Source organism: Nocardia sp. CS682, from assembly GCF_004634405.1.
Taxonomy (GTDB): domain Bacteria; phylum Actinomycetota; class Actinomycetes; order Mycobacteriales; family Mycobacteriaceae; genus Nocardia; species Nocardia ninae.
In genome coordinates this window covers 2,066,475-2,123,418 of sequence record NZ_CP029710.1, presented here as the reverse complement: position 1 = coordinate 2,123,418, position 56,944 = coordinate 2,066,475, and the positions used below count along the sequence as shown (strand labels likewise).

Here is a 56,944-nt window from a genome sequence, read left to right as displayed (position 1 = left end):
GACGCGCAAGCAGGGTAGCGACGAGGATCACGCCGCCGCCGCGCTCGCCGGTTGGCAGGAGATCGCCCGCCGCCTGAAGGCCGAGCAGCACCGCTTCTACGTTCTCGACGAGTTCACCTACCCGCTCAAATGGGGTTGGGTCGACATCGATGAGGTCGTCGATACCCTCGGTAGCCGGCCCGGCAATCAGCACGTGGTCATCACCGGCCGGGACGCTCCGCAGGCGCTCATCGACGCCGCCGATCTCGTCACCGAGATGACCAAGCTCAAGCACCCCATGGACGCGGGCCGCAAAGGCCAGCGCGGCATCGAATGGTGAACTCCCGCACCGACTCTCGGAACTTGCCCGCTCTTCGGGGCCCCGGAGCGGGTGCGGATCCCGAGAGATGGTGCGGTTGCTGCGTTTCGTCGGCCGGCGCGGTCGTGCGGCAGTGGCGCCGATGACCGGCAGTGTGCCCGCGGTGGTGATCGCCGCACCTGCGTCGGGGAGCGGGAAGACCACGGTGGCAACGGGATTGATCGGTGCGCTGCGGCGGGTCGGTCATCGGGTTGCTCCCTTCAAGGTTGGCCCGGATTACATCGATCCCGGGTACCACGGGCTGGCGGCGGGGCGGCCTGGACGCAATCTGGATCCGGTGCTCGTCGGCGCGGAACGTGTGGTGCCGCTGTATCAGCATGGTGCGCGGGACTGCGATCTCGCGGTGGTCGAGGGTGTGATGGGGCTGTTCGATGGCCGCATCGATGCGAACCATGCCGGGCCGGTCGCCGAAGGGTCCACCGCGCAGGTCGCCGGGTTGCTCGGTGCGCCCGTGGTGCTGGTGGTGGATGCCAGGGGGCACAGCCAGAGTCTGGCCGCGTTGCTGCACGGCTTTGCGACCTTCGACAGCAGCATTCGGCTCGGCGGGGTGATTCTCAACCGGGTTGGTAGCGAACGGCACGACCAGGTGCTGCGTGCGGCCTGTGATCGGGTCGGGCTGCCGGTGCTCGGCTCGCTCCCGCGGATGACCGAATTGGAGGTGCCGTCGCGGCATCTCGGCTTGATCCCCGCGGTCGAGCATGGTGCCGCTGCCACCGCCGCGGTATCGGCGATGACGGATTTGGTTGCGGCACATGTGGATCTGCGTGCCATCGCCGCGCTGGCCCGTTCGACCGCGGCTGGTCCGGCCTGGGATCCGGCGGAAGCTCTAGCTGAAGTCGTCTCCGGCGTATCGCCCGGTTCGAACCGGCCGGAGCGCGGTGGAGCTGTCGCCGCAGCGGATTCCGGTGTGCCGATCGGATCGGACCGGCCGGAGCACGATGGAGCAGTCGCCGCAGCGGGGTCCGGTCCGTTGATCGCGATGGCAGGCGGCCCTGCCTTCACCTTCGGCTATGCCGAACACCGCGAGTTGCTGATGGCCGCCGGGGCACGGGCGGTGGTATTCGACCCGCTGCGCGACGAACTACCGAGCGGCACAGCCGGTCTGGTGTTGCCCGGCGGGTTCCCGGAGGAGCATGCGGCAGCGCTGGCAGCCAATACCGCGCTGCTGACCGCGGTGGCGGCGCAGGCCCGGCGCGGCATGCCCGTGCACGCGGAATGCGCGGGCTTGCTCTACCTGACCCGCTCCCTCGACGGACACCCGATGGCCGGAGTCGTCGACGCCGACGCCGAGTTCGGCCCGCGCCTGACCCTCGGCTACCGCGACGCGGTCGCGCTGGTGGATTCGCCGCTGTGGCGAGCCGGGGAACGCGTCCGTGGCCACGAATTCCACCGGACCCGCCTGATCGCCGCAGGCTCGGATACCCCGGCCTGGGGCTGGCACGGCAGCGACGGTGCGCGCGTCAAGGAAGGCGCGCTGGTCCAGCAGGTCCACGCCTCCTACCTCCACACTCACCCAGCCGGAAACCCCAGAGCTACAAGCAGTTTCGTCGCCGCAGTCGCCGAGTACGCAGGCGCTCGTGCGGATCGTTGAGCTAAGGCGTGCGCTAGTGCAGGTGCCGGGTGACTGAGCTCACCGTTGGGCTCGGTCTGCGGTCCGGTACGCCCGCTGACTCGATAGTCGCGGCCGTGCGGGAGATGCTGGGCGACAACGAGATCAGTTGTTTGGCGACCATCGATCGCCGGATGGGCGAGCCGGGTCTGCGCGACGCGGCTGCCGAGCTCGGGGTGGCGGTGCGGGGGTACGCCGCCGCCGAGCTGGCCGAGGTTCCTGTGCCGAACCCGGACTCGCGCACGTCGGCTGCCGTCGGTACGGGCAGTGTTGCCGAGGCGGCCGCCATTCTCGCGGCCGGGCACGGCACGCTGGTGATCACCAAACGGATCGTCGCCGGGGTGACTATCGCTGTGGCGCAACGCGCTCCGGGCTGATCGTCCCGCGCGCAACTGGGTGATCGAACCAGATGACCCGGTGTCTCCCGCGTGGTTTCATGGCGGGGTGGATATCCGAGGGATCGACAATGTGCTGGTTCCGGTGGGGAATCTGGCTGCGGCACTGGAGTTCTACGCGAACGGGCTCGGACTCTCGGTGCGGTTCACGGTGCCGGAGCGGGGGATCGCGTTGTTCGGGGTCGCGGCGGAGACACCGGGGATCATGGCGATGGTGGATCCCGCTGCGGGGCAGGGGTCGCCGCCCGCCATCCGCATCTGGCTGGAGGTGCCGGATGCACGAGCCGCCGCGGCGGAACTCGAAGGACGCGGTGTCGACATGCTCACCGCGCCCTTCGAAGTCGCGACCGGCTGGAGCGTGGAGGTGGCCGATCCGTGGGGCAATGTGATCGGTTTGACCGACTACCTCAAGCGCCCTGAGCTGGCCCGACCGGCGTTCTGATCTACGGAGCCACCGCACCCCAGTCGGCGAAACCGCTGGGATCGTGGCGGCCGAAGGTGGCGTGTTCGAACAGGCCCCAACCCTCGGCGTCGCCACAGCGGGCATGGGCCACATGGTCGATCACGCCATACGGTGCGCGGGCGACGATGGCCGGATCGGTGAGGTCGTATCGGCTGGCCAGCGACCAGTCCCGGCCCTTCCACTGCCCGTGCTGCCAGTCGGGATCGCCGCCGTACCCGCAACCCACGTGCAGCGGCACATGGGTGCCGGTGGTCACCTCGATCTCCAACGGCTTGCCGTCCGGGGTGGTCATTTCGAGGCGGGCGCCGACCGGAAGCCTGGTGCCGGAACGGTAGTCGATCGAGATGCGCGGCCAGCCGAGTTGTTCGGTGCGCCCGTCCGGCCAGATCCGCACGGCGTCGTTCAAGGTGCGCTTGCCGTCGGGTTCCTCCTGCACGATGATCACGATCGCGAAATCGTCGAACCGCAGCGGCACATACATCCACCAGAAACCCCCGGACGGCTCGGCGGCCGCCCGGCCCGCAGGCTCGCTCTCGCCGACCGGCCGGATGCCCCAGGACCGGTCCCTGGTGCCGGTCCACACCGCCGGGTTGACGGTGATGTCGTCCCCGTCGACGTGCAGCGTCCCCGCCCACGAGCCCACCTGGGCGAAGCGGCTCGCGTCGATGATCGGCCGGTTGCCCGACAGGATCAGGTGCGGCTGCTCCTGCACGGTGGGGAAGGCGCCCTCCCAGGTGAGGTCGAAGGACAGGTCGTCGTGCTCGCAGATCACCCGGATCCGGCGCAGCGGTTCGAGCACCTCGATGCGATACCCACCGACCCGCTGTTCCAGGCTGCGATCGCCGAGCGCATCGGAGAAGCGGACGGTCCGCTGGATATCGCCGCGCCGGACGGCGGCGTACGCGTCGGTGACTCCGAGGTTCGGGTACACGCCGAACCCGGTGATGAGGAAGGTGCCGCCGTCGCGGTTGTGGCCGTTGAAGTAGCTGCGGTCGTAGAAGTTCCGGTCGCTACTGGCGACCCGGGCCAGTGACAACCCGGTCTGATGAATCGGGTACTCGTCCAAAGGAACTGGCATGGCTGCCCTCAATCCCACTCGTAGGTTCCGTCGAGCAGCCGTTCCAGGCTCGCTCGGTGCATCACGTAGTCGTCCCGGTCCGGGGTGTCGGTGTCCTCGCCGAAATGGATCATTCTGCGCTTCACCCTGGCCATCACGATGCCGTGCCGCAGTGCGGCGTAGACGAGGTACCAGTCGAGGTCGCGCACCGTATGCCCGGTCAGCTCTTCGTATTTCGCGACGACGTCGGCGCGGCGCAGGAAGTCCGGCAGGCCCGGCTGATCGAATCGGGTGGCGATGTCCTGGAAGAACCGATGGATGAAGATCACCCAGGCGACATCCAGTTCGCGGGGACCCAATGCGGCCATCTCCCAGTCCAACACCGCCGCGGGCTCGAAGCCCCGGTAGATGATGTTGCCGGGCCGGGCGTCACCCCAGCTGAGGACGTCGGGCCCGGGGTCGGCGGGCCAGTGCTCGTCGAGCCACGCGAAGGCTCGTTCGAGCAGCGGAATCTCGTAGCCGTCGTCGGCCAAAGCCCAGCGGTACCAAGCTTTCTGGGCTTCGACGTGCCTGCGTAGCGACTGGCCCGCCCCGCGCAGGGCCGGGAATCGCTGGGCCGGATCCGCAATGGCGTGCACCTCGGCGATCACCGCGACGGTGTTGGCGGTGAGCTGCGCACGCTCCTCAGGGGTCGCGTCGAAGAGCCAGCCGACGAACACGTACGGCGGGTTGTCGGTCGGCACCCGGCCGTCGACCCGCTTCATCACGAAAAACGGTGTGCCGAGCGGCGTCTCGTCCTCCTCCAGCCAGCACAGCGCGGGCACCGGCACATCGGTGTTTTCGGCGACTCCCGCCATCACCTGGTACTGGGTGGCCAGATCGTAGGTCTCGAACACCGGAAACGACCCGGTCTCCGGCGCCATCCTGGCGACGAACGACCCGCTCTCGTGCCGTCCGTCCACGCTCCATTCCGCGTCGAAAAGAATGGTGGTGCTCGACATTCCGCCCGACTGCGGCCGCGACAGGTTGGCGACCTTCGGCGGGTGATCGGCGGAGACCTGCGAATCCAGCCAGCGCGCCAGGTCCTCGGCGAGCACGTCGAGATCGCGCTCGCTCACGGTCAGCTGCTGCCGCTCGGCGGGATCCGGATCTTCGGCCATCGTTGTCCTCCTGACGCCATGACGCGCGGGCGTGCCTCGGCACAGCCCACCTCGGCGGCGGTCCGCCGCGATGCCCGACAGTAACGCGTTCCAGTCGGCCCGCGCGGCGGAAACGAGCGAGGCCGCCGAACCCGCTCACTGGCTGGAACCAAGCCTTGACATGCGAGGATCGGCCGGTGGTCGGGTCGGCCCGACCGGCTTGGTGTGGCTGGCACGTACGACTCGTTACCGAGGGGAAGACCAGGGATTTCCTGGATGCTCGCACCCTGCGCGCCTCGATACCGTTCGCTCACGCAGAGCGTTCGGAGTGAGGGGTTCGTTGTGAGTGCTGTCAGTGCGGAGCCGACAGATGGGGCGGATACGAGGGAATCGGCGGAAACGCAGGACCCGGATTCGGGATGGAATCCATTGACCCGCTTCGCATTCCGTTTCTGCTTTAGCTATTTCAGCCTGTTCTGCCTGATGTTTCCGCAATTCCTGTGGGTGTACACCGGGGTGCTCAAAGACAAGCTGCCCGAGCTGGCGATCCTCGGATTTCTCTATCCGTTGAGCCCGATCTGGGAGTGGGTCGGCCGCCACGTCTTCGGTGCCGACGTCGAGCTGCGCCTGGATTCGGGTAGCGGTGACCAGGCCATCATCTGGGTTTTCCTGTTCTGCGTCCTGGTCGTCGCCCTCGTTACCGCCGTGGTGTGGAGCCTGCTGGACCGACGCCGGCCGAACTACCACCGGCTCAACGCCTGGTTCCTGCTCGCCATGCGGTTGTGCCTCGGCGGGCAGATGCTCTGGTACGGAATGGCGAAGGTGATTCCGACCCAGATGGCGGAGCCGCCACTGACGGCGCTGATCTCCCGGTACGGCGATTTCACGCCGATGTCGGTGCTCTGGTTCCAGGTCGGCAGTTCCCAGCCGTACGAGATTCTGCTCGGCGCCGCGGAGGTGCTCGGCGGGCTGTTGCTGTTCGTGCCCAGAACCGCGACTTTGGGGGCGCTGGTGAGCCTGGTGAGCATGCTTCAGGTGTTCATCCTGAACATGAGCTTCGACGTGCCGGTGAAGATCCTGTCGGGTCACCTCTTGCTGATCTCGCTGGTGTTGCTGGCGCCACAGGCGCGGCGATTGGCGAATGTCCTTGTGTTGCAGCGATGGTCGGAGCCCGCTCGGCAGCCGGAACCGTTCCGCTCGCGGCGCGTTCGGTGGTTCGCAGTCGGTCTACAGGCGGTACTCGGCCTGTGGGTGTTGGCCGGCGGTATCCAGGAGGGTCTGCGGTTCTGGAACGAAGGTGGCGGCGGTACGCCGAAACCCGAGCTGTACGGGATCTGGACGGTGTCGGAGTTCAGCAGGGACGGTCAAGTCGTCCCGCCGTTGACGACGGACCAGAACCGTTGGCGGCGGCTGGTTGTCGACGTCACCGGAATGGCGTATCAGAAGATGGACGACAGCTTGGTCCCCGTCGTCGGCGCGGTGGACACCGCGGCGCATACCCTCACCCTCTCGGCGTCGCCCGGTGCGAATCCGGGGGTGATGGCGGAGGCCGAGCCGGCCCAGATCGCCTCCTTCACGTTCACTCAGGAGGCGCCGGACCGGCTGCGACTCGATGGCCGGCTCGACGGCCACCCGGTGACGTTGTCGCTGGAGCAGGTCGACCTCGACTCATTCCCGTTGCGCAGCACCGGTTTCAAATGGGTGCAGGATTATCCCGCCTTCTGATCGGGGCGCTCAGCCGATCGTGATGGCGTCGAGGCGGACGCGCAGGAACTCCGCCGAGACGACGGGCGGCAGGCCGCCGACCCGTCCGATCGGTGGCGTCAGCGGGGTGACGACGGCGTCGTGGTCGAGTTCGTAGAAGTAGATCAGCGACACCAGGTCCTCCTCGGGTGCCGCGGCCTGGGGCGGCAGCACCCGGTGCCGTCCGGACGGCCAGCGTTGACCGCTCCAATAGGCAAGCAGGTCACCGATGTTCACCGTCAGCGCGGCGGGATCGTATGGCGCGTCGGCCCAGCCTTCCGCCTCGGTGTACACCTGTAGCCCGCCCGCGCCCGGCTCTCGGTCCAGCACGGTGACGGTGCCGAAGTCGGTGTGCGGGCCGATCCGGAACTGTCCGGGTTCGGGGGCGCCGACCGTGGTCAACGGTGGGTAGTGGTTGATGTTGCAGGTCCAGGTGGGGCGGCCGGCCAGGTTCTGAAAAGGGTTGGCGGGCAGGTGAAGGGCCGCAGCGAACAGGGCGAGCAGTTCGTCGGACAGCGTGCGTACGGCTGCGGTGTACGCGGTCACCAAGTCGCGCAGCTCGCGCACTTCGTCCGGCCACACATTGGGCAGGAACCATACGTCGTCGACGGCCTGGTCGCCGGTCGCGGTGTCGGCGCCCACGGCGAAGGTCTCCTTCAGATCCGGCGGCGTCCGGGTGCCCTCGGCATAACCGTTGGCCTCCTTGCCTGGTCCGATCCACCCGCGCCCGCCGACGGTGACGGCGTACTTCTGCTTCACCGCGTCCGGCAGCGCGAAGAAGCGCCGCGCGGCGGCGCGCACGTCACCGGCCAGTCCCTCGGGCACGCCGTGGCCGTAGACCAGCAGAAATCCGGCGCGCCGAAGGCCCTCGTCCACCTCGTGCTCGATCTCGGCCGCTGCCGGACCGCCGGCGCGCCATCGGGACAGGTCGATCGATGCGATGGCGTTCATGTCGTCTCACTTCTGCTGGAGTGCCGCGCAGCCGTGCGCGCGAGGCTCACTGTGCCTCGACTTCCGTTGCGACGCCGATGTCTTCGTGCCAGAGTGCCGGATGGTCGACGATGAAGTCGGTCATCATCTGGACGCACCGCTCGTCCTTGAGCACGGTCACCGCGACGCCGTGCTCGGCCAGCCAGTCGTGGCCGCCGTGAAAGGTCTGGGATTCGCCGATGATCACCGCGCCGATGCCGAACTGGCGGACCAGTCCGCTGCAATACCAGCACGGCGACAGGGTGGTCACCATGATGGTCGAACCGTAGTCGCGGCGGCGGCCCGCGGCGCGGAAGGCGTCGGTCTCGGCGTGGATGCTCGGATCGCCGGACTGGACGCGCCGATTGTGGCCGCGGCCGAGCAGCGTGCCGTCGGCCGCGAACAGTGCCGCGCCGATCGGAATGCCGCCCTCGGCGAGCCCGCGCTGCGCCTCGTCGTATGCCACCTCGAGCAGTTGTCGTGCCGGTGTCGCCTGCGTCATGGGTCAAGCCTCCAAGGGAACGCTCGCCACCGCAACGTACAGATCGTCCGCACAGGTCGTGGCCGCGGATGACAGGATGACCGTATGTTGCCCACTGTGCGCGAATTGCTCGACGACCAGTTCGCTGCCGCTGAACCACTCGTTTTAGCAGGTCACAGTGCCCTCGGGCGAACGGTGCGCTGGGTGCATTCGAGCGAGATCTACGAGATCAGCCCGCTGCTGTCCGGGGGAGAGCTCCTGCTCACCACCGGGCTCGGGCTGGCCGGGGTGGACGCGGGAACGCGGCGGCACTACCTCGGCGAGATCGCCGGGCGTGCGGTAGCCGGGGTGGCCGTCGAGCTCGGCCGGACCTTCGACGCCATTCCGCAGGACATGGTGGCTGAGGCGTCGCGCCACAGCCTGCCGTTGATCGCGCTGCGCGCCGTGGTGCCGTTCATCGATCTGTGCCGCACCGCGAATACCGAGATCGTGACCAGGGAGGTGCGGTCCTTGCGGCTACTCAACGAGCTCGGGCGGGACCTGGTCGGCGAGCTGGCTGCGGGCAATGGCCTCGCGCAGCTGCTCGGGCGAATCGGGGAGGTCACCGGTTGCGCGCTGATCGTGACGAGCGGTAATGGCGCGTTGATCGCCGCGCACGGGGTGGATGACGACCGATCGGCCTGGGCGGCAGTCGAATCCGCGACGGCCACCGCGTCCATCCGGGCCAGGGAGAACACCTGGGGGACGCTCACCGCGGGACCCGGCTCGGTGCTGGACGCTGCCACCCTCGTCACGGTGCTCGACCAATCCGCGCCGAGCCTCGGCCTCGCGCTGGCGCATTCGGGCACCCCGACCGGGCGCCCGCAGCTGGCGGCCGCGACGTTGCTCGCGGATCTGCTGGACGGTAAACCGATTCGGCAAGCCGATCTGAAGGTACGAGCCGCGGCGGCGGGCGTGCCCGCGTTGGCAGGGCGCACGCTCGTTCCGGTTGCGGCCGACGCACCGGAAACCCGCATCGCTACGCGCCTGATCGACACCGCGGCAAAGGAACTCGGCAGACCCGGGTTGCTGGCCGAGGTGCATGCCACCAGCTACGGGGTGTTCGCCATGGATCCGGCGACCGCCGACCCGGTCGGTGAAGCGGTTCGGTTGCTGCGCAATGCCTTCGCTACCAACGCCGTCGAGGGGGTGACGTTGGTCGTCGGTGATCCCTGCGAGTTCACCTCCGCCGCACTCACCGGATCATTGGACGCCGCCCGGTCCGCGCTGCGCTTGGCGACCCGTCATCGCCGGGACTGGCTGGCGGGCAGTCCCATCTCCACCTGCCGCGAGCTGGCCACCGAGCTCGTGGTCGAATCGCTGCCCGCACCGGAACGCAGCCGCCTGATCGCCACCACGATCGCCCCGCTGATCGCCTGGGACACAACGCATCACAGCAACCTGACGCGCACCCTGGAGGTCTATCTCCGCCACGGCGGCAGCCCGACCCGTTGCGCCACCGCCCTGCACATCGGCCGCCAATCCCTCTACCAGCGCCTGGACCGCATCCGCGACCTCCTCGGCTACGACCCGGCCGCCCCTGCCCTCACCGGCACCCTTCTGCTCGCCCTCTGCGCCCACCGGCTCTCCTGATGCCCGCCGACGAAGAGCGCGGGTCGCTCAGGCGGGAGTAGTGCGCCGCTGGGCCAGGAGGAAGTAGGCGGTGGCGGAGACAAGGAAGCCGACGAAGAAAGTGATGTCGCCCAGCTCGGGGACGTGGCGGACGAGGTAACCGGTGAACTTCGCCTGATGAGAGAACAGCAGCACCGACAGCGCCAGGCCGAACAAAAATGCCGATACCCCAGGCCAATTGGTGTAAGTGCGGTTGTAGAGCAGGTCATCGATCTTGCGTCCACGACGCAGGTACTGGTCGACGAACATCACGCCGAGCCACGGCCCGATCCAGTACGCGACGATCAGCAGAAACGCCTCATAGCTCGCGGCGGCATCGGGCAGCGCCCACCAGGCGACGAGGAACCCGACGGCGCCGAAGCAGATCGAGACCAGGGCGCGCTGGGTACGGACCGGCAGTTCGACGCCGATCGTCACGAATGCCATTGCGCCCGAATACACATTCAGCGCGTTCGCCGCGACAGCGCCCAGCGCGATGGCGAGCAGCGTCAGCTTCGCCAGCACGTCAGGCAGATTCGCGGTGAACACATCCGTCGGACTGCCCTGCGCCGCACCGGCAATAGTCGCCGACGCAGCCCCGAGCGTCGACAGCCACAGGCACGAGACGAACAACCCGGCGGCCGCGTATCCGCCCGTGGCGACCCGCGACACGGTCTTGGGCAGGTATCGGGAGTAGTCCGCCGCATACGGATTCCAACCGCCCGCATAACCGAACGCGGTACCGACCGTCAGCAGGAAACCGCCGATCCCGCCGACCCCACCCGCCGGCGCGCCCCCGCCGAGCTCGGCCTTGCTGAAAATCGCGATGGTCACCACGACGAACACCACCGCGAGGATCGGGAACGCGAACCGCTCGAACGCGTGCACCAGGTTGTGCCCGAACACGGCGAAGCCGGTCTGCGCCACCACGATCAGGATCAGCGCCGTGAGCTTGGGCATCCCGGTCAGCGTGCTCAACGCCCACGCGCCGCTCACACTGTTGGTGGCGAACCAGCCGACCCCGCACATGATCGACATGAACGCCGCGGGCAGTGCGTTGCCGCGATACCCGAAGGCCGAGCGTCCCAGCACCATCTGCGGCACGCCGTGCGCGGGCCCGCGCCCCGACAGCACGAAATGCGCCGCCGCACCCAGCCCGACCCCCACCGCGAGCCCCAGCGTCGCCTGCCAGAAGTTCATGCCGAACGCGGTGACCGACAGCACGCCGATGAAGATGGTGGCGAACTCCAGGTTCGGCGACATCCAGGTCCAGAACAGCTGCCGCGGCTTGCCGTGCCGGGCGTCGTCGGGGATGTACTCGTTGCCGCCCGGCTCCACCGCGATGACGCGGTCGGCGTACCCGGAGGCCAGCGGCGGGTCATCGGTCAAAGCCATGCATGAACACTCGTCGGTGCGGGCCGGGTCGGCAACCGACGTTTCGTACGTCAGTCAGCGCCGTCGGGTGGACAGTTCGCCCGTCCGGTTCAGCCGGTGACGGTGCCGACCTGATGGCGCCAATTCGGCGAGGGGGCGAAGAACTCACCGCTGCCCGTGCGGAACGCGTCGCGGGCAGCGGCGTCTCCGCGCAGCTGCGCCATCAACCATGCCGTCGGATAGCCGAGGTAGCCGTACACCCCGTTCGTGCACGGGTCCGACGCGGTCGCGCAGTCCGGCTGGCCCTGCACGTCGTTGTGGTCGGGGCCGTTGAGCGTGCCCCACACCTTGGGCAGGCTAGCCGGAGTCGCCTCGTAGTACGCCTGGTTCGACTGCAAGCCCTCGACCTGCCACGGCACCAGCTGATGTGAGGGGGAGACGAGAGCATCGGACGACCCGTTCACCAAGAACACCGAACCCGTTGTCAGCGAACGAGTGTCGGCACAGGTTTCCTGGGTGGAACAGAAGTGCTGCGCCGGAATCTCTATCGGCACCGCGGTCTTGATCGCCCCGCCCGAATCACGCAGGGCGTTCAGCACTCCCGCGGCGCCTTGCGAATGTCCCATCGCGCCAACGGCCGTCGGGTCCAGCTTTCCGAAGAACACACTCGCCGGATCGTCGGCCTGCGCCAGCAGGTAGTCCAACGACTGCCGAATGTCGGCCCCGGACCCGGTGTTCTGGTTCTCGGTGGCGATCACGACGAAGCCCCACGACGCCAGATGCCGCAGCAGATAGGCGTATTGGCTCGGCACTGCCTTGGTCCCGTTGCCCCACACGACAATCGGGTGCCGCTCCTGCCCCAGATCGGTCGGGTACCACACATCGAACTTCGCCCCGGTGGTGTCGCAGCAACCGAACCCGATCCGCTCGGTCACCGCGGCGGGACCCGGCTGGAAGTACTTCGACTCGATTCCCTGCGTCGGCACGTAGGGCGACGGATCGGCGTGCGCCACACCAGCCGCGGCAGGCACCCACGCAAGAGCCACCGACGCCACCACCACGTGCACTGCCCGACTCCAGCGGTTCATGCGGCCGAGTATAGGAATGATCTTCGTGCGTGACCCGGCCCGGTTTCGGCCATTTCCCGCTGGTCGCCCCGTGTTCGTGCGGCCCATTATCGGCGGTGACCGAGTCGATTGCCGTCACTTCGGACACAGGCCGTAGGCTCGAAAACTGTGCCGAACACGTCAGACCACACCGCCGACCAGGCGGTATCCGAGACCGCCTCGCCCAATGAGGGCGATCCGAACTACCTGGTCGGGCTCGATCTCGACGGCCGCCGCGTCGTCGTGGTCGGTGGCGGCACGGTGGCCCAGCGCAGGCTCGGCCTGCTGATCGCCTCCGGTGCGGACGTGCACGTGATCAGCCGCGAGGTCACCCCGGCGGTCGAAGGCATGGCGACCTCCGGGCAAATCACCGTCACGCTGCGGCCCTACGCCGACGGCGACCTGGACGGCGCCTGGTACGCGATCGCCTGCACCGACGAGCCCGCGACCAACGCCGCTGTCGTCGAAGAGGCGACCCGGCGGCGGATCTTCTGTGTGCGCGCCGACAACGCGCGCCTCGGCACCGCGGTCACCCCGGCGACCGCCCGCTACGACGGCATGACCCTCGGCGTGCTGGCCGGTGGGCAGCACCGGCGCTCGGCCGCGGTGCGCAACGCGCTGCTCGAGGCGCTGCAATCCGGTGTGGTGACCGATGATTCGACACCGATCACCCCGGGCGTCGCGCTGGTCGGCGGCGGACCGGGCGATCCGGACCTGATCACGGTGCGTGGGCGCCGGCTGCTCGGCCGCGCGAACTTGGTGGTCGCCGACCGGCTCGCCCCGCCGGAACTGCTGGCCGAACTCGGCCCCGACGTCGAGGTGATCGACGCCGCCAAGATTCCCTACGGCCGCGCGATGGCTCAGGACACGATCAATGCCGCGCTGATCGAGGGTGCCAAGGCGGGCAAGTTCGTGGTTCGGCTCAAGGGCGGCGACCCGTACGTCTTCGGCCGCGGCTTCGAGGAGCTGGCGGCCTGCGTCGACGCGGGCATCCCGGTGACCGTGGTCCCCGGCATCACCAGCCCGATCTCGGTCCCTGCGGCCGCCGGTATCCCGGTGACACATCGCGGGGTCACCCACGAATTCGTAGTGGTCAGCGGTCATGTCGCCCCGGATCACCCGGACTCGCTGGTCGACTGGCCTGCGCTGGCCCGGCTGCGCGGCACCATCGTGCTGATGATGGCCGTCGAACGGATCGAGCAGTTCGCGACGGTGCTCATCGAGGGCGGCCGCCCCGCGACCACCCCGGCGACCGTCATCCAGGAGGGCACGATGCGCAATCAGCGCGTGCTGCGCGCGGACCTCGGCACCGTCGCCGCCCGGGTGCGCGAGGAGGGCATCCGCCCGCCCGCGATCGTGGTGATCGGCCCCACGGCGGGATTTTCGGCGGACGACGCGACCGGAAGCCGATAGACCATCAATTACAGTGGCTCACTGTGCTCCAGAATCCCGCTGCGAAAACGCAGTATCCGATGACGCAGCGGGCCTTCGGACTCGCCATTCTCGTGCTGAGCGGGCTGCAGCTCATGGTGGTGCTCGACGGCACCGTGGTGATCTTCGCCCTGCCCCGGCTGCAGGAGGAGATGGGCCTGTCCAGCGCGGGCAGCGCGTGGACGGTCACCTCCTACGGCCTCACCTTCGCCGGACTGATGCTGCTCGGCGGCCGGCTCGGCGACGCCTTCGGGCGCAAACGCATGCTGATCATCGGCGTCGGGCTGTTCACCTTCGCCTCGCTGCTGTGCGGATTGGCGCAGAACGAGGGCATGCTGCTGGCCGCCCGGGCGATCCAGGGCGCGGGCGCGGCGATCGCGGCACCGACCGCATTCGCCCTGGTGGCAACGACTTTCGCGCCGGGCAAGGCGCGTAACCAGGCGATCGCGATCGTCGGCTCGATGGTCGGCATCGGCTCGGTAGGTGGCCTGGTCGTCGGCGGTGCGCTGACCCAGGTGTCGTGGCGCTGGATCTTCCTGATCAACGTGCCGATCGGTGCGCTCATCATTCTCGGCGCGGTGTACAAGCTCGCCGACACCGCCCATCACCGGTCGCCGCTGGACGTGCGCGGCGCGGTGCTCGGCACGCTCGCCTGCGCCGCCATCGTGTTCGGCGCGACCGAGGGGCCCGAAATGGGCTGGGACCACCCGGCCATCATCGGCGCGCTGATCGGTGGCGCGGTGCTGCTCGTGGTGTTCGTGTTGATGGAGCGTCGGATCGCCGATCCGCTGCTGCCGTGGTCGCTGTTCGACAGCCGCGATCGGGTGGCGACCTTCCTGCTGATCTTCCTGGCCGGTGGCGTCCTCGGCGCGATGACGTTCTTCGTCGCGCAATTCCTGCAGAACGTGATCGGTTACAGCCCGCTGCAAGCCGGTGTCGCGGCCATCCCGTTCACCATCGGCATCGGCATCGGCGGCGCGCTGGCCTCCAAGGCCGCGATGTTCGTCGCGCCACGCTGGCTGCTGGCCGGGGCGGCGACGGTGCTCGGGATCGGCCTGCTGTTCGGCGCGACGCTCGACGGCGACGTGCAGTACCTGACCACCCTGTTGCCGCTGCTGATCGTGATCGGCTTCGGTGTCGGCATGGCGATGGTGCTCGCGCCGCTGTGTGTGCTGGTCGGGGTGTCTGCCGAGAACATCGGGCCGCTGTCCGCGGTCGGGCAGATGTTCATGAACCTGGCGACGCCGGTGGCGATCGGGCTGCTCAGCCCGATCGCGGCCTCGCGCACGCTGTCGCTGGGTGGCCGCACCGGCAAGGTGACCGACATGAACGCGACCGAGGTCGCCGCGCTGGGCAGCGGCTACACGCTGGTGCTTTTCGTGTGCGCGATCGTCGCGTTCGTGGCCGGGCTCATCGCGCTGACGCTGCGGTTCACGCCGCAGCAGCTCGCGCAGGCGCAGCACGCGCAGGAAGAGGCCCAGCAGGCGTGAGCCTGCCGGGCCGCAGCCGTCAGAGGCGTCCGGCAACCTTGCGCGGCGTCACGCGGACGATCACGCGCGGGCCGTCGTTGACCGAGGCGGGATTGAAGTCCAGGTACTTCTGACCGGTGTACTTCAGGGACAGCTCGTCCGGCAGTGTCTTGTCCGGGTCCGGGGTGAGCGTCGCGGTGCCGCGCACCTCCGCGTAGGTGTACGGATTCTCCGGCGGGTTGATCATGACGGTAACCCGCGGGTCGCGCGCCAGGTTCTTGCCCTGCTGGCGATCGGTGGTGGTGGAGAACAGCAGGTCGTCGCCGTCGCACTTCAGCCAGATGACGGTCAGGTGTGGTTGCCCGTTGGGCCCGACCGTCGCCACGGTCGCGAACACCTTCGACTCGTCCAGATGCTTCTTCAGATCTTCGGAAAGCTCAGCCGTATTGGTCACGCACAGCTGGAACGCTCGGTGCGCCACAGACATTCCGGCCCGGCGGAATCCGGGACCCGCCGTCGCGGGCCCCGGCCGTCGTCGTCAGGACGTGTGCTGGTCGGCGACGGTCAGCGCACGGTCGAGGATGGCCAAACCCTCCTTGGCCTCGGCCTCGCCGACGATGCACGGCGGCACCACGTGCAGCCGGTTGAAGTTGACGAACATCAGCAGGCCTGCGGCCCGGCACGCGCCGACGACCTCGGTCATCGCCGGACTCGTTCCGCCGTAGGGCGCGAGCGGTTCGCGGGTGGCCCGGTCGCGGACGAGTTCCAGCGCCCAGAACACCCCGGTACCGCGCACCTCGCCGATGCTCGGATGGTGCGCGGCGAGCTCACGCAGGCCGGGACCGAGCACCCGGTCGCCGATCTCGGCGGCGTTCTCGATGAGGTGTTCGTCGGCCATCGCGTTGATCGTGGCGACCGCGGCGGCGGTGGCCAGCGGATGACCCGAGTACGTGAGCCCGCCGGGATAGGGCCGGTCGTCGAAGGTGGCGGCGACGGCGGGACTGATCGCGACACCGCCGAGCGGCACGTACCCGGAGTTCACGCCTTTGGCGAAGGTCAGCAGGTCGGGGACGACGCCCTCGAAATGCTCGATGGCGAACCACTTTCCGGTGCGGCCGAACCCCGACATCACCTCGTCGGCAATGAAGATAATGCCGTACTTGTCGCACAGTGCCCGGACCCCGGCCATATATCCGGGCGGCGGAATCATGATTCCCGCTGTGCCGGGGATGGATTCGAGCACGATGGCGGCGATGGTGCTCGGTCCCTCGAACACGATGGTCTGCTCGAGATGCGCCAGCGCGCGCTCGGCCTCCTCGGCTTCGTTCGTGGCGTGGAACTGCGTGCGGTACAGGAACGGGCCGAAAAAGTGCACCACCCCGCTGTTTCCGTGATCGTTGGGCCAGCGCCGCGGGTCTCCGGTCAGGTTGATCGCGGTCTCGGTGCCGCCGTGGTAAGAGCGGTAGCGCGTCAGCACCTTGTAGCGGCCGGTGTGCAGCCTGGCCATCCGCACCGCGTGTTCCACCGCCTCGGCGCCGCCATTGGTGAAGAAGATCTTGTTCAGCTCGCCGGGGGTCCGCTCGGCGATCAGCCTGGCCGCCTCCGAGCGCGCGTCGTTGACGTGCGGCGGTGCGACGGTGCACAGTTTGGCCGCCTGCTCCTGCACCGCCGCAACGACTTTCGGGTGTTGATGGCCGATATTGGTGTTCACCATCTGCGAAGAGAAGTCGAGCAGCCGGTTCCCCTCGCCGTCCCAGACATAGCAGCCTTGGGCGGCACTGATCGTCATCGGGTCGAGGTGCGCCTGGGCGGACCAGGAGTGGAAGACGTGGCGGCGATCGAGCTCGTACGCGCGTTCGGCCGCCGCGCGGGCGGTCTCCGGTGTCAAGCCGTTCGGGAGGGACATCGGCGAGTTCTCCTGCGTCGCTGGTGTTGTCGGCAAGGGGTTAGGCGGCGGCCCGCTACTTGTTCTCGGGGCTGTATCTATTTGTTCTCGGGGAAGCCGAGGTTCAGCCCGCCGTGGCTCGGGTCGAGCCAGCGCGTGGTGACCGCCTTGCCGCGGGTGAAGAAATGCACGCCGTCGGCGCCGTGCGCGTGCGAGTCACCGAACAGCGAGTTCTTCCAGCCGCCGAAGCTGTAGTAGGACATGGGAACCGGGATCGGCACGTTGATGCCGACCATGCCGACCTCCACCTCGTTGTGGAAGCGCCGGGCCGCGCCGCCGTCGTTGGTGAAGATGGCGGTGCCGTTGCCGTAGGGGTTGGCGTTGATCAGCGCGAGCGCGTCGTCGTAGGTGTCCACCCGCACCACCGACAGGACGGGGCCGAAGATCTCGTCGGTGTAGACGCTCATGTCGGTGCCGACGTGATCGAGGATCGTCGGGCCGAGCCAGAACCCGTCCGATTCGCCGTCGGCGTCGATCCCGCGACCGTCGAGAACGACGGTGGCACCGGCGGATTCGCCGGCCGCGATGTACTCGGCGACCCGATCGCGATGCGCGCGGGTGACCAGCGGGCCCATGTCGGCGTCGCGGGTGCCGTCGCCGGTCTTGATGGTGGTGGCCCGCTCGGTGATCTTGCCGACCAGCTCGTCGCCCGCGCCGCCGACCGCGACGACCACGCTGATCGCCATGCATCGCTCACCGGCGGAACCGAATCCGGCGTTCACCGCGGCGTCGGCGGCCAGGTCCAGGTCGGCGTCCGGCAGCACCACCATGTGGTTCTTCGCGCCGCCGAGCGCCTGCACCCGCTTGCCCGCGGCCGTGCCGCGCTGGTAGACGTACTGCGCGATCGGGGTGGAGCCGACGAACGACACCGCCTTGATGGCGGGGTTGTCCAGCAGCTCGTCGACCGCCACCTTGTCACCCTGCACCACATTGAATACGCCTGCGGGCAAGCCGGCTTCGTCCCACAGCCGGGCCAGCCACAGCGATGCCGACGGATCCTTCTCGCTCGGCTTGAGCACCACGGTGTTGCCCGCGGCGATGGCCAGCGGGAAGAACCACATCGGCACCATCGCCGGGAAATTGAACGGCGAGATGACGGCCACCGGACCCAGCGGCTGCCGGATGGAGAAGATGTCCACCTTCGTCGACGCGTTCTCGGTGTAACCGCCCTTCAGCAGATGCGGTACGCCACAGGCGAATTCGACGACCTCCAGGCCGCGGCTGACCTCGCCCATGGCGTCGGCGAGCACCTTGCCGTGCTCGGCGGTGATCAGCTTCGCCAGCTCTTCCTTGCGCTCGTTCAGCAGCTCGCGGAACCGGAACAGGATCTGGGTGCGCCGGGCCAGCGAGGTGTCCCGCCAGGCCGGGAAGGCGTCCGCCGCGGAGTCGATCGCCGCACGGGTGTCCGCGACATTCGCGAGCGCGACCTGTCCGGTCACCACCCCGGTCGCCGGATTGGTCACCGGCGCGGTCGCCTCGCTGGTGCCTGCGAAAGCCTTGCCGTCGAGCCAGTGCGCGATTGTCTGCATTTCTCCTCGATTCGATCCGTGAGCGTCGCGGTGCGTCGGCGGGTGGACGCCTCCTGGGTACTACTCTGCGGCATCAACGATCCTCGGTGCCCCGACGATCTGTACGTGATTTCCGATTTCGTATTACGATTCGTCGGTGCTTCTTTCCGTGGCCGACGTGCTGGCGATGCCGGCCGTGCGCGCCGGGGATCCGCAGGTCGTGGCCGGTGGGTCGCTGGACCGGCCGGTGCGCTGGGTGCACGTGAGCGACGTGGCCGACGTGGCGCAGCTGCTCGTCGGCGGCGAACTGATCCTCACCACCGGTCAGGCCATGCGCCACGGTGACATCGCGACGGTCGGCTACCTGACCGCGCTGGCCGCCGCCGGGGTCGCGGGGCTGGTCATCGAGCTGGGCGGCTATGTGCCCGAACTCGCGCCGGTCGTCGCCGCGACCGCCGACGCGCTCGGCCTGCCGTTGATCGTGCTGCACAAGGTCACCCGGTTCGTCGAGATCACCGAGGCGGTGCACCGGGTCATCGTGGCCGAGCAGTACGCGGAGCTCGAGTTCGCGCGCACCGTGCACGAGACCTTCACCGACCTCAGCGTGCGCCGCGCCTCGCTGGCCGAGATCGTGAAAACCGCTGCGGACATGCTCGATTCGTCGGTGGTGCTGGAGGATCTGGCGCACCGGGTGCTCACCCTCACCGCCAGGCACGCGTCCACCTCGACGCTGCTGGAGAACTGGGAGACCACCTCACGGCTGCTGCCCGACGGCTGGGACGCGGTGGCCGTCGGCCCGCACACCCAGCGCTGGGGACGGCTGATCCTGCCGTCCGGCGACGTGCCGACCGCCCGCGCCAGGATGGTGCTGGAGCGGGCCGCGCAGACGCTCACCCTGCACCGGATGATCGAGAAGGACCGCTTCGGCCTGCACCGGCAGGCGCAGACCGGCCTCATCGACGACATGGTCAACGGCCGGGTGCTCGACGAGCGGGACGCGATAGCCCGAGCCGCAGCGCTGGGCCTGGCCCGGCGCGCGGCCTATGTGCCGCTGGCCATCGACATCGCCGCGGTCGCGGAGACCGACCCGGTGGCCAGGCAACGCCGTGCCGCGGGCATCCTGGACGCGGTCACCCACGGCCTCGGGTTGGCGAAGCTGACCGCGCTCGCCGCCGCCGACCAGGGCGACCGGGTCGGCATGATTCTGGCGCTGCCGCGCACCGGCGTGCTCGACGACAGCCTCACCGCCGCCTGCACCGCGATCATCGGCGAGGTGCGCCGGGTCGACGGCGTCGAGCGGGTAGTCATCGGCGTCGGCGCGGAATCGGATTCGCTGCTCGATACCGCGCACGAGCTGCCGCACGCCGCCCACGTCGCGGAAGTGGCGCTCTCGCTGGAGACTTCGCGGCCGTTCTACCGCAGCGGCGATGTGCGGCTGCGCGGCCTGCTCTCGCTGATCCGCAACGAACCCGGCGTCCAGCGCTTCGCCGAAACGGAGCTGAGTGCGTTGCTGCGCTACGACATTCGGCACACCGCCGACCTGACCCGCACACTGCGCCAGTTCCTCGATCTGGCGGGCAACAAGACCGAGCTCGCGCGCAGGCTCAATATCAGCAGGCCCACCCTGTACGACCGGCTGGCCCGGATCGAGCGGATCCTCGCCGTCGATCTCGAGGACGGGGAGTCGCGCACGTCGCTGCACGCCGCGCTGCTCATCCGCGACCTCACCGCCAACGCCGACGTGCCATGAGCACTGCGCGTGACATCGCTCACGCTCCGCCGCCGTAATCGGCATGTGGCGGGAACATCGCAGGTCCAGGCGGTGTTCCAGGCGCTATGACCACCCTTGGATTGATCGGCAGCGGGAACATCGGTAGCACGGTGGCGCGGCTCGCGATCGCCGCGGGGTTGGACGTGGTACTCAGCAACTCGCGTGATCCGCAGACCCTGGCCGAGCTCGTCGCGGAACTCGGCCCGCGGGCGCGGGCGGCGACCGCCGAAGAGGCGGGCGCGGCGGGGGACATCGTGGTGGTGGCCGTGCCACTGCGCAATTACCAGCAGATACCGGTGGCGCCGCTGGCGGGCAAGGTCGTGATCGACGCCAACAATTACTATCCGGACCGGGACGGCACCTTCCCCGAGCTGGCGGACGGGGCCATGACGACGAGCGAGCTGTTGCAGAAGCATGTGCCGACGTCGAAGGTCGTCAAGGCGTTCAACAACATCTACTTCCTGCACCTCGCGGCGCTGGCTCGCCCCGTCGCCTCGCCGGATCGCACGGCGTTGCCGATCGCCGGCGACGACGCGGACGCGAAAGCCGCTGCGGCCCAACTGCTCGACGTGCTGGGGTACGACACGGTCGATGCCGGCTCGCTGAGTGAGAGCTGGCGCTTCCAGCCGAATACTCCGGTTTACACCGACGCGTACGCGACGGGAGTTCCGTTCTGGGAGAACGCCGCCGCGCCTGCCGACGCCGCGAAGATTCGCGCGCTGCTGGCCGCCGCCCAGCATTGACGCCAGGTAACTGAACCGATTACCTCGAACCCGGGAGTGCATCGCGCTCCCGGGTTCGGTATGTCGGTCTCCTCGCAATTCGATGTCGTGTCTTCTTTTGGATATGTTGCGGCGCAGGAGAACTCGAATTCGCAAAGTAAGTGATCGCTCAATTACCTCGACGTCTTCTGCTATGCCGATTGCACACTCCGGGCCGCCGTGGTGACGGTGTGCTTACGTAACTGACACTTTGCAAGTTGTCATCCCCCAGAAAGGGGGTTAAACGCTAAATATCAAGTGTGCCAATAGAATTGACCTCTGAATCGGACCGGTCCTGTTATTCTTGGCTCGTCCGATCATCGGACAATTCAGCAACCGCTCGGCGTCAGCCCACCCAGCGGTTGGCACCGGGCGCAGGATTCCCGAGGGGAGGTTTGGTCATGAAAATTCGTCGCACTTCGAAGGTTGTTGCTCTGACCGCTGTTCACCTCTGAGTTCGCAGCAGAGTAAGGATGGGGCGCCCGAACGGGGCGCCCCACCCGACCCTTTAATTCCTGGCACGAAAGGTCGACGGCGCGGTGACTCGAACAATCCCGGGCAAGCCCCAGCTCTTGGCAGAGGTGTCGGACACCTCTGCCAACACTCTCGAATTGCGCAGTGGGGAGGTGACATTCGAGGTCGAGCCGGAAGACGACATCACCGCCGCGCAGCTCGGCGCGGTATTGCGCTCGACCGACGGCACCGCTTCGCTGTCGGAGATCTCGGCGAAGACCGGCGTCGCGCCGGACAAGCTCACGACGATCCTGCTGCCCGCGCAGATCGCGGGCCTGCTCGCCGACCGCTCGACACCCGAGGCCGAGTCGCCGATGGCGGTGCTCAGCAGTGTCGAGCACGTGGTGAACAAGCTGCTCGAAGAACTGATCTTCGACGGCCCGTTCTGGCGCGCGATACTCGACCACCCTGAGCAGGTCGAGCCGAACGTGTATTACGGCTTCGGCCTGGAGAACTGGTATTTCCTCTCGCGGGAAAGCGAATTCGACTCCGCGATCCTGTCCTATCCGAGCAGTGACGCGATCCGCACCATGGCCAACGACTTCTATCACGAGGAGCACCGCCACGACGACATCGTGGTGCGGGCCTTCGAGGGCTTGGGGATCAGTCGTCAGGACCTGGTGTCCGCCCGGCCGTTGTCCACCACCTCCGCCCTGATCAAATTGCTGTCCTGGTGGGCGCGCACCGATCCGCTGTTCTTCATCGCCACCATCGGCATCCTCGAGGGCCGCCTGGAGAAGGCCGAAAGCGAAGGGGCGTACTACGACTCGTTCCTGCGCGCCGCGGCCGCCGCGGGCATCGCCACCCACTTCGTGGAACCGCTGCGCCAGCACGCGAAGGTCAACGCCGGCCACGATCACGGCAGCGTGAGCCGCGAGTTCTTCGCGGCGCTGCCGCCGCTTCCGGTCGGCACCGAGGCCCGCCTGGTCGGCAAGGCGCACCTGTTCGTCGAGGCCTACGCCGAGTTCTTCAACGGAATTCTCGAATATTACGGCGATCCCGATCGGCCACTGGTGCGCACGATCGGCACGTCACCCGTCACTACCACCGCAGGAGTCGAAAATGGCCGGTCATGAAATGCTGCGGCGGCCGACCTTGCGCCGCGAGGTCGAGCGGACCGAGACCGCCGATGGCGTCCGCCTGTCCTACCTGAACGACAAGCATTGGATCGAGCTCGAATATCTGGAAGGTCGCGCCGACGAATCGCGAAAGTTCTTCCTGGCCTTGGCATCCGGTGCCCGGTCGGCCGACGATCTGGCCGCCGAATTCCCCGGCAGCCGGGAAGAGTTCGACGCGGTGCTCGAAGCGCTCGACGAACAGGGCATGCTGGCCGACTCGGACGTGGTCGATCCGTCCACCGGAACCACCGGTGTCGGCGCTTACGCGCATCTGAAGCGGGCAGCCGATGCGGCGCGGGCGACCATCAACAGCCCGTTCAGCGATGCGCTGGTTTCCGGGAAGCTGTCCAGGGAACAGATCATCGGCTACGCCATCGAGTACTGGCATGTCACGCATTTGTGCCCGCGCGCGCTCGCCCCGCTGCTGGCGCGCGACGATATCGGCATCGAGGTCTGGCAGCAGTTCATGGCCTTCTATCAAGCCGAACGCAACCACGACCGCATGCTGGAACGGTCGTTGAAGGCGGTCGGCATCACCCGCGATCAGCTGCTGCGGATGCAGCCGCTGCCCGCGACCATGGCGATCATGGCGACCATGGGCGTGCACGCCTACCAGTTCCCGCTCGGCATCATCAGCACGCTGTTCCCGATGGAGGAGCCGGAACCGGACTTCCTCGAGCTGTTCCTCGCGCGCTGCCGGGAACACGATCTGTCGGAGGAATTCTCCAAGCCGATCGCCGCGCACTCCGGGGTGAACGAGGACGAGGAGCACGAGGCCGTCACCCTCGATCTGCTCGCCGAATTCTCCTTCGTCGGCAACGAGGAACTCAACGAATGCGCCAAGGCGGTCGTGGACATCATCGAGCTGCGCGCCCGGCTGGATAGCCAGATCATGACCTGGTACGCCGACGGCGGGCTGCGAATTCTCACCGACACGTATCCAGTGGCGACGGGAAGGGCGATGACGTGCTCGCCGCTAGCCGCCTTGCACTGATCGCACTGGCGGCTATCTGGGGTTCCAACTTCCTGTTGGTCGATGTGGCGTTGGGTGGCTCCAACCCGGCACAGATCGTGGCGGCGCGACTGTGGCTGGGCGGGGCCATCCTGCTCGGGGTGTGTGTGGCGATGCGGCGGCACCTGCCGCGCGGGTGGAGTATCTGGGCGCGGCTGCTGCTGATGGGGATTCTGGGGCAGGCCTTGCCCTGGATGCTGTTCGCCTGGGGTCAGCAGAACGTGTCGGTCAGCATGGCGGGCATCTACAACAGCGTGACACCCTTGGCGTCCTTGCCGGTGGTTTGGCTCCTGTTGCGGCAGAAGGGAAGTCGCGGCGAGGTGGTCGCCTCGGTGCTGGGCTTCGGTGGGATCGTCGTGCTGATGGCGCCGTGGGGCGAGCAGTCGAGCTCGTCGTTGACCGGGCAGCTCGCGTGCCTGGGCGGTGCCGTCTGCTACGCCATCGCTTATGCGTATGCGAAGCATCTGATCAGTACGCTCGGCTATTCGAAGGTCGCGCTGGCGGCGAGTCAGGCGATCGTCGCCGGTGTGCTGATGCTGGTGGTCACCGCTCCGCAGCTGCTCGAACCGATGGATCCCGGTGCGGCGGTGATGGGTTCGTTGATCGCGATGGGTGTCGGGACGGCGGTGGCGTTTCTGCTCAACTACTGGTTGATCGGCGCGGTGGGGCCGTTGCAGGCCGGGCTCGCCTTCTATCTGATGCCGCTGGTGGCGGTGGCGCTCGGCATCGGGGTGCGCGGTGATGTGCTGTACCTGCACCAGATCCTCGGCGCCGCAGTGGTATTCGGTGCGCTGGCGTTGCAGTACGCCATCGATCGACGGGAGTCGCTCGACGTGCCGGTACCCGAGGTGGCGCCGGACAACGTGGTCGAGCTTGCGAAACGCCGGCCGGCCGGGTGAGGAGCAAGTGCCGGGAATTGGGGAACCCGGGAGCGTAGCCTGCTCCCGGGTTCCATTCAATGCTGCCCAATTCGCACACCGCGGTAATGGGATCGGATGAGACTCAGATTCACGACGTGTCCTACGGTTGGACCACCTCCGCATGGGCGCGGAAGGCCGGAGTTGAACCGGCACCTCGTCGCGTGCGTGTCCTTTCCTCGTCTCGCGGTGTTCGGCAGCGAATACTCGTGCTGGAGCGAGAGTCTGAGATTGAGCACGGTTGCCTCTACCAGTTGGGCTACCCGGACCTGGATGCCCGGGAGGGGACTCGAACCCCCACTGACGCCGTGTAATTCAGCTTTAGCTTCAGATTGAGTTTGCGCTCCTTGCGCTTCCCCCGCACGCGGCGGGGGAGTCTGTGGGCTCGGGGCCGGAACGGCCCCGAGCGGGTTCAGTGGAAGAGGTAGCCGAAGATCGCGTCACCGGTCTTGCGATCGGTGACCTCGGTCCCGTTGGCCGCCTCGCGGGCGAACTGCACTGCCCGCTGGAGCTTCTCGACCCGCACGGCCAGCTCGTTGACCCGGCGGGCCGGGAGGGCGCCGGAGAAGCGCACCATCGTCCAGTAGCCGACGGTGATGTCCTCGTAGTACACCTCCACCTGGGCCGGGTGCTTCTCGGTCGCCTCGGCCTTCACGTGGTTACGCGGCACCTTCTTGGTGCGCATGGTGCGTACCGGGTCGGTGCGCCAGGTGTCGGAGGAGTCGTCGAACGACCACACCTCGGCCGCGTCGAGCACCGGCAGCTTGCGCACGAAGGTGTGCAGCTCGGCCAGCTGCTTCTCCAGGAACAGCAGGTAGGAGACCGGCACGTCGCGCAGCAGCACCTCGCCCTCGACCGACACATCGGCCTTGGCCTCGGTGTTCGCCCAGTCCTTGGTCGCGGTGACGTCGAACAGGCGGGTCAGCGTGGCCGCGGTTTGGCGCAGCACCTCCTCGGACTTCACCTGCACCCGGGTGGACTCGGACGGGATCTGCTCGCCCTCTTCGTCTTTCGGCTGATAGGTTCGCGCGATACCGGCCAGCAGCGGTGCCTTCTGCAGCGACCCGTGCGCCTCGGCCAGCTCGCGCAGCGCGCCGCTCTTGATGCCCTTCTCGACCGCGATGATCTGATTCAGCTTCGTCATCTCTACCTCCCCGCCGCGCAATCCCGCGCGGTGCACCGACATTCGGCCCGGGGTAACCGAATCCTCCCGTTTCGGAAACCCCGAGCTCCTGTGCCACGGTACGGACACGTGGCGGGTCGGCGCATCTCATTTTCCGCGGTCGATGCGGGACGTGCCGTAGACCACAGCGGTCGAGGCATTGTCGGCGGCTGCCCGGTTGGTCAGACTGTGCTGATGGGGACATCGACGGAGACGGACCTGCGCGCGCGGTGGGTAGAGCTGGCGGGACCGGGGGCCGAGGTGGTTGGGGCCGAGCTGATCCGCCGATATCAGGAACCTCATCGGCGGTATCACACTGTTGATCACCTGGCCGCGATGCTCGGTGTCATCGATGAGCTGGCCGGCGATGCCGAGGACGCCGACGCGGTCCGGTACGCGGCGTTCTTTCACGACGCGATCTACGCGGTCGATCGTTCGGACAATGAAGAGCAGAGTGCGGTGCTGGCCGAGGAAGTCCTCGAATCCCTCGGCGCCGCACCGGAACTCGTCGGTGAGGTGGCGAGGTTGGTGCGGCTCACCGCGACGCACGACCCGGCCGATGACGACCGGAACGGCGGCGTGCTCTGCGACGCCGACCTCGCGGTGCTGGCGGCCGACGAGCAGGGGTATGCGGCGTACACGGAGGCGGTGCGGGAGGAGTACCGGCACGTGCCCGACGAGCTGTTCCGGGCCGGGCGCGCGGCGGTGCTCCAGGGGCTCGCCGGGCAGCCGAGGTTGTTCCGAACGCCCACGGCGCGCGCACGATTCGAGGCTGCCGCGCGGGACAATCTCGACCGCGAGCTGGTCGCGTTGACAACGTCGACGGGCTGAGCAGCGCAGGGCCTCTCAGGTGATGATCAAAAGCTCTGTCGGCGAGGCGATTTCGGTGCGCAATCCCGCTTTGCTCGCCACGCGGGCGAGACCGCGCACGTCGGTGGGTTCGGCGCGGGTCAGCACGAGGGCGCGGGCGAGCAAGCCCTTGTGATGCTTGTTGAAGTGGCTCACCACGGTGCGGCTGCCGTCGGGGTGCTCGGTGAGGACGTTGGCGGTGACGGCGCCCGGGACGCGGCCGAGCTGCTGGTAGGTGCCGGAGCGCAGGTCGACGACCAGATCACCGTTGGCCTCGGCGAGCAAGGCGTCGGCGAGGGAGTCGCGCCACACCGCCGAAAGGGTCGGCAGGCCGGGCAGTTTCGAGCCGCCGGAGAGCCGGTAGGCGGGGATCGGGTCGCTCGCGCGCACCGCGCCGAACAGCGCCGAGCCGATGCCGAGTCGCGCGTACGCCTTGGCCCGCTGCGGTTTGCTGAACGAGCGCGCGTCGAGCGCGTCGTAGAGCACGCCGGTGTAGCGCTCCAGCGCGGGCCGGGTGGGGGAGGTGCGCAATGCCGCATTGCGGGCGATCTCGCTGTCAGCCCCCTTGCCGAGACCGAGCACGGTGCGCGCGGCGTCCGGGTCGGTGGCCAGCTTCGTCACCGCGTCGACGAGCCGCTCGCGCACCGCTGTGAGCTGCGGCATCGACAGCGCGGCCAGGTCGAGGGGCACGTCGGTACCGCCGTCGGACTTGGTTTCGGAGGGAGGCAGCAGCACCAGCACGAGCGATTACGGTAATGCGTTGCGAGCGGCGTCGCGCCAGCGACTACCCTGTGCATCCGTGATCACCCGCCTCTCTCGCCTTTTCCTGCGTACCCTGCGCGACGATCCCGCCGACGCCGAGGTGCCCAGCCACAAACTGCTCGTCCGCGCCGGATACGTGCGGCGCATCGCGCCGGGCGTCTACTCCTGGCTGCCGCTGGGCCTGCGAGTGCTGCGCCGGGTCGAGAACGTGGTGCGCGAGGAGATGGACGCGATGGGCGCCCAGGAGATCTCGCTGCCCGCGCTGCTGCCGCGCGACCCGTACGAGACCACCAACCGGTGGACCGAGTACGGCGACAGCCTGTTCCGGCTGCAGGACCGCAAGGGCGCGGACTACCTGCTCGGCCCGACGCACGAGGAGCTGTTCGCGCTCACCGTGAAGGGCGAATACAACTCGTACAAGGACCTGCCGGTCACCCTGTACCAGATCCAGAACAAGTACCGCGACGAGGAGCGACCGCGCGCGGGCATCCTGCGCGGGCGCGAGTTCATCATGAAGGACTCGTACTCGTTCGACCTGGACGAGGACGGCCTGAAGGCCAGCTACGACGCGCATCGCGAGACGTACCAGCGGATCTTCGACCGGTTGCAGGTCAAGTACGTCATCGTGGCGGCCACCTCCGGCGCGATGGGCGGCAGTGCGTCCGAGGAGTTCCTGGCCGACAGCCCGGTCGGCGAGGACACGTATGTGCGCTGTGTCGAATCCGGTTACGCGGCGAACGTGGAGGCTGTGATCACGCCGACGCCCGAGCCGCTGCCGATCGAGGGACAGCCCGAAGCGGTCGTGCACGACACCCCGGACACCCCCACCATCGCGACGCTCGTCGACTGGGCCAACGGCGCCGGAATCGCCGAGCAGTTCGGTCGCCCGGTGACCGCGGCCGACACCTTGAAGAACATCATGGTGAAGCTGCGCCACCCGGACGGTAAGTCCGAGATCGTCGGCGTCGGCATCCCCGGCGACCGCGAGGTCGACGACAAGCGCCTCGGTGCCTCCGTCGAGCCCGCCGAGGTCGAGTTGCTCACCGAGGCCGACTTTGCCGCCAACCCGTTCCTGGTGAAGGGGTACATCGGGCCGAAGGCATTGCAGGCCAACGGTGTTCGCTACTTGGTCGATCCCCGCGTTGTCACCGGCACCGCCTGGATCACCGGTGCGGACGCGCCGGGCAAGCATGTTGTCGGCCTCGTCGCAGGCCGGGACTTCACCCCGGACGGCACCATCGAGGCCGCCGAGGTCCGCGACGGCGACCCCTCGCCCGACGGCCGCGGCCCGCTGGTCGCGTCGCGCGGTATCGAGATCGGCCACATCTTCCAGCTCGGCCAGAAGTACACCAACGCCTTCGACGTCGACGTGCTCGGCGAGAACGGCAAGCCGGTGCGCCTGACCATGGGCTCCTACGGCGTCGGCGTCTCCCGCATGGTCGCGGTGATCGCCGAGCAGCAGCACGACGAGAAGGGCCTGCGCTGGCCCGCCGAGATCGCGCCCTACGACGTCCACGTCGTCATCGCGAACAAGGACGAGGCCGCCCGCGCGGGCGCCGAAGAAGTAGTGGCCGGCCTCAACGCCCAAGGTCTCGACGTCCTCTTCGACGACCGCACCGCTTCCCCCGGCGTCAAGTTCAAGGACGCCGAACTGCTCGGCATGCCCCTGGTCCTCGTCGTCGGCCGCGGCTGGGCCGAAGGAAAGGTCGAACTCCGCGACCGCTTCACCGGCGAAGCCGAGGATCTCCCCGCCGACTCCGCGGTCGCCGCGGTAGTCGCCAGGGTTCGCGGCTAGCCACCCACCTCGACCAGCGCGGCCCCGATGGACATCCCATCGGGGCCGCGTTTTTGCATTCCCGCGGCGGGTCAGGACAGATCGCGGAACGCGGCGGCACGGACCTACGGGAGCGTAGGCGGGATTTGCTGTGTGACGTTGGGCAGACCTGCTCCGGCGTGCTGTTACCCGCTGGTAAGTTAACGGCATGACGAGCACCGATCCGTTGTTGTTCAACCCGGCCACTTATGACCCGAAGCAGTTCGATGCCGAGACTCGGCGGCTGTTGCGGGCGACGATCGAGTGGTTCGAGGGGCGGGGTAAGCGCCAGCTGCTCGCGGACGACGCGGACGCGGTGTGGACGGCGGAGTTCCTGGACTTCGTCGCGAAGGAGAAGCTGTTCGCGACCTTCCTGACGCCGGCCGCCTATGCCGACGGCGACGAGAACCGGCGCTGGGATGCGGCGCGCAACGCGGCGCTGTCGGAGATCTTCGGCTTCTACGGTTTGGCGTACTGGTACGCCGAGCAGGTGACCATCCTCGGACTCGGCCCGATCTGGCAGAGCGACAACGAGGAAGCCAAGAAGCGGGCGGCCGCCGACCTGGCCGAGGGCCAGGTGATGGCGTTCGGGCTGTCCGAGCGCGAGCACGGCGCCGACATCTACAACACCGACCTGGTGCTGACCCCGAGCGCACCGGGCAGTGACGACGCCGAGGCGGGCATCCTGTTCCGCGCCAACGGTGAGAAGTACTACATCGGCAACGGCAATGTGGCGAGCATGGTTTCGGTGTTCTCGCGGCGCGAGGATGTCGAGGGCGCGGACGGCTACGTGTGGTTCGCCGCGGACAGCCGGCACGAGAACTACCGGCTGCTCGGCAATGTCGTGCACCAGCAGATGTACGTCAGCACGTTCCGTCTGGAGAACTACCCGGTGCGCGCGCAGGACATCCTGCACACCGGACCTGAGGCGTTCTCGGCGGCGCTGAACACCGTCAACGTGGGCAAGTTCAACCTCTGTCACGGCGGCATCGGGATGGTCGAGCACTCCTTCTACGAGGCGATCACGCACGCGAACAACCGCATCCTCTACGGCAACCCGGTCACCGAGTTCCCGCATGTGCGAACGAATTTCGTCGACGCCTACGCCCGCATCGTGGCGATGAAGCTGTTCAGCGACCGCGCCGTCGACTACTTCCGCAGCGCAAGCCTGGAGGACCGGCGCTACCTGCTGTTCAACCCGATGACGAAGTCCAAGGTGACCTCCGAGGGCGAGACCGTGATGACGCTGCTGCTGGATGTGCTCGCGGCCAAGGGGTTCGAGAAGAACACCTACTTCGCCGAGGTGGCGCGGCTGATCAACACGCTGCCCCGGCTCGAGGGCACCGTGCATGTGAACGTCGGGCAGATCCTGAAGTTCATGCCGAACTACCTGTTCAACCCGAAGGAATACCCGGAGATCGGCACCCGCCAGGACGCCGCCGACGACGAGTTCTTCTGGCATCAGGGCCCGGCCCGCGGCGCGGGCAAGGTGCAGTTCGCCGACTGGACGCCCGCGTACGCCAAGCACGCCGACATCCCCAACGTCGGTCGCTTCTTCGAGCAGGCCCAGGCGCTGCGCACGCTGCTGACCACCGCGGCACCGAGCGGCGACCAGCAGAAGGACCTGGACTTCATGCTGACCATCGGCCACCTGTTCTCCCTGGTGGTCTACGGCCAGCTGATCCTGGAGCAGGCCGCCATCACCGGCCTGGACCGCGATCTGCTCGACCAGATCTTCGACTTCCAGATCCGCGACTTCAACACCTACGCCACCACGCTCTACGGCAAGCCGTCCGCCACCCCCGACCAGCAGGGTTGGGCCGCATCGGCTTTGCGTCCGCCGGTCGCCGACCGGGCCCGCTTCGACCGTGTCTGGGCCGAGGTGGCGTCGTACGACGGTGCGTACGAGATGCGCCCGTAGGCTGCGAATTCAGCAAAGGCCGGTCCCGCGAACACTGCGGGACCGGCCTTTTGCCGAGTCAGACTTTGCCGGGGAAGGCCACCGTCGGCGGGTTGGTACCCAGGATCGCCTGCCAAGTGGCAAGGCGCACAGCGCATTCGGTGAGCGCATCAATGCCCGACCGGCGCACGGGCTCGGAGTCGGCACGCTCGACCACCGAGCGCCAGGCGACGGCGGTGTCGTTCTCCACCGTCGCTGCCAGCCGGGCGGCCGGAATCGGGTCGTTGACGGCGAACGGAACCGTATAGGCGGCACTGGGCGGTGGCACGGTGGCACCGCCCGCCGTGAGGGCGTCGATGGTGCTGTCCCGCCGCGCACGGTGGGCGGCGGTGTGCTCGGCGACCAGCCTGCCGCGTTCGGCGGAGGCGTACGCGGCGATCACCCCGTAGGCGTACACGGCGCCGTATTCGGCGTTCAGCGCATCGAGCAGAGCTCGGCGTTCGGCTTCGGTCATGCGAGCAACACCCCCGCCTGCGCCGCACAGGCCGCGCTGATCGAGGCGAGCAGGCCGGCCCGGTACCCGGACTGGGTGCGCGCCAGGTCGGCGGCCGACTGCCGTGACTCGGTGAGCTGAGCGCGTAGCGCGTCCACGGTCGGCGGCGTGGTCGGCGGCACGGCGGTACCGGAGCCCACTGCGGCCGGGTCCGCGGGCCGGCCGGGAGCGTTCGCGCGGGTGCGGTGGACCGGCTTGGTGCCGTCGCCGTAGACGCCGATCACCCGGTCGATCTCGGTCTTCAAAGCGTCTGCGTGCGCGGTCCTTTCGGCCGCGATCGCGGTCAGCGCAGCGTGCCGCTGCGGCGCCAGCGCGATGGCCGCGGTCGCCGCGGCGGCATCGGCTCGGGCCAGAACCTCTTGGGCGGCAAGCGGATCCGGCTCGTGCACCTTGTCCTCGGTGCCGCAGCCCGCGGCCGCGCCGAGCGCGAGAAGGCCGGCCGTGCCGCCACCGGCGAGCCGTAACATGCTGCGGCGGCCCATGGTGAACCGGGAATCGTGCCGGTCGGACGGGATGCCGGAGGTGCGCGCAGCGCTCGGCTGCGCGGGAAGGCGGATAGGCACGGCACCATCGTGCCAGATTCGCGAGGGGCCACCGGACCAGGCATCGGTGTTCGATCTACGGCTGCCGCGGGTCGGTGCGGTTACGCTTCGCTGCCGCCGTCGCGCACCCGCGTCGTGGCGCGCGTAGTGCCTGCCCGATGGTCCTTTACACTCTCTGGGCGCGTTACGCTAGACCCTCGGTAGAAGAAATTCCGACCGCCGTCACAACTGAACCAGGAGCCGCCCCATATGCCGATGCCGACCGAGGAAAGGCTGAGCCAGCTGATAGCTGGACTCGTCGAACGCCGAGGATTCGACCTCGAGGGCGTCGATATTTCGACGACCGGCAAGCATGCGGACGCGCAGGCTCGACTGAAGGTGATCGTCGACAGGGACGGCCCTTCCGATCTGGACACCATCGCCGCTCTCAGCACCGAGCTTTCGGAGTTGCTGGACGAGGCAGGCGATTTCGGGGAAACCCCGTACCTGTTGGAAGTCACCACACCGGGCGTGGACCGCCCGCTCACCGCCGACCGGCACTGGCGTCGCGCGCGCGGGCGGAAGGTGCGCGTCCACCTGCGCGAGGGCGCGCAGGCCCCCGAGCCGGATGGCTCGGCGAAGTTCGAGGCCAGGGTCGGCGAGCTCAGCGGCGATACAGTGGCCCTGGTACTCGGTGGCAAACACAAGCCGCACCGGGTGCGGATTCCGGTGGCCGACATCGCCGAGGCGGTGGTGCAGGTCGAGTTCGCCAAGCCGGGCGCCAGGGAATTGGAGCTGGCCGGCGGCGTGGTCCCCGGTCGCCCGGTCCCTGGTCAGGAAGATGATGTGCCGGCGGTCGACGCCGCGGATGTTCGAGGATCAACACCATTACTACCCGAATCAGTACCAGCGTCCGATTCGCCGACCGAAGGGATCGTGGAATGAACATCGAAATCGAAGCCCTGCGTGCGATCGTCGCCGACAAGGGGATCTCGATCGAGACCGTGATCTCCGCGATCGAGTCGGCGCTGCTCACCGCTTACCGGCACACCGAGGGCCACCAGCCCAACGCGCGCATCGACATCAACCAGAAGACCGGAACGGTCCGGGTGATGGCGCGCGAGCTGGACGCCGACGGCAACATGGTCTCCGAATGGGACGACACCCCAGAGGGTTTCGGCCGGATCGCGGCGACCACCGCGCGCCAGGTGGTGCTGCAGCGGCTGCGCGACGCTGAGAACGAGAAGTCCTTCGGCGAGTTCTCGACGCACGAGGGCGACATCGTCGGCGGTGTGGTGCAGCGCGACGCGCGAGCCAACGCCCGCGGCACCATCGTGGTGCGCATCGGCAGCGAGTTGCACGGCACGGAGGGGCTGATCCCGCCCGCCGAGCAGGTGCCGGGGGAGACCTACGAGCACGGCGACCGGATCAAGTGTTACGTCGTCGGTGTCTCGCGTGGTCCGCGCGGCCCGCAGATCACGCTGTCGCGCACGCATCCGAATCTGGTGCGGCGGCTGTTCGCGCTCGAGGTGCCCGAGATCGCCGATGGCTCCGTCGAAATCGTCGCGGTGGCGCGCGAGGCCGGGCACCGTTCCAAGATCGCGGTGCGCAGCACCGTGTCGGGGGTGAACGCCAAGGGTGCCTGTATCGGGCCGATGGGGCAGCGCGTGCGCAATGTGATGAGCGAACTGGCCGGCGAGAAGATCGACATCATCGATTACGCCGAGGATCCGGCGACGTTCGTCGGCAATGCGCTCTCGCCCTCGAAAGTGGTGTCGGTCACCATTGTCGATCCGGAGGCGCGCGCCGCGCGAGTGGTGGTGCCCGATTTCCAGCTCTCGCTGGCCATCGGCAAGGAGGGGCAGAACGCCCGTCTGGCCGCCCGGCTGACCGGCTGGCGGATCGATATCCGCAGCGACGCCGCCCCTGACATGGGCGGCGGCTCGGTGCGGACCGAGGCCCACCGCAGTTGACCGGAACCGACGCGGCGCACCGTCCGTTGGACAGCACGGGTCGGGAATCGGACCGTCGGGATGACATGTTGGTAACTTCCGCGGGGGAGCGGTTCGTTGATCCGACCGGGTCGGCGGTAGAGTGGACACAGGTTCAGCACGCGCAACCGATTCGGACCTGTATCGGATGCCGGAAGCGCGAGTTGGCCGCCGATCTGTTGCGGATCGTGGCACGGGAATCGGATACCGGAAACGGTGCCCACTCCGTCGCGATTGTTCCTGATCCGCGGCGCAGACTTCCCGGACGGGGTGCCTGGTTGCACCCCGTCTCGGCTTGTCTGACCGCGGCAGAACGGCGCCGAGCATTCGGCAGAGCACTAAGAGTGTCCGGAAATCTGGATATCTCAGCCCTGGAGCAGTACCTCGAGAACAGGCACGAGCACTCATGAGCACACCGTGAAGCACCAACGATGAACGTCCATCGGAGATAACCCGAGGTCGTGCGGGCCCCGTCCCTGAACAACGGGAGCACCTGCTCGACCTCTCAGTGAGGAGAGCAGTGGCAGGCAAGGCCCGCGTGCACGAGTTGGCTAAAGAGCTCGGTGTCACAAGCAAGGAACTACTCGCAACGCTCAAGGAGCAGGGCGAGTTTGTGAAGTCGGCGTCCTCGACGGTGGAAGCTCCCGTCGCACGTCGACTGCGTGAGTCGTTCGCAACGAAATCAGCCCCCGCGAACGGCAACAAGTCGGGATCACGCCCCGGCCCGTCCTCGTCGGCCCGTCCGGCCGCGAAGCCCGCAGGAGGCGGCCCGCGTCCGGGTCCCCGTCCGCCGGCTCCCGCGCCCGCCCCGGCCGCAGCGGCTCAGGAAACCGTCCGTGAGGCCAGCGCCCCGCGGACCAGCGAGGGACCGGCCGTGAAGCCGGGACCCGCGGCACGTCCGACGCCGTCCCCGGCGGCCAAGCCCGCCGCTGCTCAGGAATCCGCACCGGCGGCACCCGCCGCCGCGGCGTCCACCGAGGCAACCGCGAGCTCGGCGCCCGCACCGGCCGGGCCCCGCCCGACGCCGAACGCGGCGCGCCCGGGTCAGCAGCAGCAACGTCCCGGTGCTCCGGCACAGGGTGCCCCGCGCCCCGGTGGCTCGGGTCCGCGTCCGGGTCCGAAGACCCCGCGCGTCGGCAACAATCCGTATTCGTCGGCTCCCGAGCGGCCCGCGCCGCGTCCGGCACCCGGCCAGGGTGGCCCGCGTCCGGGTCCGGCTCAGGGCGGTCCCCGTCCCGGTCCGGCCCAGGGCAGCCCGCGACCCGGCACGCCGGCGCAGGGTGGCGCACGTCCGGCTCCCGGCCAGGGTGGTCCCCGTCCCGGCGGACCGCGTCCGAGCCCCGGCTCGATGCCTCCTCGTCCTAACCCCGGTGCGATGCCGTCTCGTGCGGCACGTCCGGGCGGTGCCGGTGGACCCGGCGCCGGTCGTCCGGGTGGCCCCGGCGGTCGTCCCGGCGGCGGTGGCGGCGCAGGTCGTCCCGGCGGCGGCGGTGGCGGTGGCTACCGCGGCGGCGGCGCTCCCGGTGGTGGCGCCGGTGCCGGCACGGGTGCGCCCGGTGCCGGTGGCGCTCCCGGTGGTTTCCGCGGTCGCCCCGGTGGTGGCGGCGGCGGTCGTCCGGGTGGTCCCGGTGGTCGTGGCGGTGCGGCCGGTGCGTTCGGTCGTCCCGGTGGCGCGCCGCGTCGTGGCCGTAAGTCGAAGCGGGCGAAGCGCGCCGAGTACGAGAGCATGCAAGCGCCCGCCATCGGCGGCGTTCGCCTGCCTCGCGGCAACGGCGAGATCATCCGGCTCGCCCGTGGCGCCTCGCTCTCGGACTTCGCGGAGAAGATCGACGCGAACCCCGCTGCCTTGGTCCAAGCCTTGTTCAACCTCGGTGAAATGGTCACCGCGACCCAGTCGGTGAACGACGAGACCCTCGAGCTGCTCGGCAGCGAGATGAACTACGTCGTGCACGTGGTCAGCCCGGAGGACGAGGACCGCGAGCTGCTGGAGTCGTTCGACCTGACCTACGGCGAAGACGCGGGCGGCGAAGACGATCTCGAACAGCGTCCGCCGGTGGTGACCGTCATGGGTCACGTCGACCACGGTAAGACTCGACTGCTCGACACGATCCGTAAGGCCAACGTCCGTGAGGGCGAGGCCGGTGGCATCACCCAGCACATCGGCGCCTACCAGGTGCTGACTCATCTGGGCGAGAACGACCGCCTCATCACCTTCATCGACACCCCGGGTCACGAGGCGTTCACCGCCATGCGTGCCCGTGGTGCGAAGGCCACCGATATCGCGATCCTGGTGGTCGCCGCCGACGACGGCGTCATGCCGCAGACGGTGGAGGCGATCAACCACGCGCAGGCGGCCGACGTGCCGATCGTGGTGGCGGTCAACAAGATTGATAAGGAAGGCGCGAACCCGGACAAGATCCGGCAGCAGCTGACCGAGTACAACCTGGTTGCCGAGGAATACGGTGGCGACACCATGTTCGTCGACATCTCCGCCAAGCAGGGCACCAACATCGACGCGCTGCTCGAAGCGGTGCTGTTGACCGCGGACGCGGCGCTGGACCTGCGGGCCAACCCGGACATGGACGCACAGGGTGTCGCCATCGAGGCGCACCTCGACCGCGGCCGTGGCCCGGTGGCGACCGTGCTCATCCAGCGCGGCACGCTGCACGTCGGCGACTCGATCGTGGCGGGCGACGCCTACGGTCGCGTCCGTCGCATGGTCGACGAGCACGGCGAGGATGTCACCGCGGCGCTGCCGTCGCGGCCGGTCCAGGTCATCGGCTTCACGTCGGTACCGGGCGCCGGTGACAACCTGCTCGTGGTCGACGAGGACCGGATCGCTCGCCAGATCGCCGACCGCCGCAATGCGCGCAAGCGCAACGCGCTGGCCGCACGCAGCCGCAAGCGGATCAGCCTGGAAGATCTGGATGCCGCACTGAAGGAGACTTCGGAGCTCAACCTGATCCTCAAGGGCGACAACTCCGGTACCGTCGAGGCACTCGAAGAGGCGCTGCTCGGTATCCAGATCGACGACGAGGTCCGCCTGCGGGTCATCGACCGCGGTGTCGGTGGTGTCACCGAGACCAACGTCAACCTGGCGTCGGCGTCGAACGCGATCATCATCGGGTTCAACGTCCGGGCCGAGGGCAAGGCGACCGAGCTGGCGAACCGCGAAGGCGTGGATATCCGCTACTACTCGGTGATCTACCAGGCCATCGACGAGATCGAGAAGGCCCTCAAGGGCATGCTCAAGCCGATCTACGAAGAGGTCGACCTGGGCCGCGCCGAGATCCGCGCGATCTTCCGTTCGTCGAAGGTCGGCAACATCGCCGGCTGCATGGTGCTCGAGGGCTCGGTCAAGCGCAACGCCAAGGCGCGCTTGCTCCGGGACAATGTGGTGATCGCCGAAACGGTCACGATCTCTTCCTTGAAGCGGGAAAAGGACGACGTCACCGAGGTCCGTGAGGGCTTCGAATGCGGTTTGACGCTGACCTACAACGACATCAAGGAAGGCGACATCATCCAGGCCTACGAGCTGCGCGAGAAGCCGCGCGACTGAGTTCTCGACCGCACGTCACGCCGGGCTACCCGCTCGGCGTGGCGTGCGCGGCGAGCTGCTCGGAGCTCGTGCCTTTCGACACAAAGAGGTGCGTAGGTGTTCCTGGGGGCACTCGAGTTCGATCTTCTGCTCGGCGACGTGCATTCACTGAAAGAGAAGCGTTCCGTGATCCGGCCGATCCTGGCCGAGTTGCAGCGCTTCGGCGTGAGTGCCGCCGAGGGCGGGGAGCAAGACCGCTATCGCCGTTCATTGCTGGGGGTTGCCCTGGTCAGTTCCGGTATGGATCACCTGACCGAGGTACTCGACCGTTGTGAGCGGCATGTCGCGGCACGTCCGGAGTTACAGTTGCTGGCAGTACGCCGCAGGATCTTCGGGCCCGAAGACTGATAACGGTGGACCGTTGGTTCCACCGACAATAGACAGAGTGAGGAAGGTTCAGCCATGGTGGATCAAGCCAGGGCACGCCGACTCGCCAAGCGGATTTCCTCGATCGTGGCGACCGCGATCGAATATGAGATCAAGGATCCGCGGCTGGGTTTCGTGACCATTACCGATGCCAAGGTCACCGGCGATCTGCGTGAGGCGACGGTGTACTACACGGTCCTCGGCGAAACCTTGGACACCGAACCGGACTACCAGGGCGCCGCGGCAGGCCTGGAAAAAGCCAAGGGGGTGCTGCGCTCGAAGGTGGGCGCGGGCACCGGCGTGAAGTTCACGCCGACCCTGGCGTTCGTGCTCGACAAGGTGCCCGAGGTCGCGAAGGACATGGAAGAGCTGCTGGCCAGGGCCAAGGCCGCGGACGAAGAGGTGGCGAAAGTGGCGGCCAACGCCAGGCACGCCGGCGACGCCGACCCGTACAAGGTCGAACGCGACGATGCAGAGTGACATGCGGTAGACGATGACGACGATGCGGGACGCGGTCGACCTCGAATCTGCCGTCGAGGCGTTGAACGCCGCCCGCTCGGTCACCATCCTCTGCCATGTGCAACCGGATGCCGACACCGTCGGTAGTGGTCTCGCGCTGGCGCTGGTCCTGCATCGGCGCGGGATCCCGGTGTGGGTGTCGTTCGCCGAACCCGCCGAGCTGCCGGAGTCGATGCGGTCGCTGCCGGGTGTGCAGCACCTGGTGGCGCCCGGCGAGGTGCCCGCGGAGGTCGATCTGCTGGTCGCGGTCGACTGCGGCAGTGCCGGGCGGCTCGGTGCACTGGCCGATCGGATGTGCGGCGCTGCAAACACTTTGGTGCTCGACCATCATCGGTCCAATACCCGGTTCGGGTCGATCAACGTGATCGACGCCGGCGCGGAATCGACGACCAGTTTGATCGTGCGGCTGCTCGACGCGTGGGGTGTGCCGATCGATGCCGAAGTGGCGCACTGTCTTTACGCCGGTCTGGTCACCGACACCGGCTCGTTTCGCTGGGTTCGACCCGGTACGCACGAGTTGGCCGAGCGGCTGCTCGCCACCGGTATCGATAGTGCCGAGATTGCCAGGGCCTTGCTGGATACGCATCCGTTCGGGTGGTTGACCATGCTGTCCCGGGTGCTGAGCACCGCGCAGCTCGAGCCGGGGGTGCACGGTGGTATCGGGCTGGTCTATGCGGTCGTGCGGCGTGAGGACATCGCCGGGGTGAGTTCCGAGGAGGCGGAGAGTGTCATCGACATCGTCCGCACCACTTCGGAGGCGGGGATCGCCGCGGTGTTCAAGCAATCCAGTAGCGTCGCCGATCGGTGGACGGTGTCGTTGCGGGCCAGGGACAGTCGGCCGGGGGCGGACGACGGGGTGGATGTCGCGGAGATAGCGACCGCGCTCGGTGGGGGTGGCCATCGATTTGCTGCTGGGTACACGGCGTATGGACATCCGGACGATCTGGTTGCCGGGTTGCTGGCTGCTCTCGGGTGAGGCTGCCTCGTTCGTTTGTCGGTGGCTCGTGGCAAAGTCTCGCGTGGTCAGGTTCGTAGGCGGCGACGGGGAGGTTTCGTGGGTTCGATGAGCTCGGGCGGTGCGGAGGTCTCCGGCGGAACCGAGGACCCTGCGCTCGTTGGCGCCGCGTCGGACGTCTCCGGGGGAGCTGGGGACGCTGCGCTCGGTGCCGCGGCGGCGGACGTTTCCAAGGGAGCCGGCGACGCGGCCCTCGTTGCCACGGCGGCGGATTCGGCGGCCGGGGTGGGACCCCGACGCATTCTCGGGCTTGCGCTGCCGACGCTGGGGGTGTTGGTGGCCGAGCCGCTGTATCTGCTGTTCGACCTTGCTGTGGTGGGGCGGCTCGGCGCGTTGGCGTTGGCCGGGCTCGCGGTCGGGGGATTGATTCTGGCGCAGGTGAGTTCGCAGCTGACGTTCCTGTCGTACGGGACGACCGCGCGGGCGGCACGTCGGCACGGGGCGGGGGATGAACGTGGTGCGGTGGCCGAGGGGGTGCAGGCGACGTGGTTGGCGATCGTGGTCGGTGCGCTGATTCTGCTGCTGGTGCAGGTTTTCGCGGTGCCGCTGACCAATGCGATCTCCGGCGGTGGGGACATCGCGGACGAGGCGTTGGTGTGGGTGCGGGTCGCACTGTTCGGGGTGCCGCTGATTTTGATCTCCATGGCGGGCAACGGGTGGTTGCGCGGGGTGCAGGAGACTCGGCGGCCGCTCGTCTATGTTGTTGCCGGGCTGGGTGTTTCGGCGGTGTTGTGTCCGGTGCTGGTGCACGGATGGTTCGGGGCGCCGCGGTGGGAGTTGCCCGGGTCCGCCGTCGCGAACGTTGCGGGTCAGCTGGTGATGGCCGGGTTGTTTCTGAATGCCCTTGTTCGGGAAGGTGTTTCGCTTGTTCCGCACTGGTCGGTGATGCGTGCGCAGCTGGTGCTCGGTCGTGATCTGATCGCTCGCAGTCTCGCCTTTCAAGCGTGCTTCGTCTCGGCCGCCGCCGTTGCGGCCCGTTTCGGCGCGGCCTCTGTCGCCGCCCACCAGTTGGTCCTGCAGCTGTGGAATTTCCTTGCCCTGACCTTGGATTCGCTCGCCATCGCCGCCCAAACCCTCGTCGGCGCGGCCCTCGGTGCGGGTGACGCGCGTGGGGCCCGCGGGCTGGCCGCCCGGGTCACCCGGTGGTCCGAGATCTTCGCCCTCGCCCTGGCCGCCTGCTTCGCCGCGGGCGCCGCGCTCATCCCGAGACTGTTCACCGACGACCCCGACGTGCTGAACCGCACCCATGTCGCCTGGTGGTTCTTCGTCTGCATCATCCCCGTGGCAGGCATCGTCTTCGCACTGGACGGCGTCCTGCTCGGCGCGGGCGACGCCGCCTACCTGCGCACCAGTACTCTCGCAGCCGCCGTCTTCGGCTTCCTGCCCGCCATCTGGCTCTCCCTGGTCTTCGACTGGGGCATCGCCGGAATCTGGTCCGGGCTGGTCGCCTTCATGATGCTGCGGTTGGTCGCGGTCTCTTGGCGAGCCTGGTCCGGTCGGTGGGCGCAGATCGGCGCTGAAATTCCGCGGCAACAGGTATAGGCGGGCTGCCGAGACCTGGACCGCGCCGAGCGCCAACGCCGCCGGCGCAACCGCGCCTGCGGCAACCAGCGTTCGATCCCGACAACAGCACCCACCGCCAGCACCGCGAGCACCACCGGCGCGGCAATCACAGTCGGCGCGGCAAGCACAGCCGCACCGGTAGCAGGGCACCGCTCATGACGAACGGGGCATGCCGACGGCCCCACTTGCGCTTTGCCGCCACCGTGTCCCGTCGACCATGGTCCCGGCCTTACCTTGATCTCCGACGGGTCTCGAGGAGTGCTCGCCGTCTGGTGAGCAACAGGGCGGCGGCGGGGTGACGGGCGCGGGGCAGCGGAGGTGTGCCAAGGTAGGTGTGGTGATACCCAAGTTGATGGCGGTGAGCGACATTCATGTCGGACACCAGGGGAATCGGCCGGTAGTCGAGCAGATCCACGCCGACTCGCCGGAGGACTGGCTGATCGTGGCCGGGGACGTGGGGGAGAAGACCGACGACGTCCGGTGGGCGCTGGAGCTGCTGCGCGGCCGGTTCGCCAAGGTGATCTGGGTGCCCGGCAATCACGAGCTGTGGACGACGGCGAAGGACCCGGTGCAGATGACCGGCGTCGCCCGCTACGACTACCTCGTGTCGATCTGCCGGGACCTCGACGTGCTGACCCCGGAGGACCCGTTCCCGGTGTGGGAGGGTGCGGGCGCGGAGCAGTACGGCGGGCCGGTGACGCTGGCACCGCTGTTCCTGCTGTACGACTACTCCTTCCTGCCGGAAGGCGCCACCACCAAGGCCGAGGGGCTCGCCATCGCGCGAGACCGCAATGTGGTGGCCACCGACGAATACCTGCTCTCCCCGGACCCCTACCTGACGCGCGACGCGTGGTGCCACGCCCGCGTGCAGTTCACCAAGCGCAAGCTGGACGCGCTGCCCGAGGGCACGCCGCTGGTGCTGATCAACCACTTCCCGATGGTCCGCCAGCCCACCGACGTGCTGTTCTATCCCGAGTTCGCGCTCTGGTGCGGCACCGAACTGACCGCCGACTGGCACACCCGCTACAACGTGGTCTGCTCGGTCTACGGCCACCTGCACATCCCGCGCACCTCGCACTACGACGGCGTCCGCTTCGAAGAGGTGTCCCTCGGCTATCCGCGCGAATGGCAACGCCGCGGCCTCCCCGAACGCCTCCTCCGCCAAATCCTTCCGGCCCCCGAGTATCCGCCGGGCTCGCTGAACGACTGGGGCGGCCACTTCAAGGTCACCCCCGAAATGGAAGCCGCCGCCGAGGAAATGCGCGCCAAAGCCCAACGCCGCCGCGGAATCTGAGCACCCGCCCCCGGTGACGAGGCACCGAAGCGGCCCCTGGCGAGTGCGGGGCTCGCTGACCAGTCTCGACCGTAGGGCTCGGCGGCCACCGATGGGCAGGCGTCCCAGCTTGTCCATCGTGTGCCGCCGGCCGGCGCGCATCCGGCAGAGCTCAGCGCCGCCACGGTGTTCGAGCGCTGGGCGTCCCTCGATACCTCGGGGCGGCGCGCAGGCCGGAGGCGCGCCGCACCGGCTGGTCGAGGGTTGGAACTCTCGCGATCCAGCCGCGCGGAAAGCTGACCGGCTCGCTGGCCGAGCGGCGCCCGGCCCACCGAGGTCGCCGCAGGCCGGTGGATGACCGTCGGCGGGTGTCGGGACGTGTTGTGGGAGCGTGCTGCGCCTCGTCTAGGCTCGACGGCAATGATCGAGAACATTTTGCCCGCCGGTGTGGCGTCGGCTGAGCTGCTGGAGTATCCGGAGGACCTGAAGGCGCATCCGGCCGAGGAGCATCTCATCGCGAAGGCGGTGGAGAAGCGGCGGCGCGACTTCATCGGGGCCAGGTATTGCGCGCGGTTGGCGCTGGCGGAGCTCGGTGAGCCGCAGGTGGCGATCGGCAAGGGGGAGCGGGGCGCGCCGGTGTGGCCGCGCGGCGTCGTCGGCAGCCTTACCCATTGCGACGGGTATCGGGCCGCCGCGCTGGCGCACAAGATGCGTTTCCGGTCCATCGGGATCGATGCCGAGCCGCATGCGGAGCTGCCCGAGGGTGTGCTGGATTCGGTGAGTCTGCCGCCGGAGCGGGAGTGGTTGCGGTCCACCGGTTCCGCGCTGCACCTGGACCGGCTGCTGTTCTGCGCGAAGGAAGCGACCTACAAGGCGTGGTGGCCGCTGACCGCACGCTGGCTCGGCTTCGAGGAAGCGCACATCACCTTCGAGATCCAAGACAGCTCAGGCACTTCCGGTCAGGGCACCTTCCACAGCAAGCTGCTGGTGCCCGGACAGACGAACGACGGTGGGGTGCCGCTGCTTTCGTTCGACGGCCGCTGGCTGATCGCCGACGGGTTCATCCTCACCGCGATCGTGCTCGACTGATGAACGGTCTCGGCGGACTGCTGATCGTCGACAAGGATGGCGGCTGGACCAGCCACGACGTCGTCGCGAAGTGCCGGAAGCTGCTGCGCACCAAGAAGATCGGCCATGCGGGCACCCTCGACCCGATGGCGACCGGTGTGCTGGTGCTCGGTGTGGAACGCGCCACCAAACTGCTCGGCCTGCTCACGCTCACCACCAAGGCGTACACCGCGACCGTCCGCCTCGGTCAGGCCACCACCACCGACGACGCCGAGGGGGAAGTGCTGTCGACCACCCCGGCCCTGCACCTCGTCGATACCGACATCGCCGCGCACACGGCGAAACTCACCGGCGACATCGAACAGGTGCCCGCCACCGTCAGCGCGATCAAAGTGGACGGCGAACGCGCCTACGCCCGGCACCGCGCAGGCGAAGACGTGCAGCTGGCCGCCCGCCCGGTCACCGTGTCCCGCTTCGACATCCTCGCCCGCCGTGACATCCAGGACGGCGCGTTCGTCGACCTGGACGTGCTCGTCGAATGCTCCTCCGGCACCTACGTGCGCGCCCTGGCCCGCGACCTCGGTGCCGCGCTCGGCGTCGGCGGCCACCTGACGGCTTTGCGCCGCACCAGAGTCGGCCCGTTCACCCTCGAACACGCCCGCACCCTGGACGAATTGGCCACCGCCGCCGAATCCCAGGACTCCCTGCTCAGCCTCGACATGGACGAGGCGGTCCGAACCGCCTTCCCGCACCGGGAGATCGACGAAGCCCAAGCCAACGACCTCCGCAACGGCCGCTGGCTGGACCCCATCGGCCTGCCCGGCGTCTACGCCGCCATCGACCAGGAGGGGCGCGCGATCGCCCTGCTCCAGGAGAGCGGCAAGCGCGCGGCATCCGTCATGGTCGTCCGCCCGTCGAACCTGTAGGCCGCGACCCAGCGGTTCGGCGTTCGGTGCGAATCCTGGCGTTGCGGAGTGGGAGCGGATGGTTGGCGGCTAGCTGGTTCGAGACCTGCCGCGGCCTGATGGCGCCGGGGTCGGTCGGTAGCCGCAGCCCCCGGCCTGCGCGGACACTTCTCGCGCGGTCCGGTCGAGATCGGCGCTTCGGGGGCGAAAAGTGGTGGCTCAGGCCGGGTTCCCCGCATCGAGCACCTGCCCGGCCGGCGGAAACTCTGCCCCGAGGATCGGGTGCAGGGCACCGAGGAGTGCGCCGACGCTGATGTCGAGCAGCTCCGCGCGGGAGAAGTGTTTATTCTCCAACCATTCCACGGTGAGGACACGGACGAAGGTCAACCAGCTCATCAGGATCGAGGACACCTGGGTTCGGGTGGTGCCTTCGACGCCCATGACGTCCAGCAGCCGGTGGCGTAGCTCGCCGAGCTCGCCCGCGATGATCGCCTGAATCGTAGGATCGCCTGCTAGCACGCGATTGGCCGCGAGCACGCTGTGGGCGTTGGCTTCGAAGTAGTCGAAGTGGGTGTCCAGCCCGGCGGCGAGTTGCTCCGCGAGGGGCCGTTCGGTGTCGAAAGTTGTTGCGACCAGCAGTTGGTCGGCCGCCTCTTCGTAGACGCCCGCGAACAGGTCGCGCTTGCTGGGGAAGTGGCGGTAGAGGAGTGCGCGCGACACTCCGGCGGCCGCCGCGACGTCCTCCATCAGCACCGCGTCGTAGGCGCGTTCGGCGAACAGCCGCGCACCGGCTTCCAGCAGCACCTTGCGGCGCTCGTCGGGGGAGAGGCGGCGGCGAGTACTCATCCGGAAAAGCTTAGTTGACGTTTGTCTACTAGGCGTCGTAGGGTCTCTTAGTAGACAGTCATCTACTAGCGGATGGCTGGCGGAACTCACTGCGCACCAGCGGTATTCGCACACCTCCGGGGAGAAACACATGGCTGCAATACTCAAATGGCTATCCATGGTGATGGGAGTCGCCTGCGTGGCGATCGGCTTCCTCCACATCGCACTCGGCAACGACGCAGTCCCCGACATGGGTGATTCGGGCGTCACCGCCGACAGTCAGAGCCGCTTCTTCGGCGCGATCTTCGTCGGCTACGGCGCGGCCTGGATCTGGGCGGCCCGCGAATCCCCGATCCCGTCGACCGTGATCCGCTGGCTGGCCGGCATCTTCCTGCTCGGCGCCGTCGGCCGCGCCGTCTCCGTGGCCGTCTACGGCTGGCCGCACTGGTTCCAGATCGTCCTCACCGCCATCGAAGTAGTCCTGCCGCCGATCTTCTGGTGGTTGGCCACCTCCGACGAAAACCGCACCCGCACAACCTGATCCGCGCCCACGTACACCTGATCGAACCCGGCAGCAGCGCCGCTCCCGTCGAACGGGACTGGAGTCTTGCTCGTGGCCGCCGGGCTGGTCGTGCTCCCGCTCTGAGCTTCGGCTGTTACGCGAATTCCCTGCTTGCTCGAAGTAACTCACCACAAACGGGCGACGCCCACATCGAACGGCGCTCCACCGCTGTCCGGCGGACTGTGGACCCAAGGACGCTGCCGGCCTGATTCGCCGGATCAAATCCATGGGGCAAGCGCCGCGCACCCTGCACTCGGCGGTGAGTGGCACATGGCTGCGGCAGTGTGCGAGGACGGGTCTCCACTAGGTGCCACTCGATGGACTCGTGGACGATTTCGAATCAAAGAGGGTATGGGGATTTACCTGGGGTAACCATGGCGTGGGTTACGGCGATAGGTCGAGTATCTGATGGCCTGATCGGGAGGTGAGGGCGATGGTTGTCCGCAGAATGGTGCAGCAGGGGTTAGCGGTCATCGCGGTGGCGGTGCTGGCGGCGGGCTGCGGTGGGAATGGTGACGAGCCGTCGACACCGTCGCGGGATCGGTCGACGACCGTGCCTACTGTCACGTCGGTGCCGAACGTACCCACCACCGCACCCACCCAGATCGTGCCGCCGCCGCCCGGCAATCCACCGCAGGGCACCGGCACCGTGGTGATCCGGACGCGAACCCTCTCGGGCACGCCGGTCCCGAACGTGCCGGTCAACCTCAGCTTGATCCAGCCCTGCGACCCGGCGAAGCGCGACATCCCGCTCGGCAGCACCGAAGTGCTCCGCCGAGACGCCGTCACCGACGGCAACGGCGCCGCCACCTTCTCGGTCCCGATCGGCTGCTACCACTTCGGCATGGGCACCCCACCACCCGGCACGACCCCGGTCCCCGAGGGGATGCACAGCCTCTTCCTCGTCCGCGACGGTGAGCTCGCCGCAGGCGAACTGCGCTTCCAGGAACCGAACCTGCCCGCCCCGTGCGCCGCGCAGACGATCGTGCATGACCTCGACGACATCGGCGAGCTCGGCAGCCACAACGCCACCGTCACCGAATGCGACGGCAACTGGGCGATCATCGCCTGGGACGCCCCCGGCGACACCCAGCGCATCGTCCGCCACACCCCCGACGGCTGGGCCACCTACGTCTACTTCCCCCACAACGTCTGCTGGACAAAAGCTTCCGCCGACGGCGTCCCCACCCGCCTGCAGAAGTACTTCAACTGCTGACCGCGCCATCGAACGGGGCATGGTGGCGCGGACGTGTGACCAGCCGCTCCCTGATGTCCCGTTGGACGACTAAGCGGTGAGCCAGATGGCTTCGGCAGCGGGACTGCCGAGGTCGGTGGGTGTTTCGGTGGTGCCGATTCGAATTGCCATGGTGCCGGCGAAGTCTCGGCGTTCCAGCACGGTGATGGTGGTGTCCAGCGCGATGCCGACGGAGTCGAAGTAGCGGAGCATGTCGGGGTCCGAGTCGGAGATACGGGCCACCCGCCCGGACTCGCCCGCGCGGAAGTCGCTGAGCTGACGGGCCGGTGGGGTGGGCACGGCGCCGTCGACCGACGGGATGGGGTCACCGTGCGGATCACGGTCGGGGTAGCCGAGTTTGGCGTCGATGCGCGCCATCAGCAGCTCGGAGACGGCGTGCTCGAGCACCTCGGCTTCGTCGTGCACCTCGTCCCAGCCGTAGCCGAGCTCGTTGACCAGGAACGTCTCGATCAGCCGATGCCTGCGCACCATGGCGATCGCGGCCCGGCGCCCGCCCTCGGTGAGGGTGATCGAACCGTAGCGGGCGTGCTCGACCAGCCCTTGGTCGGCGAGCTTACGCACGGCCTCGGAGACGGTGGACGCGGACACCCCGATGCGCTCGGCGAGCAGCTTGGTCGACACCTTCTCCTGGGACCACTCCTGTGCGGTCCAGATCACCTTGAGATAGTCCTGGGCGACCGAGGAGAGCACCGGCGCGATCGTCGCGGTGCCGCCGGTGGCCGGGGTCGGCGCGGCAGCGTCGGCTAGCTCACGGCGGGTGGCGATGTCTCGTTTACCGGGCACATACCCGAGCTTAAGCACATGCCTGCCGATTGACACAGCTCGCCGCACGGGGAAACTCGGGATTCACCACGCGTACACGCCACCGGAAGCATCGCGTGACCCAGGCACCCGGCTTCGGTCGAACCCCGTTCAGCTGCGCGATATAAGCTGCCGACTGTGCAGAGATGGCGAGGTCTGGACGACGTGCCCGCGGACTGGGGTCGGTGTGTGCTCACGATCGGTGTGTTCGACGGTGTGCACCGCGGTCACGCACAGCTGATCAGCCGAGCTGTGAAATCGGCGGCCGCGCGCGGTGTCCCGGCGGTGCTGATGACGTTCGATCCGCACCCGATGGAAGTGGTGCGCCCCGGCTCGCATCCGGCGCAGCTGACCACGCTGACCCGCCGGGCGGAACTGGCCGAGGAGCTGGGCATCGACGTGTTCTGCGTGATGCCTTTCACGCAAACGTTCATGAAGCTGACCCCGGCGCGCTACGTGCACGACCTGCTGGTCGAGCGGTTGCATGTGGCCGAGGTCGTGGTCGGCGACAACTTCACCTTCGGCAAGAAAGCCGCGGGCACCATCGAGACCATGCGTGAGCTCGGTCGCCGCTGGGGCTTCGAGGTCGACGGCGTCAAGTTGCTCGGTGAGCACGCGGTCACCTTCTCCTCCACCTACATTCGCGCCTGCGTCGACGCGGGCGACATGGCCGCCGCGGCCGAGGCGCTCGGCCGTCCGCACCGGGTCGAGGGGGTGGTGGTGCACGGTGACGGTCGTGGGCGTCAGCTCGGCTTCCCGACCGCGAACGTCGCGCCGCCGATGCACGCCGCGATCCCGGCCGACGGCGTGTACGCAGGCTGGTTCACCGTGCTCGGCCCCGGCCCGACCATCGGCACCGTCACCCCGGGCGAGCGGGCGATGGCCGCCATCTCGGTCGGCACCAACCCCACCTTCTCCGGCCGCGCCCGCACCGTCGAGGCCTACGTGCTCGACGGCGAGGCCGACCTCTACGGCCAGCACGTCGCGGTCGATTTCGTCGATCACGTGCGCGGTCAGCGCAAGTTCAACTCGGTGGACGAACTCATCGAGCACATGCAGCGTGACGTGGAGAAGGCCCGCAAGATCCTCGCCGCCGTGGACGACCGGTAGCCGATTTCAGTGCCCTCGCGGCCGGCGATCACCTAGCCGATTCGGCCCAGCGAATGCGATCCGGTAAGGTAGATCCTTGGGTTTGCTGCGGTCCGCGGTGGCACCCATCCCGGGTAACCGGACATTCGAGCGCGGGACTGAAATAGGGAGTGGATGCCTCATGGCTCTGACCACTGAGCAGAAGTCGGCGATTCTCAAGGAATACGGCCTGCACGAGAAGGACACCGGCTCGCCGGAGGCCCAGATCGCGCTGCTGTCCAAGCGGATCTCCGACCTCACCGAGCACCTGAAGGTGCACAAGCACGATCACCACACCCGGCACGGTCTGCTCGCGCTGATCGGTCGTCGTCGTCGGCTCTCGAAGTACCTGGCCGCCAACGACATCCAGCGCTACCGTTCGCTGATCGAGCGTCTCGGCCTGCGCCGCTGATCGCTCCACACGCCGGCTACCCGAGGTAGCCGGAGACCCGGCCAGCGGGGAGACGTACAATCTCCCCGTTGGCTATTCGTGTATGTGGGCGACCGCTTTGTCATCGGCGGTCCGATACACGACAACATTGCACAGCCGTATGCACCCGCCTGCGTGGCGTCGGTCTTCGGTAGTGGCCTCCCGGCAGGGGATATACCGCCGGCGGGCTTCGATCGATGACCGCCTCCGCGTCGCCGCGATCCAAGGGGATTCGGCCGGGTGTGCGCGCCGCGGCCAGGATGGTTGCCGCGCGTCCGTACCAGGTATGGCTGACGAAGAGTCGGATCGCGCCGTTGGGCGCTCGATCCGGCGAAGACGAGAGGTTGAGAGAAGAGAATGTCCGAAACAACTGAACGCAAGTCCTCGGCCGTAGAGGTCGAGCCCGGTGTGTTCGAGTCCGTCGCGCTGATCGACAACGGCAGCTACGGCACCCGCACCATCCGCTTCGAGACCGGCCGGCTGGCCCGTCAGGCCGCCGGTTCGGTCGTCGCGTACCTGGACGACGAGACCATGCTGCTGTCCGCCACCGCCGCGGGCAAGCACCCGAAAGACCAGTTCGACTTCTTCCCGCTGACGGTCGACGTCGAAGAGCGCATGTACGCCGCGGGCCGCATCCCGGGCTCGTTCTTCCGTCGCGAGGGCCGCCCCTCCACCGACGCGATCCTGACCTGCCGCCTGATCGACCGCCCGCTGCGCCCGTCGTTCGTCGACGGCCTGCGCAACGAGATCCAGGTCGTCGTCACGATCATGAGCCTGGACCCCAACGATCTGTACGACGTGGTGGCGATCAACGCCGCGTCCGCGTCCACCCAGATCGCCGGTCTGCCGTTCTCCGGCCCGGTCGGCGGCGTGCGCGTCGCGCTGATCGACGGCCAGTGGGTCGCGTTCCCGACCGTGGAGCAGCTCGAGGGCGCCGTGTTCGACATGGTCGTCGCGGGCCGCGTGGTCGAGTCCGGTGACGTCGCGATCATGATGGTCGAGGCCGAGGCCACCGACAAGGTCATCGCGCTGATCGAGGGTGGCGCGCAGGCGCCGACCGAGGCCGTGGTGGCCGAGGGCCTCGAGGCCGCCAAGCCGTTCATCGCCCGCCTCTGCAAGGCGCAGGCCGACCTTGCCGAGCTGGCCGCCAAGCCGACCGGCGAGTTCCCGCTGTTCCCGCCGTACGAGACCGATGTCTACGAGGCCGTCGAGGGCACCGCCAAGCGTGAGCTGAGCGAGGCGCTCTCGATCGCCGACAAGCAAGAGCGCGAAGCGAAGATCGACGAGATCAAGCTCGACGTGCTGTCTCGCCTCGGCGATGATTTCGCCGGTCGCGAGAAGGAGCTGGGCGCCGCGTTCCGCTCGGTCACCAAGAAGCTGGTGCGCCAGCGCATCCTGACTGACGGCTTCCGCATCGACGGCCGCGGTCTGGCCGACATCCGCGCGCTGTCGGCCGAGGTCGCCGTGGTGCCGCGGGCGCACGGTTCGGCGCTGTTCGAGCGTGGCGAGACGCAGATCCTCGGCGTCACCACCCTCGACATGGTGAAGATGGCCCAGCAGGTCGACTCGCTCGGCCCGGAGACCAGCAAGCGCTACATGCACCACTACAACTTCCCGCCGTACTCGACCGGTGAGACCGGTCGCGTCGGCTCGCCGAAGCGTCGCGAGATCGGCCACGGCGCGCTGGCGGAGCGGGCACTGATGCCGGTGCTGCCGAGCCAGGAAGAGTTCCCGTACGCCATCCGTCAGGTGTCGGAGGCGTTGTCCTCCAACGGTTCCACCTCGATGGGCTCGGTCTGCGCCTCGACCCTGTCGCTGCTGAACGCCGGTGTGCCGCTCAAGGCGCCGGTCGCCGGCATCGCCATGGGCCTGGTGTCGGACACGGTCAAGAACGACAAGGGCGAGGACGAGGTGCGCTACGTCGCACTGACCGACATCCTCGGCGCCGAGGATGCCTTCGGCGACATGGACTTCAAGGTCGCGGGCACCCGTGACTTCGTCACCGCGCTGCAGCTCGACACCAAGCTCGACGGCATCCCCTCGCAGGTGCTCGCCGGTGCGCTGAGCCAGGCGCACGACGCGCGTACCGCGATCCTCGAGGTCATGGCCGAGGCCATCGACACCCCGGACGAGATGAGCCAGTACGCCCCGCGCGTCACCGCCATCAAGATCCCGGTCGACAAGATCGGCGAGGTGATCGGGCCCAAGGGCAAGGTGATCAACCAGATCACCGAGGAGACCGGCGCCAACATCTCCATCGAGGATGACGGCACGGTCTACGTCGGTGCGACCAGCGGCCCTGCGGCGCAGGCGGCGATCGATCAGATCAACGCCATCGCGAACCCGCAGCTGCCGAAGGTCGGCGAGCGCTTCCTGGGCACGGTCGTCAAGACCACCGCCTTCGGCGCGTTCGTGTCGCTGCTGCCCGGCCGCGACGGCCTGGTGCACATCTCCAAGCTGGGCAACGGCAAGCGCGTCGCCAAGGTCGAAGATGTGGTGAACGTCGGCGACAAGCTGCGCGTCGAGATCGCCGATATCGACAACCGCGGCAAGATTTCGCTGGTGCCGGTCGAGGAGAACGCCGAAGAGCCGGCCGAAGCCGACACCGTTGATGCGGGCGCGGCAGCGACCGAGTAGTACTTGTCTTTGTGACGACGAAGAAGACGACAGCCCCTCTGCTCCGACGCGAGCAGGGGGGTTCGTCACTGGAGCTGCGAGCCAACATGACCGACCCCGGCGTACAGCGCACCGTGCTACCCGGCGGACTGCGCGTGGTGACCGAACATGTGCCGGGCGTGCGCTCGGCCTCGATCGGCGTCTGGGTGGGCGTCGGCTCGCGCGACGAAGGCCCCACCGTCGCCGGTGCGGCCCACTTTCTCGAACACCTGCTGTTCAAGGCGACACCGACGCGAACGGCGCTGGACATCGCGCAGGCGATGGACGCCGTCGGCGGTGAGCTCAACGCGTTCACCGCGAAAGAGCAGACCTGCTACTACGCGCACGTGCTCGACGAGGACCTGCCGCTGGCCGTGGACATGGTCTCCGACGTGGTGCTCAACGGCCTGTGCCGCGCCGAGGACGTCGACCTGGAACGGCAGGTGGTGCTCGAAGAGATCGCCATGCGCGACGACGACCCGGAGGACCTGGTCGGCGACGCGTTCCTGTCCGCGCTGTTCGGTGACCATCCGATCGGGCGGCCGGTGATCGGCTCGATCGAATCCATCGAGTCCATGCACGCCGGGCAGTTGCGCGGTTTCCACCTGCGGCGCTACCGGCCGGACCGGATGGTCGTCGCGGTCGCGGGCAATGTCGAACACGAGCACACGGTGGAGTTGGTGCACCGCGCGTTCGAGAATCGGCTCGATCCGGCGGCCACGCCCGCCAAGCGCCGCGAGGGGCGGTTCCGGCCGGCCGGCGATCCCGAACTGCACTGGAGCCACCGCGACAGCGAGCAGGCGCACCTGGCGTTCGGGGTGCGCGCCTTCGGGCGGCACGAAGGGGAGCGGCGCTGGCCGCTCTCGGTGCTCAACACGGTGGTCGGCGGCGGGCTGAGTTCCCGGCTGTTCCAGCGGATCCGGGAGGAACGCGGGCTGGCGTACTCGGTGTACTCCAGCGTGGACACCTTCGCCGATACCGGCGCGTTCTCGGTGTACATCGGCTGTCAGCCGGAGAATCTCGGCAAGGTCGCCACTCTGGCGCGCGGGGTGCTCGAAGAGGTTGCCGCCAATGGGATCACGGATGCCGAATGCGCCCGGGCCAAGGGTTCGTTGCGGGGTGGGCTGGTGCTGGGGCTGGAGGATTCCGCGTCTCGGATGAACCGGATCGGGCGCAGCGAACTCAGTTACGGCAACCATCGGAGCGTGTCGGAGACGTTGGCGCGGATCGACGCGGTGACCACCGACGAGGTGTCGGCTATCGCCAGCACGCTGCTGGGACGTCCGTTTGCCGCGTCGGTTGCGGGGCCGTACAAGCGCACCCGCGAATTGCCTGCCGCGGTGCGGAGATTGGTCGAAGGCTGACCCGTCGTCGGCTACGGTGCGCCGAGTAGTCGTCGCGGCGACCGTCTCCTACGGAGTCGCCGGGAAGTCGTCGTGTCGAGCCTTCGCCTGCGGGGCTGTCGTCGCACCGACCCGTCGCTGACCACCTGCTGTCCGCCCGTGGCTCGGCGCCCGAACCCGGCGAAGCGGGAGTCAGTCCGTAGTCGCGCGATTGGCGGCTTCGACGACTGCGGACACCACGCCGGGGAGTGCGGTTTCCAGGTCGCGAGCGCGTAGCCGCTGCCAGATCTGACCGTCGACGATCACCCGCTCGATGACCCCTGCCTCGCGCAGGATCTTGAAGTGGTGGGTCGCGGTCGACTTGTTGATCACGTCGTAGAGCTCGTTGCAGCGGACCGCGGTGCCTGCGTTGCTCAGCCGCCGCACCATTTCCAGGCGGATGGGGTCCTGTATCGCGCCGAGCACGGTGGACAGCGCAGCCACCGGTGGGGCCGCGACTGCCGCTTCCTTAGCTTCGGTCATGATCTACCTCACTCCATGGTTTGATGATCGTCATACCAGCTGTAGTGTCGTACGCGGTTCGATCATCATCAAACCTACCGGATCGGAGTTTCGATGACAGCGACAGTGCTGCCCGCCGTCGACGAGCAGACCTCACAGCGCTGGGCCTACGGCCTGGTGCTGGCCGCGGGCGGGGTGGCGCTCGGCGTCTCCGGGGTACCGGCCCCGCTGTACGGCATGTACCAGCAGGAGTGGCACTTCTCGCCGCTGACGACGACCTTCGTGTTCGCCGTGTACGCGTTCGCGGCCCTGGGCGCGGTGCTGGTGTCGGGCAAGATCTCCGACGTGGTCGGCCGCAAGCCGGTGCTGCTCGGTGCTTTCGTGACGATGATCGCCGGACTCGCGGTCTTCCTGCTGGCCGACAATGTCGCGATGCTGTTGGTGGCGCGCGCGTTGCACGGCTTCGCGGTCGGCGCGACGGTGGTCGCCGGTGCGGCGGCCCTGCTGGATCTGCGGCCCAAGCACGGCGCGCGATCCGGTCAGCTCACCGGGGTGGCCTTCAATGTCGGTATGGCCGTGGCGATTCTGGGCTCGGCCCTGCTCGCGCAGTACGCGCCGCACCCGCTGCGCCTGCCGTACGTCGTCATCACCGTCGTCTGCCTGCTCATCGGCATCGGTGTCATCGCGCTGGAGGAACCGCACACCGGCCGCATCCCGGGCCGGATCCGGATCGCGAAACCGTCTGTGCCGCCGGAGATTCGCGGCGACTTCTGGTTCTCCGCGCTCGGCGTGATGGCGGCCTGGTCGGTGCTCGGCGTGCTGCTGTCGCTGTACCCGTCGCTCGCCTCGGCCGAAACCGGCATCCACAACTTGGTTTTCGGCGGCGCGGTGGTCGCGTCGACCGCGCTGGCCGGTGCCACCTCGCAGCTTTTCGCGACCAAGATTCCGGCCCGGCGCGCGGCCATCGGCGGCGACACCGGGATGGCGGTGGCGCTGCTGCTCACCGTGCCCGCCCTGCACACCGGCAACTGGGTCGTGGTGCTGCTGGCCGGTGTCTTGCTCGGCGCCACCTTCGGGCTCGGTTTCGGCGGATCGCTGCGCCACCTGTCCGAGGTTGTGCCGCAACACAAGCGGGGCGAAACCATGTCGGCGTACTACCTGCTCGCCTACACCGCCATGGCGTTGCCGACCATCCTGGCCGGCTGGGCCGCCACCACCTGGAGCCTGAGCGCGGTGTTCCCCTGGTTCGTCGTGGTCGTGTCGCTGGCCTGCCTGACCGCCGCCGGACTCGGCCTGCGCCGCAGACCCGCGGCCGCCGAACAGGCCGCATGATCGCGGATTGGCATTTTCCGCCGCGCATCGGCTAAAGTTCCATCTCGCATCACCGAGTATTCGAGATGCGAACGCGGATGTAGCGCAGTGGTAGCGCATCACCTTGCCAAGGTGAGGGTCGCGGGTTCAAATCCCGTCATCCGCTCTTGTCGAAGCCCCGGTCACTCAGCTGACCGGGGCTTTCTACTTTCCTGACGAGGCTTGCGGGCCTGGCGGCCGGATCAGTCGGCGAGCATCCGCGCGACCTCGCGGGCGCTGCCCCAGGAGAGGCTGACACCCCATCCGTCGTGCCCGTAGTTGTGCACGATCCTGCACTCGCCGACGCGCTCCTCGTCGAGCCTGGCTTCGACGCGACCGGGGCGGAGGCCGACCTCGTGGCCGATCACCTCCGCGGCGGCGAGTTTCGGTTCGACGGCGATGCAGCGGCGCAGGATCTGGTCGGCCACCTCGGGGTCCGGGTCGAGGCTCCACTCGCCGCGTTGGCGCACGCCGCCGAGGATCAGGCGGTCGCCGTGCGGGAAGATTCCGGCCCATTCGGTGGGCGCGCCGAGTTCGACGTAGAAGTCGGTGATGCCAGGGTTGCGGACGATCACGTGCTGCCCGCGGACCGGTTGCATGTCGTCGCCGGTGAGTGCGGCCGCTGCGACGCCGGTGCAGTTCACCACGATGGGGGCGGTGGCCGCGGCCTCGGTGAGAGCGCGCACCGTCCGCTGCTCGACCGTGACGTTCCGCGCCGCCAGCCGACCGGTCAGGTAGCGCAGGTAGCGCGGCAGATCGATCAACGGGGCGGTGCTCCGGAAGCCGATCAGCATGCCGTCGGGCAGCTCGTCGGGGGCGCACATTTCCAGGTCGGCCAGCTCGCCGATCCAGGCGGGCGGTTCGGACCAGAACCGCGAAACCTGAAGTCCGCGTTCGAAGTGCAAGCCCGACGCCGGATCGTCGGCCAGTCGGGAGAACTCGGTGAACGTGACGCGGCTCCACGCCAGATCCCGTGCCGTGGCGCCGGGTCCCCACAACCCGCTCGCCACCGCCGAGGTCGTTCGCTCCGGCGGCAGTTCCGCCCACACCCGAACCCGATGCCCCTCCTCCGCCAGGCACACCGCGGTGGTCAGTCCGATGACTCCGGCCCCCAGTACCAACACATCATTCGCCATGATCGCGACCGTACTCACTAACCAGGACCTGCGGCTCGGAAAGCAGGAACGTGCAGGTGCCAGTGCGGTATTCGGCTGTCCGGCGGCGGTGCGTCGTCACCCGCTGGAAGCGACTGTGGCCGAGGCGAGCGGTGCCTGTTCGATGACGACGCCGCAGGTATATCTGCCGAGGTCGTCGAAGAACCGGTCGGCCTCGAGGATTGCCTCGGGTGGATGTACTCCCGGCCGTATCGCCACACCGTCGACGAGCTGAGAAAGCCCGAGCGCCAACGGGATTCCCGTCGCCTCCGCCATGTTGTCGATCAACGCGG

52 protein-coding genes and 1 tRNA gene (2 of these 53 only partly in view) are annotated in these 56,944 nt (G+C 68.2%); 35 read left to right on the top strand and 18 right to left on the bottom strand.

Annotated features, from left to right (window positions below; translation table 11 throughout):
• The 4 genes from cobO to DMB37_RS09395 form a co-directional block, all read left to right on the top strand.
• Positions 1-319 carry the 3' portion of a cob(I)yrinic acid a,c-diamide adenosyltransferase gene (gene cobO, locus DMB37_RS09410; protein WP_135232363.1) on the top strand. The gene continues 296 nt to the left of window position 1, outside the view, so 319 of the gene's 615 nt are visible here — the last part of the coding sequence; its start codon lies off the left edge, out of view; its stop codon occupies positions 317-319.
• Positions 320-440: 121 nt separating this feature from the next.
• Positions 441-1,949 carry a cobyrinate a,c-diamide synthase gene (locus tag DMB37_RS09405; RefSeq protein WP_135237458.1) on the top strand — a complete coding sequence of 503 codons (1,509 nt, stop codon included), beginning with the start codon at positions 441-443 and terminating at the stop codon, positions 1,947-1,949.
• A 29-nt stretch (positions 1,950-1,978) separates the two neighbouring features.
• Positions 1,979-2,344, top strand: coding sequence for a cobalamin biosynthesis protein (locus tag DMB37_RS09400; protein ID WP_135232362.1), 366 nt, complete (start codon positions 1,979-1,981; stop codon positions 2,342-2,344).
• Positions 2,345-2,411: 67 nt separating this feature from the next.
• On the top strand, positions 2,412-2,804 hold the full coding sequence (locus tag DMB37_RS09395; protein WP_167768790.1) for a VOC family protein: 393 nt from the start codon (positions 2,412-2,414) through the stop codon (positions 2,802-2,804).
• Position 2,805: 1 nt separating this feature from the next.
• Here DMB37_RS09395 and DMB37_RS09390 read toward each other — a convergent pair whose 3' ends face one another.
• Both DMB37_RS09390 and DMB37_RS09385 read right to left on the bottom strand, forming a co-directional pair.
• Complete coding sequence (locus tag DMB37_RS09390; protein ID WP_135232360.1) at positions 2,806-3,903, bottom strand: hypothetical protein; 1,098 nt, start codon at positions 3,901-3,903, stop codon at positions 2,806-2,808.
• A gap of 8 nt (positions 3,904-3,911) precedes the next feature.
• On the bottom strand, positions 3,912-5,042 hold the full coding sequence (locus tag DMB37_RS09385; RefSeq protein WP_135232359.1) for a phosphotransferase family protein: 1,131 nt from the start codon (positions 5,040-5,042) through the stop codon (positions 3,912-3,914).
• Between the two features lie 321 nt (positions 5,043-5,363).
• Here DMB37_RS09385 and DMB37_RS09380 point away from each other — a divergent pair, with 321 nt between their 5' ends.
• Positions 5,364-6,746: a DoxX family protein gene (locus DMB37_RS09380; RefSeq protein ID WP_135232358.1), complete on the top strand. Its 1,383-nt coding sequence runs from the start codon at positions 5,364-5,366 to the stop codon at positions 6,744-6,746.
• A gap of 9 nt (positions 6,747-6,755) precedes the next feature.
• Here DMB37_RS09380 and DMB37_RS09375 read toward each other — a convergent pair whose 3' ends face one another.
• Positions 6,756-7,715 (bottom strand): isopenicillin N synthase family oxygenase, encoded by a 960-nt coding sequence (locus DMB37_RS09375; RefSeq protein ID WP_135232357.1) that lies wholly within the window; start codon positions 7,713-7,715, stop codon positions 6,756-6,758.
• 46 nt (positions 7,716-7,761) lie between these two features.
• Entirely contained in the window at positions 7,762-8,208 is a 447-nt protein-coding gene (locus DMB37_RS09370; RefSeq protein ID WP_135237457.1) for a nucleoside deaminase, read from the bottom strand.
• A 111-nt stretch (positions 8,209-8,319) separates the two neighbouring features.
• On the opposite strand from DMB37_RS09370, the gene DMB37_RS09365 reads away from it, so the two are divergent.
• Positions 8,320-9,846, top strand: a complete 1,527-nt coding sequence (locus DMB37_RS09365) for a PucR family transcriptional regulator (RefSeq protein WP_135232356.1) — start codon at positions 8,320-8,322, stop codon at positions 9,844-9,846.
• Between the two features lie 27 nt (positions 9,847-9,873).
• On the opposite strand, the gene DMB37_RS09360 is transcribed toward DMB37_RS09365, so the two are convergent.
• A complete protein-coding gene (locus DMB37_RS09360) occupies positions 9,874-11,259 on the bottom strand; it encodes a cytosine permease (RefSeq protein WP_135232355.1) in 1,386 nt (461 codons plus the stop codon).
• An 89-nt stretch (positions 11,260-11,348) separates the two neighbouring features.
• On the bottom strand, positions 11,349-12,326 hold the full coding sequence (locus DMB37_RS09355) for an alpha/beta hydrolase (protein WP_167768789.1): 978 nt from the start codon (positions 12,324-12,326) through the stop codon (positions 11,349-11,351).
• A 225-nt stretch (positions 12,327-12,551) separates the two neighbouring features.
• Here DMB37_RS09355 and cobA point away from each other — a divergent pair, with 225 nt between their 5' ends.
• Entirely contained in the window at positions 12,552-13,757 is a 1,206-nt protein-coding gene (cobA, locus tag DMB37_RS09350; protein ID WP_135237456.1) for a uroporphyrinogen-III C-methyltransferase, read from the top strand.
• 59 nt (positions 13,758-13,816) lie between these two features.
• Entirely contained in the window at positions 13,817-15,265 is a 1,449-nt protein-coding gene (locus tag DMB37_RS09345; protein WP_135237455.1) for an MFS transporter, read from the top strand.
• A 19-nt stretch (positions 15,266-15,284) separates the two neighbouring features.
• Here DMB37_RS09345 and DMB37_RS09340 read toward each other — a convergent pair whose 3' ends face one another.
• From DMB37_RS09340 to DMB37_RS09330, 3 genes are all read right to left on the bottom strand, one after another.
• Positions 15,285-15,725 carry a PPOX class F420-dependent oxidoreductase gene (locus DMB37_RS09340; RefSeq protein WP_240772316.1) on the bottom strand — a complete coding sequence of 147 codons (441 nt, stop codon included), beginning with the start codon at positions 15,723-15,725 and terminating at the stop codon, positions 15,285-15,287.
• A gap of 57 nt (positions 15,726-15,782) precedes the next feature.
• Positions 15,783-17,150, bottom strand: coding sequence for an aspartate aminotransferase family protein (locus tag DMB37_RS09335; protein ID WP_135232353.1), 1,368 nt, complete (start codon positions 17,148-17,150; stop codon positions 15,783-15,785).
• 77 nt (positions 17,151-17,227) lie between these two features.
• The gene (locus DMB37_RS09330; protein ID WP_135232352.1) at positions 17,228-18,718 is read right to left on the bottom strand and encodes a CoA-acylating methylmalonate-semialdehyde dehydrogenase; all 1,491 of its coding nucleotides are present in this window, start codon (positions 18,716-18,718) and stop codon (positions 17,228-17,230) included.
• A 136-nt stretch (positions 18,719-18,854) separates the two neighbouring features.
• Here DMB37_RS09330 and DMB37_RS09325 point away from each other — a divergent pair, with 136 nt between their 5' ends.
• The 5 genes from DMB37_RS09325 (at position 18,855) to DMB37_RS09305 (ending at position 24,771) form a co-directional block, all read left to right on the top strand.
• Complete coding sequence (locus DMB37_RS09325; RefSeq protein WP_135232351.1) at positions 18,855-20,447, top strand: PucR family transcriptional regulator ligand-binding domain-containing protein; 1,593 nt, start codon at positions 18,855-18,857, stop codon at positions 20,445-20,447.
• 86 nt (positions 20,448-20,533) lie between these two features.
• A complete protein-coding gene (locus tag DMB37_RS09320; protein ID WP_135232350.1) occupies positions 20,534-21,211 on the top strand; it encodes an NADPH-dependent F420 reductase in 678 nt (225 codons plus the stop codon).
• Positions 21,212-21,768: 557 nt separating this feature from the next.
• Positions 21,769-22,818: a hypothetical protein gene (locus DMB37_RS09315; protein ID WP_135232349.1), complete on the top strand. Its 1,050-nt coding sequence runs from the start codon at positions 21,769-21,771 to the stop codon at positions 22,816-22,818.
• On the top strand, positions 22,805-23,854 hold the full coding sequence (locus DMB37_RS09310; RefSeq protein WP_135232348.1) for an iron-containing redox enzyme family protein: 1,050 nt from the start codon (positions 22,805-22,807) through the stop codon (positions 23,852-23,854). Before DMB37_RS09315 ends, DMB37_RS09310 begins: the two co-directional genes overlap by 14 nt.
• Positions 23,827-24,771 (top strand): DMT family transporter, encoded by a 945-nt coding sequence (locus DMB37_RS09305; RefSeq protein WP_135232347.1) that lies wholly within the window; start codon positions 23,827-23,829, stop codon positions 24,769-24,771. Before DMB37_RS09310 ends, DMB37_RS09305 begins: the two co-directional genes overlap by 28 nt.
• Before the next feature lie 430 nt (positions 24,772-25,201).
• Here DMB37_RS09305 and DMB37_RS09300 read toward each other — a convergent pair whose 3' ends face one another.
• Positions 25,202-25,933: a hypothetical protein gene (locus DMB37_RS09300; protein WP_135232346.1), complete on the bottom strand. Its 732-nt coding sequence runs from the start codon at positions 25,931-25,933 to the stop codon at positions 25,202-25,204.
• 213 nt (positions 25,934-26,146) lie between these two features.
• Between DMB37_RS09300 and DMB37_RS09295 the strand changes: the two genes are divergently transcribed.
• Positions 26,147-26,782, top strand: coding sequence for a metal-dependent phosphohydrolase (locus tag DMB37_RS09295; protein WP_135232345.1), 636 nt, complete (start codon positions 26,147-26,149; stop codon positions 26,780-26,782).
• A 15-nt stretch (positions 26,783-26,797) separates the two neighbouring features.
• Here the strand turns inward: DMB37_RS09295 and yaaA are convergent, their stop codons facing one another.
• On the bottom strand, positions 26,798-27,541 hold the full coding sequence (gene yaaA, locus DMB37_RS09290) for a peroxide stress protein YaaA (protein ID WP_135232344.1): 744 nt from the start codon (positions 27,539-27,541) through the stop codon (positions 26,798-26,800).
• A gap of 58 nt (positions 27,542-27,599) precedes the next feature.
• On the opposite strand from yaaA, the gene DMB37_RS09285 reads away from it, so the two are divergent.
• Positions 27,600-29,357, top strand: a complete 1,758-nt coding sequence (locus DMB37_RS09285) for a proline--tRNA ligase (protein ID WP_135232343.1) — start codon at positions 27,600-27,602, stop codon at positions 29,355-29,357.
• A 187-nt stretch (positions 29,358-29,544) separates the two neighbouring features.
• Entirely contained in the window at positions 29,545-31,296 is a 1,752-nt protein-coding gene (locus DMB37_RS09280; protein WP_135232342.1) for an acyl-CoA dehydrogenase family protein, read from the top strand.
• A gap of 58 nt (positions 31,297-31,354) precedes the next feature.
• On the opposite strand, the gene DMB37_RS09275 is transcribed toward DMB37_RS09280, so the two are convergent.
• Both DMB37_RS09275 and DMB37_RS09270 read right to left on the bottom strand, forming a co-directional pair.
• Positions 31,355-31,789, bottom strand: a complete 435-nt coding sequence (locus DMB37_RS09275) for a ferritin-like domain-containing protein (protein ID WP_135232341.1) — start codon at positions 31,787-31,789, stop codon at positions 31,355-31,357.
• Positions 31,786-32,310, bottom strand: a complete 525-nt coding sequence (locus tag DMB37_RS09270; RefSeq protein ID WP_206055327.1) for a hypothetical protein — start codon at positions 32,308-32,310, stop codon at positions 31,786-31,788. The genes DMB37_RS09275 and DMB37_RS09270 overlap by 4 nt, the downstream gene beginning before the upstream one ends.
• A gap of 309 nt (positions 32,311-32,619) precedes the next feature.
• Here DMB37_RS09270 and rimP point away from each other — a divergent pair, with 309 nt between their 5' ends.
• From rimP to truB, 11 genes are all read left to right on the top strand, one after another.
• Positions 32,620-33,294, top strand: coding sequence for a ribosome maturation factor RimP (gene rimP / locus DMB37_RS09265; RefSeq protein WP_135232340.1), 675 nt, complete (start codon positions 32,620-32,622; stop codon positions 33,292-33,294).
• Complete coding sequence (gene nusA / locus DMB37_RS09260; protein ID WP_135232339.1) at positions 33,291-34,322, top strand: transcription termination factor NusA; 1,032 nt, start codon at positions 33,291-33,293, stop codon at positions 34,320-34,322. Before rimP ends, nusA begins: the two co-directional genes overlap by 4 nt.
• A gap of 68 nt (positions 34,323-34,390) precedes the next feature.
• On the top strand, positions 34,391-34,750 hold the full coding sequence (locus DMB37_RS09255) for a YlxR family protein (protein WP_228541408.1): 360 nt from the start codon (positions 34,391-34,393) through the stop codon (positions 34,748-34,750).
• A 110-nt stretch (positions 34,751-34,860) separates the two neighbouring features.
• Positions 34,861-37,899: a translation initiation factor IF-2 gene (infB, locus tag DMB37_RS09250; RefSeq protein ID WP_135232338.1), complete on the top strand. Its 3,039-nt coding sequence runs from the start codon at positions 34,861-34,863 to the stop codon at positions 37,897-37,899.
• A 96-nt stretch (positions 37,900-37,995) separates the two neighbouring features.
• Positions 37,996-38,286, top strand: coding sequence for a DUF503 domain-containing protein (locus DMB37_RS09245; protein ID WP_107660755.1), 291 nt, complete (start codon positions 37,996-37,998; stop codon positions 38,284-38,286).
• Positions 38,287-38,340: 54 nt separating this feature from the next.
• Positions 38,341-38,784 (top strand): 30S ribosome-binding factor RbfA, encoded by a 444-nt coding sequence (rbfA, locus tag DMB37_RS09240; RefSeq protein ID WP_107658279.1) that lies wholly within the window; start codon positions 38,341-38,343, stop codon positions 38,782-38,784.
• Between the two features lie 13 nt (positions 38,785-38,797).
• Positions 38,798-39,799, top strand: a complete 1,002-nt coding sequence (locus tag DMB37_RS09235) for a bifunctional oligoribonuclease/PAP phosphatase NrnA (protein ID WP_135232337.1) — start codon at positions 38,798-38,800, stop codon at positions 39,797-39,799.
• Between the two features lie 87 nt (positions 39,800-39,886).
• Positions 39,887-41,380 carry an MATE family efflux transporter gene (locus tag DMB37_RS09230; protein ID WP_135237452.1) on the top strand — a complete coding sequence of 498 codons (1,494 nt, stop codon included), beginning with the start codon at positions 39,887-39,889 and terminating at the stop codon, positions 41,378-41,380.
• A 373-nt stretch (positions 41,381-41,753) separates the two neighbouring features.
• On the top strand, positions 41,754-42,695 hold the full coding sequence (locus DMB37_RS09225) for a metallophosphoesterase (RefSeq protein ID WP_370465404.1): 942 nt from the start codon (positions 41,754-41,756) through the stop codon (positions 42,693-42,695).
• Between the two features lie 399 nt (positions 42,696-43,094).
• Positions 43,095-43,763 carry a 4'-phosphopantetheinyl transferase Npt gene (gene npt, locus DMB37_RS09220; protein WP_135232335.1) on the top strand — a complete coding sequence of 223 codons (669 nt, stop codon included), beginning with the start codon at positions 43,095-43,097 and terminating at the stop codon, positions 43,761-43,763.
• The gene (gene truB, locus DMB37_RS09215; protein WP_135232334.1) at positions 43,763-44,668 is read left to right on the top strand and encodes a tRNA pseudouridine(55) synthase TruB; all 906 of its coding nucleotides are present in this window, start codon (positions 43,763-43,765) and stop codon (positions 44,666-44,668) included. Before npt ends, truB begins: the two co-directional genes overlap by 1 nt.
• A 198-nt stretch (positions 44,669-44,866) precedes the next feature.
• Here the strand turns inward: truB and DMB37_RS09210 are convergent, their stop codons facing one another.
• Positions 44,867-45,493: a TetR/AcrR family transcriptional regulator gene (locus DMB37_RS09210; protein WP_135232333.1), complete on the bottom strand. Its 627-nt coding sequence runs from the start codon at positions 45,491-45,493 to the stop codon at positions 44,867-44,869.
• Positions 45,494-45,623: 130 nt separating this feature from the next.
• Between DMB37_RS09210 and DMB37_RS09205 the strand changes: the two genes are divergently transcribed.
• Both DMB37_RS09205 and DMB37_RS09200 read left to right on the top strand, forming a co-directional pair.
• A complete protein-coding gene (locus DMB37_RS09205; RefSeq protein WP_135232332.1) occupies positions 45,624-46,013 on the top strand; it encodes a DUF4345 domain-containing protein in 390 nt (129 codons plus the stop codon).
• Positions 46,014-46,467: 454 nt separating this feature from the next.
• The gene (locus DMB37_RS09200) at positions 46,468-47,250 is read left to right on the top strand and encodes a hypothetical protein (RefSeq protein ID WP_240772315.1); all 783 of its coding nucleotides are present in this window, start codon (positions 46,468-46,470) and stop codon (positions 47,248-47,250) included.
• Positions 47,251-47,319: 69 nt separating this feature from the next.
• Here the strand turns inward: DMB37_RS09200 and DMB37_RS09195 are convergent, their stop codons facing one another.
• Positions 47,320-47,988 carry a metal-dependent transcriptional regulator gene (locus DMB37_RS09195; protein WP_135237450.1) on the bottom strand — a complete coding sequence of 223 codons (669 nt, stop codon included), beginning with the start codon at positions 47,986-47,988 and terminating at the stop codon, positions 47,320-47,322.
• Positions 47,989-48,228: 240 nt separating this feature from the next.
• Between DMB37_RS09195 and DMB37_RS09190 the strand changes: the two genes are divergently transcribed.
• From DMB37_RS09190 to DMB37_RS09175, 4 genes are all read left to right on the top strand, one after another.
• Entirely contained in the window at positions 48,229-49,200 is a 972-nt protein-coding gene (locus DMB37_RS09190; protein ID WP_135232331.1) for a bifunctional riboflavin kinase/FAD synthetase, read from the top strand.
• 160 nt (positions 49,201-49,360) lie between these two features.
• Positions 49,361-49,630: a 30S ribosomal protein S15 gene (gene rpsO, locus DMB37_RS09185; RefSeq protein ID WP_014986888.1), complete on the top strand. Its 270-nt coding sequence runs from the start codon at positions 49,361-49,363 to the stop codon at positions 49,628-49,630.
• A 375-nt stretch (positions 49,631-50,005) separates the two neighbouring features.
• The gene (locus DMB37_RS09180) at positions 50,006-52,285 is read left to right on the top strand and encodes a polyribonucleotide nucleotidyltransferase (protein WP_107658272.1); all 2,280 of its coding nucleotides are present in this window, start codon (positions 50,006-50,008) and stop codon (positions 52,283-52,285) included.
• Between the two features lie 86 nt (positions 52,286-52,371).
• Entirely contained in the window at positions 52,372-53,667 is a 1,296-nt protein-coding gene (locus DMB37_RS09175; protein ID WP_240772314.1) for a pitrilysin family protein, read from the top strand.
• A 171-nt stretch (positions 53,668-53,838) separates the two neighbouring features.
• Here the strand turns inward: DMB37_RS09175 and DMB37_RS09170 are convergent, their stop codons facing one another.
• A complete protein-coding gene (locus tag DMB37_RS09170; protein WP_135232330.1) occupies positions 53,839-54,168 on the bottom strand; it encodes a helix-turn-helix transcriptional regulator in 330 nt (109 codons plus the stop codon).
• A gap of 93 nt (positions 54,169-54,261) precedes the next feature.
• On the opposite strand from DMB37_RS09170, the gene DMB37_RS09165 reads away from it, so the two are divergent.
• Entirely contained in the window at positions 54,262-55,479 is a 1,218-nt protein-coding gene (locus DMB37_RS09165) for an MFS transporter (protein WP_135232329.1), read from the top strand.
• Between the two features lie 73 nt (positions 55,480-55,552).
• Positions 55,553-55,624 (top strand) — tRNA-Gly (locus DMB37_RS09160).
• A 76-nt stretch (positions 55,625-55,700) separates the two neighbouring features.
• Here the strand turns inward: DMB37_RS09160 and DMB37_RS09155 are convergent.
• Both DMB37_RS09155 and DMB37_RS09150 read right to left on the bottom strand, forming a co-directional pair.
• On the bottom strand, positions 55,701-56,633 hold the full coding sequence (locus DMB37_RS09155) for an FAD-dependent oxidoreductase (protein ID WP_135232328.1): 933 nt from the start codon (positions 56,631-56,633) through the stop codon (positions 55,701-55,703).
• Positions 56,634-56,729: 96 nt separating this feature from the next.
• Positions 56,730-56,944 carry the end of a saccharopine dehydrogenase family protein gene (locus tag DMB37_RS09150; protein WP_135232327.1) on the bottom strand. The gene runs 988 nt beyond the window's last position, so 215 of the gene's 1,203 nt are visible here — the last part of the coding sequence; its start codon lies off the right edge, out of view — the gene reads right to left on this strand; its stop codon occupies positions 56,730-56,732.

Bases quoted from the DNA above. Each gene is read 5' to 3' on its own strand.
- DMB37_RS09405 (WP_135237458.1), top strand. From the start codon at position 441: ATGACCGGCAGTGTGCCCGCGGTGGTGATCGCCGCACCTGCGTCGGGG.
- DMB37_RS09390 (WP_135232360.1), bottom strand. From the start codon at position 3,903: ATGCCAGTTCCTTTGGACGAGTACCCGATTCATCAGACCGGGTTGTCA.
- DMB37_RS09385 (WP_135232359.1), bottom strand. From the start codon at position 5,042: ATGGCCGAAGATCCGGATCCCGCCGAGCGGCAGCAGCTGACCGTGAGC.
- DMB37_RS09375 (WP_135232357.1), bottom strand. From the start codon at position 7,715: ATGAACGCCATCGCATCGATCGACCTGTCCCGATGGCGCGCCGGCGGT.
- DMB37_RS09365 (WP_135232356.1), top strand. From the start codon at position 8,320: ATGTTGCCCACTGTGCGCGAATTGCTCGACGACCAGTTCGCTGCCGCT.
- DMB37_RS09360 (WP_135232355.1), bottom strand. From the start codon at position 11,259: ATGGCTTTGACCGATGACCCGCCGCTGGCCTCCGGGTACGCCGACCGC.
- DMB37_RS09355 (WP_167768789.1), bottom strand. From the start codon at position 12,326: ATGAACCGCTGGAGTCGGGCAGTGCACGTGGTGGTGGCGTCGGTGGCT.
- DMB37_RS09345 (WP_135237455.1), top strand. From the start codon at position 13,817: ATGACGCAGCGGGCCTTCGGACTCGCCATTCTCGTGCTGAGCGGGCTG.
- DMB37_RS09335 (WP_135232353.1), bottom strand. From the start codon at position 17,150: ATGTCCCTCCCGAACGGCTTGACACCGGAGACCGCCCGCGCGGCGGCC.
- DMB37_RS09330 (WP_135232352.1), bottom strand. From the start codon at position 18,718: ATGCAGACAATCGCGCACTGGCTCGACGGCAAGGCTTTCGCAGGCACC.
- DMB37_RS09320 (WP_135232350.1), top strand. From the start codon at position 20,534: ATGACCACCCTTGGATTGATCGGCAGCGGGAACATCGGTAGCACGGTG.
- DMB37_RS09310 (WP_135232348.1), top strand. From the start codon at position 22,805: ATGGCCGGTCATGAAATGCTGCGGCGGCCGACCTTGCGCCGCGAGGTC.
- DMB37_RS09300 (WP_135232346.1), bottom strand. From the start codon at position 25,933: ATGACGAAGCTGAATCAGATCATCGCGGTCGAGAAGGGCATCAAGAGC.
- DMB37_RS09295 (WP_135232345.1), top strand. From the start codon at position 26,147: ATGGGGACATCGACGGAGACGGACCTGCGCGCGCGGTGGGTAGAGCTG.
- DMB37_RS09280 (WP_135232342.1), top strand. From the start codon at position 29,545: ATGACGAGCACCGATCCGTTGTTGTTCAACCCGGCCACTTATGACCCG.
- DMB37_RS09275 (WP_135232341.1), bottom strand. From the start codon at position 31,789: ATGACCGAAGCCGAACGCCGAGCTCTGCTCGATGCGCTGAACGCCGAA.
- DMB37_RS09270 (WP_206055327.1), bottom strand. From the start codon at position 32,310: ATGGGCCGCCGCAGCATGTTACGGCTCGCCGGTGGCGGCACGGCCGGC.
- rimP (WP_135232340.1), top strand. From the start codon at position 32,620: ATGCCGATGCCGACCGAGGAAAGGCTGAGCCAGCTGATAGCTGGACTC.
- nusA (WP_135232339.1), top strand. From the start codon at position 33,291: ATGAACATCGAAATCGAAGCCCTGCGTGCGATCGTCGCCGACAAGGGG.
- rbfA (WP_107658279.1), top strand. From the start codon at position 38,341: ATGGTGGATCAAGCCAGGGCACGCCGACTCGCCAAGCGGATTTCCTCG.
- DMB37_RS09235 (WP_135232337.1), top strand. From the start codon at position 38,798: ATGACGACGATGCGGGACGCGGTCGACCTCGAATCTGCCGTCGAGGCG.
- DMB37_RS09230 (WP_135237452.1), top strand. From the start codon at position 39,887: ATGAGCTCGGGCGGTGCGGAGGTCTCCGGCGGAACCGAGGACCCTGCG.
- DMB37_RS09225 (WP_370465404.1), top strand. From the start codon at position 41,754: ATGGCGGTGAGCGACATTCATGTCGGACACCAGGGGAATCGGCCGGTA.
- npt (WP_135232335.1), top strand. From the start codon at position 43,095: ATGATCGAGAACATTTTGCCCGCCGGTGTGGCGTCGGCTGAGCTGCTG.
- truB (WP_135232334.1), top strand. From the start codon at position 43,763: ATGAACGGTCTCGGCGGACTGCTGATCGTCGACAAGGATGGCGGCTGG.
- DMB37_RS09210 (WP_135232333.1), bottom strand. From the start codon at position 45,493: ATGAGTACTCGCCGCCGCCTCTCCCCCGACGAGCGCCGCAAGGTGCTG.
- DMB37_RS09205 (WP_135232332.1), top strand. From the start codon at position 45,624: ATGGCTGCAATACTCAAATGGCTATCCATGGTGATGGGAGTCGCCTGC.
- DMB37_RS09200 (WP_240772315.1), top strand. From the start codon at position 46,468: ATGGTTGTCCGCAGAATGGTGCAGCAGGGGTTAGCGGTCATCGCGGTG.
- rpsO (WP_014986888.1), top strand. From the start codon at position 49,361: ATGGCTCTGACCACTGAGCAGAAGTCGGCGATTCTCAAGGAATACGGC.
- DMB37_RS09180 (WP_107658272.1), top strand. From the start codon at position 50,006: ATGTCCGAAACAACTGAACGCAAGTCCTCGGCCGTAGAGGTCGAGCCC.
- DMB37_RS09175 (WP_240772314.1), top strand. From the start codon at position 52,372: ATGACCGACCCCGGCGTACAGCGCACCGTGCTACCCGGCGGACTGCGC.
- DMB37_RS09170 (WP_135232330.1), bottom strand. From the start codon at position 54,168: ATGACCGAAGCTAAGGAAGCGGCAGTCGCGGCCCCACCGGTGGCTGCG.
- DMB37_RS09165 (WP_135232329.1), top strand. From the start codon at position 54,262: ATGACAGCGACAGTGCTGCCCGCCGTCGACGAGCAGACCTCACAGCGC.
- DMB37_RS09155 (WP_135232328.1), bottom strand. From the start codon at position 56,633: ATGGCGAATGATGTGTTGGTACTGGGGGCCGGAGTCATCGGACTGACC.